Genomic DNA, 49,320 nt, shown 5'->3' with positions numbered 1-49,320 from the left:
CAGGTACCCCTTCTCGTACGGAATCTGGGAGAAGGCCTCGTCCGGGTCCACGCCCGTCAGGTGCGTGCGCAGGGCCGTCAGGTGCGGGTGCTCGCGGAAGTGGTGCATCGCCTCCTCCAGCGAGCGGGTGAGCGCCAGGCGAGCCTTCGGGAGGAAGCGCTGAACCAGGCCGCCGACTCCCTCGGAGCCCCGGCGTGCGCGCAGATTGACGAGGACGGCGATGTCGGTCATGGCGGCGGGACTTTCCCTGGGCCGTGTCATGGCCCGGTCACGGGCCCGCGATGGATAGGGCCCGTGACGACAATGTGCGTCTCACACCCCGAGTGCGTGGGCGACGCGCGCTCCAAGCCGTCCCCGAACCTCCCTCCGCCTCAAGAGTGCGGCCGTGGCGAGCAGTCCCCCAGCGAAGAGCAGGCGGCGCAGGGCTTGCTTGCTTCGAGAGTGATAGCCGCCGGACGTGGCGGTGCCCTCGGACATGGGGTGGAAGAGACTGCCGGGGGTGGCGCCCTGACGTTCGTCCTCGAAGTGAAGGGCCTCGGTGGCGCCGTGCATGGTGCGCTCGAAGGTGCGAGGCATCAGGCCGTGCATGGCGGCGAAGGCGCGGGCGGCGGGGCCGACGAGGACCTCGGGGCGAGGTTGGCGCAGGACGCGGAGGATGGCGCGGGCGACGCGCTCGGGAGTGTAGACGGGCTCGACGGGGCGCACGCGCCAGCCGGTGTAGTTGGCGGTGTGGTGCCACAGCGGCGTGTCGATGGCGGCGGGCATCACGGTGCACACGTGGATGCCGGTATCGAGGAGTTCCTGGCGGACGGAGGCGGTGAAGCCTCGCACGGCGTGTTTGGAGGCGACGTAGGCGCTGACGTAGGGCGCGGTGACGGAGCCGAAGGACGAGGAGACATTGACGAGGGTGCCGTATCCCTGGCGGCGGAACTGCGTCACGGCGGCGCGGGTGCCGCTGACGGTGCCGAAGAAGTTGGTCTCCATGAGCTGGCGGAAGGCGTCGTCGGGGGTCTCCTCCAGGCTGCCCATGAGGTAGACGCCCGCGTTGTTGATCCACGCGTCGAAGCGGCCGAAGGCTCGCACGGCCTCCTGGGCGAGCGCCTGCACGGAGGCGGAATCCGAGACATCGGTGGGGACGGCGACGGCGCGGACGCCGAGGGAGACGCACTCACGGGAGAGGTCCTCGAGCGGCTCCTCGCGGCGGGCGGCGAGTACGAGGTGGGCGCCCTTCTTGGCGAGGGCGAGCGCGGTGGCACGGCCGATACCGCTGGACGCTCCGGTGATGACGACGACGCGGTTCTTCCATGCACGCTTCATGTTCCCTGGCCTCCGAGGGGCGAGCCGGCGCACGGGTGGCACGGCTGACCCGTCGAAGATGGGGATGGTGGTGGGCTTATGACCCATACCCCTGGGGGCTCCCCCGGAGAGCGGGCGGCGGAGCGGTTCCGGGGCACGGGATGGGTGTCCAGCGCCGGGACGGAGCCTTCTGGGTTCCACCCGAAGTGGAACGACTCCGAGCCGGTGGGTCCGGGCCTGAAAGCAAGGAGTTGGGGTGGTTTGGAGGAAGCGGGAGAGGGCTGTTATGGGCATGAGACTGTCGAGTGGGCAACGGAACACGGCCTGCACTGACGCCTCGCGATGATTCCTCCAAGACCTGTCCTGTTGCCCTGGGTGGTTGCCGTTCTCCTGTCCGCGCCGGCCTGTATCGAGGTGCCGGACATCACTCCCGTCCAGGGCGAGGCGCGCATCCGCACGCCCGAGGGGACGGCCTATACGAAGGGGGTCCTGGACATCGGCCTGGAGGTGACAGGGCACCGCCCGGACCGGGTGGAGCTGCTCCGGGACGGGGAGGTGCTGGCGGTGCTGGAGTCGCCGTACACCTATGCGTGGGACACGACGGGGGAGACGGAGGGGGAGCACCGGTTGAGGGCGCGGGTGGTGTTCGGGGAGACGGTGTTCTCGGGGGAGGAGCGCGTGGTGGTGGTGGACCGCACGGCGCCGCAGGTGGTGTCACGGGCGCCGGAGCCGGGGGCGCAGGATGTGTGGGTGAAGAGCCCCATCCAGGCCGTGTTCTCCGAGCCGATGAAGGTGGACACCATGACGAGCGCCTCCGTGCGACTCACCGTGGGCGGGGTGGACGTGGTTCGGACGGTGTCACTGTCGGGGGATGGGAAGACGCTGACGGTGGTACCGGGGACGCCCATCTCGGCACCTGCTTCGGCGGCGATTGCGCTCACCTCGGCAGTGACGGATCTGGCGGGAAATGCCTTGGACGTTCCCACCGGCCCATGGGACTGGGAGCACCCCAAGGTGCTGTTCGAGCCTGCTGGACCCGTCTTCGCCAAGAATTCAGGGAGCATTGGTTCCTTTCGTTCTGGGTTCGGCTCGGACAAGCAAGGGAACTCCATCATCGTCCAAACAGAGAAATTCCTGGCAAACACTCAACTACGCGTCTACAGCAACACTGGCAGCCAATGGACGGAGTTGGGGAAGGGGCTGGAAGCAAGAACAGGTAGCTTCGAGCCATCCAAGCCAATCCTCAGGTTCGACCCTCTTGATGATTCACCAGTCATCGCCTGGCATGAAGGAGAGGGTAGCAACGAGTCCGAGCGGATCTACGTCGCGCGCTGGATGGGAAATCAATGGAGCTACCTAGGGAGATCGACAGGCATACTCCCATCCCACCCCGACAGCACTTACCTAGTCATGGATTTGGATGCGACAGGAAAACCGCTCGTTGCATTCTACACAGACGCCGAGCAGACCACCTACGTCTACCGCTGGACGAGTACAACGTGGGAAGCAGTTGGGGGAAGCATCAACTTGCAGCTCAACATGAGTGCGAGTTCCCCGTTCGACATCAGGGCCGGCCCCTCCCAATCACTGTTCCTGGGGATAGCGGGGACGAAAGACGGAACACCCAAGCTATCTGTCGCTCAATGGGATGTGTCTACGTGGAAGCCTCTTCGTGGAACGCAACCTCCGGTTGAGGTTCCCTTCAACGCTTCATTCGCTCGGAACCCACGCCTCTACGTTTCTCCAGGGGGCAGCCCGATTCTGACCTGGCTCGAAAAAGTGGGCAACAGCTACGCGAAGGCGGTTTCATATGTCTGGGAGAGTAATGAGTGGAAGGTCTATTGCCCGTCGCTCACACCCTCTGCGGACGATCATTCTGAGCAGACACGCCTCGAATTCGACAACTCAGGGACGTTGTGGATGGTCTGGGCGAAGTGGGGAGACTCTATCTTCCACATCGAGCAATGCACGTCTGGGTCATGGTCTCACTTCTCCAGCAGTTCGACTGCTCCCCATCCCATTCCGACCGCGACATTCTCGACCTTTACTCCTACGCAACACACCAACGGCATCCAAGTAGTGACCACTCTCCCCGACGGTGGAACGCTGGTCGTTGACTCGTACCTCAACCGCTAAAATCGACCATGCCCTCACCTCTTCGCCCTGCCCTCATACTCACCGGGAAGAACTCTATGCGGTTCGCATTGTTCATCCTGATTTGTGTCCTTCCCTTCACCTCATTCTCGACCCCGCGGAGACTGGTCGTTGCGAGCGGCGACTGCAAGGATGCGGAGCTGGGCAGCCAGGCTAACGCGTTCCTCGGCGCCCTCGTGTCACGTCCGGAGCAGGACGTCCTGAGCGCGTCCGGGTTCAGCGAGCGGCTCTTTCCACAACCCACGAAGAGTTATGAGGACCTCCAGCGGCAGCTCGACTCCGCACAGGACCACTTCTACGAGAGCCGGAACGGCAAGGCCGCCGTGTCCATCGACGAAGCCCTCCAGCAAATCAATCGACTGCCCGTGGGCGATGCGCGCTGGAAGCTCTTCGTGAACGCCCAACTCCTGCACGGCCTGAACTATCGGGCCATGGGCAAACAAAAGGAGAGCGACACCGCGTTCCGGAGCGTGTTGCGGCTCCAGCCCGACTATCAGCTCGACCCGGATTACTTCGCGCCCTCGGTGCGCCAGGGGTTCGACAAGCTGCGACGGGAGCTGATCCTGGCCCGCAAGGTGAAGCTCTCCGTGAAGTCCACCTTGCCCGCCTCGGACGTGTATCTCGACGGCATCAAGATGGGCCAGACGCCTCTGACGCTCGACGTGCTGGCGGGCAGCTATGACCTCACCCTGGTGAAGGCCGAGGCCATCAGCTTCCCTCGACAGATTCAGGCGCAGGGCGCTGACACACCGCTGCTCGTGGACCTCGCTTATGAGGGCTCCGTCTCCGCCACGCCGTTCCCCTGCCTCTCCGTGCCCGAGGCCAGCATGGAGCAGACCCTCAGTCACGCCGTCCGGCTGGGCGGCACGCTCGGTGTCGAAGAGGTCATCGTCGTGCGCCTGGAGCGCCCCAGCAGTGGCCCCAAGTGGTTCGCCGCCACGGTGCTCAATGTCGAGGGCGGCCAGAAGCTTCGAGAAGGAGGATTCAAGACACAGGGCCTGGATTCCCCGGCGGAAGCACTCTCCGCCCTGGTGGACTTCGTGACCACAGGTCGGTCTCCTTCCAACCTCGTGGTGATGAACGCCAATGGGCGTGCCCCCTGGGAGCAGGCAGTGACCTCGGACAAGTCTGGCGCCCAGCCTGGAGGCGGCATGGACATCAGCGCCCCGAACCTTCTCTCCGATGGCATCGCGGCCTCAGCGGACCGATCCACACCAGCGCTGCGCGTGGCGTCCTATGTCCTGCTCGGCACCGGCGTGGCCGCCCTGGGCGGGGCGGGTGTGGTGCGGTTCCTCGCCCAGAAGAACGTCGATGACCTGGAGAAGCGGCTCGAGAACGGTCGAATCCTCTCCTCGGACCAGGAGGCGCTGCGGCTTCGGAACTCCCTGGTCCAGAAGAGCAATCTCCTCACGGGACTGCTCGTCGGAGGAGGCGCGGCGGTCGCCACGGGGGCCGTGCTCTTCCTCCTGTCGCCCTCGCCCCGAGCACCGCCGCCTGTCTCGGTGGGTGTCGCCACGAATGGCGACGAGTTCTCGGCCAGCCTCTCCGGGACCTTCTGACGTCCACGGCTTACGGGGAATCGCTCACCATCCGCGCCGACACCCTCGCCGCCGCATAGAGTGCCGCGCATGACGCGTGCCCTTCTTGCCTTGCTCCTGGCCACGAGCGCTTCCGCCGCGGCCCCTCGCACCCTCCGGGTGGATTACTTCCATACCGGCAATGCCACCGAGGAACGCTTCAGCCTCGACAAGGTGGTGCTCGAGCCGCTGCCCTGGCCGGGCCATGCGGCACGCACGGTCGACGACACCAACCTCGGCAAGTACCTCTTCGAGGTGAGGGACCGGGACACGAACCAGGTCCTCTTCTCCCGGGGCTTCGCCTCCATCTACGGAGAGTGGGAGCTCACCACCGAGGCGAAGAGCCAGCACCGCACCCTCCACGAGTCGCTTCGCTTCCCCACGCCCGAGCGCCCCGTCCAGGTGCTCCTCAAGAAGCGCGACGCGCAGAACGCCTTCCGCGAGGTGTGGTCACTCATCGTGGACCCGAAGGACATGTTCGTGGACCCGTCCTCGCCGCCCGCTCCGGGCCCACTGCTGAAGCTGATGGAGAACGGGCCACCCGAACAGAAGGTGGACCTGCTCATCCTCGGCGACGGCTACACCGAAGCGGAGCGCCCCAAGTTCGAGAAGGACGCCAAGCGTATGGTGGACATCCTCTTCACCTTCTCTCCCTTCAAGGAACGGAAGACAGACTTCAATGTCTGGGGCTTGATGCCTGCCGCCGCGCAGTCCGGAATCTCCCGGCCATCCACCGGCGTCCACCGACGGTCGCCCGTGGGCACCACCTATGACGCCTTCGGCAGCGAGCGCTACATCCTGACCTTCGACAACAAGGCCTTCCGCGAGCTGTCCGCCTTCGCGCCCTACGAGTTCGTCGAAATCCTGTCCAACGGCAACACCTACGGAGGCGGAGGCATCCTCGGCCTCTACGGCACCGTGGCGGCCGACAGCCTGTGGGCGCCCTATGTCTTCGTCCACGAGTTCGGCCATCACTTCGCCGGCCTCGCCGACGAGTACTACACCTCTGAGTCCGTCTACGTGCCCAACGCGGACCGGCTGGAGCCCTGGGAGAAGAACGTCACCGCGCTCAAGGACCCGGAGCAGCTCAAGTGGAAGCACCTGGTGACGCCCGGCACGCCCCTGCCCACGCCATGGAGCAAGGAGGCCTATGAGACACACTCCAATGACGTGCAGAAGCGCCGACGTCAGGTGCGTGCCCAGCGCAAGCCAGAGTCCGAGATGGACTCCCTGTTCGTGGCGCAGCGCGACTGGGAGGAGAAGTTCCTCTCCTCGCAGAAGTACTCGAACAAGGTCGGGGCCTTCGAAGGAGCCAACTACGAGGCCCGGGGGTATTACAGACCCCAGCTCGACTGCGTGATGTTCTCACGGGACCGCGTGCCCTTCTGCGCGGTGTGTCAGGACGCGATTTCACAGGTCATCGACTTGTATGCGGGTCCACGACCCCAGGCGTCCCGCAAGACTCCGTGAAAACCTGACATTTCAAGGGATTCTTGCGTGACATGGCGGTGTCACGGGGGCCCCGCAATGGACCCTCTCCAGGTTCAGGTGTAAGGGGGGCGAGTTACTACCTGCATCCCTGGAGGGGACCGCATGCAGAAGCGAAATTGGCTTGCAGCGCTCATGACCGCCGTGCTCGTCACGCTGGGCACGGGCTGTGGAGATGAGTGCGTCGACCAGTTCGATTGTCGCGCCGACAATGGCCAGCCAGATCAGGGCAAGGAGTGGAGCTGTAATGACGGGACCTGTGAGCAGGTCACCATCAACATTCCGACGCCTGACTCAGGCACTCCAGATTCGGGTACGCCGGACTCGGGTACGCCGGATTCAGGTACGCCGGACTCGGGCACTCCAGACTCCGGTACTCCGGACGCAGGCGTAACGTGCAACCCGGCGTGCGCCGCGGGCGAGCTGTGCGATGTCAGCTCCGGCGCGGGCGTGTGCAAGACCTGCCGCGACTCCGCCACGGGCGCGGGCACGGATGAGGGCTGCGCCGCCGCCGCGCCTGTCTGCGATACCGCCGGTGCTGGCGGCAAGGGCGTGTGCACCGCGTGCCGCGACTCCGCCACGGGCAACGGGCAGGACCTGGGCTGCTCCGCCACCACGCCGGTCTGCGACGCCGCCGCCAACAACGGCGTGGGCGTCTGCAAGGCGTGCACGGATTCCGCCACGGGCAATGGGCAGGACCTGGGTTGCTCCGCCACGGCCCCCCTCTGCGACACGACGGCCAACAGCGGCGCTGGCGCATGCAAGGTTTGCGTCGACTCGCAGACGAGCCCCGACCTGGGCTGCTCCTCGCCCACCAACATCTGCGACACGGCGGCCAACAACGGCGCTGGCGAGTGCAAGGTCTGCAACGCCACCGAGGGTTGCCAGGGTGAGCAGACGTGCAACGCCACGGGCACCGCCTGCGAGGGCTGCGCGGACAACACGTCGTGCGCTCCGGAAACGCCGGTCTGCCGCACGGACACCACGCCGACGACGTGCGTCGAGTGCACCCCGAGCGACACCGCCCACTGCGATGCGACCAAGCCGGCCTGCAACGCCAACTTCCTGTGCGGCTGCACGGACAATGGCCAGTGCGCCGGAGTGGCGGGCAGCGAGCGCGACTTCTGCGACCTGACGGGCAACAACGGCCGCGGTCAGTGCGAGGTCTGCGTCACCGACGCACAGTGCGCGGGTGTGGACCCCGCGAAGCCGGTCTGCAACAACCGCACGGAGTGCGTGCAGTGCCTGACGAACGCGAACTGCTCGACGGGCCAGGTCTGCAACACGACCACCCACGCCTGCGAGACGGCCCCCGGCCCCACCGCGGCGGAGACCAGCGTGCAGATCGCCGCCTTCCTGGCCGCCGACGATGAGGCGACCAACCTGCCCGTCAATGGAGCCTACGTCACTGCCATCAAGCCCTCCGTGCAGGGCCAGGACAACGAGACCGAGCCTGTCGGCTTCTTCCTCCAGGCGGAGCCCAATGGCCCCGCGATGTTCGTCTCCGACGCCACCGCCCTGGGCCAGGTGGCCGTGGGTGACCGCATCAGCCTGACGGTCGCCCTGAAGGTGATCGCCAATCAGCAGGACCTGGCCAAGACCGTCACGGGCCTGACCCGTCTCAGCCAGGGCCACTCGGTCAGCGCGCTCGTCGTGGACCGCTCCGCCGCGACCGACCTCGTGACCGCTCTGGAGTCCTACGAATACGAGCTGATCTCCCTCACGGGCAACATCACCGCGGCTGGAGGCGCGGCGGGCGCGGGATTCACGGGCTTCCCCATCACGACGACCGGGATGTCCGGCACCAACACCATCCGGCTGCGCTTCCCCTCGGCAATCTCCCAGGCGCTCGACGTCGCCCAGGGCTGCCAGTTCAACTTCACGGGTCCCCTGTGGCGGTTTGCCGGCGCCCCGCAGCCGTCGGTTTTCTCCGCTTCGGACATCACGCTCAGTTGCCCGGCGCCCAAGCTGGTCACTGCCGCAGCGTCCTCGCTGACGGCGGTCACCCTGACTTTCGACCGCAACATCGCCCAGGAGAGCATCACCGACCTGGCTACTCAGTTCACCTTCTCCAATGGACTCAGTGCCACGAACTTCCAGGTGAATGGCCGCGTGGTCACCCTGACCACGACCGCTCAGACCCCCGGTGCCGCATATATCGTCACCGTCGCGGACACGGTGAAGGACACGCGCGGTAGTTCCGTGGTGGCTCCGAACAACACGGATGAGTTCACAGGCTTCCGCACCGCCGCTGTGGTGCGGATCACCGAGGTTCAACCGAACATGGCGAACGGCATGGATCTGGTCGAACTCCAGGTTCTTTCGTCGGGCACCACGGATGGATTGGTGCTCCAGCAGGACGTCAATTCGGCCCTGGTTCTTCTGGCATTCCCCAACGTCAACGTCGCGCAGGGGGACCTCATTGTCGTCCACATCAATGAGGCTGCCGCGTACCAAGGCGAGACCACCGCCAAGGACCAGTTCCCCAAGACCACCGTGGCCGCCAACTACGACAACGCCTGGGACTTCAAGGGCGGCGCGACGGGCATCACCTTCTCCAGCCGCATCTTGCTGGTCAAGGATACTGCCGGAACGATTCAGGACGCGGTCTCGTTTGCGCGTACGGCGGGTACCCCTCCCGGCGCGTTCCCTGGAAACCTGCAGGCCATCCAGGCCGCTGGCCAGTGGCTTCCTGCGGACTGCGGCGGCGCGCTCTGCACGACGAGTTCGACGCCGACGGCTGCGCAGGTCTCGGCTGACTGGACCACCATCCCGACAACCGCTGCCAACGTGACGCCGGCGACGGACACCATTCGTCGCGTCAGCGCGACTGACAACAACACAGGTGCGGACTGGGCCGTGGGTCCTCAGTCGTGGGGTGCTGCGAACCCGTAGTCTGACCCGGTCTTGCTGAGACATCCTGGCCGCGGTCCCTTAGGGGGCCGCGGCCTTTTTCTTGGCCGCATCCCCTGACACCCGATTGAGCTGTCGTCAGTTCTCCGGACTACAGTGCCCTCTCTCACCTGGGGCCTCGGCTCCTACCGGTCCGGAGTCTCCATGCGGTTCCACCGCGCCCTGGCGCTGCTCTTTGCCCTCAGCCTCACCGCATGCCCCGGCTCAAAGCCCACCACGCCCCTCTTGCCGGAACAGGACGCCGGTCCGACTCCCACCGACGCCGGCCCTACTCCTACCGACGCCGGCCCGACTCCCGCCGACGGCGGCCCTACTCCCATCGATGCCGGCCCGACTCCCGCCGACGGTGGCCACACCTCGCTCACCTTCGAGACCGCCACCCTCTCCGACGCCTACGTCGGTGACGCGTACTCCGCGCCCCTCGCGGTCTCCGGGGGCTCGCCCCCTTACGCTTGGACCCTCATCAGCGGCGCCCTTCCTCCCGGACTCACCCTCCTCGACTCCGGCGGCCTCCAGGGCACCCTCTCCGCAGGAGGCACCTCCACCTTCAGCCTCCGCGCCACCGACGCCCTCGGCGCCACCGCCACGCGCGAGCTCTCGGTCACCATCTACCTGCCCCCCACGCTCGCTCCCGTGAGCCCTCAGCTCGTCTACGTCCGCGACAACATCGCTCGCGCACTTGAGCCCTCCGGCGGCAAGGCCCCCTTCGTCTTCACCACGCCAGGCCCGCTGCCCCCAGGACTCACGCTCGCTCCCGAGGGACTCCTCCACGGGCAGCCCACCCAGGACGGCGCCTTCACCTTCGAGGTCCTCGCTCGCGACGCCAATGGCCGCACCACCACGCGCTCGGTCACCTTCACCGTCGCCGCCCTGCCCTCCATCACCACCCTGTCACTCTCCGATGCGACGCTGAGCGCCCCCTATCAGCAGACGCTCGGCGCCACGGGTGGCCGTGGCTTGCTCACCTGGACACTCGCCTCTGGCTCTCCACCTCCCGGCCTCACGCTCTCGCCTCAGGGCACGCTGAGCGGCACCCCCTCCTTCAGCGGCACCGCGTCCATCACCGTCCGCGTCTCCGACGAGTCCGGACGCACCGACCAACGCACCCTCGCGCTCATCGTCTACGCCCCACCCGCCATCACCAGCACCCCCAGCGACGGCTACGCCACCACCGCGTACACCGCGTCCCTCACCGCCTCGGGAGGACGCGCTCCCTTCACCTGGTCCGTCGCCAGCGGCGCCCTGCCCTCGGGCCTCTCCCTCGCGCCGGGCTCGGGCATCCTCTCCGGCACCCTCGGCTCCAGCGTGGGGACGCACAACCTCACCCTTCGAGTCACCGACAGCGCCGGCCGCACCAGCACCCGCGCCGTCACGCTCTCCGTCTACTCGCTGCCTGTCGTCACCGGCGCGGCCACCTCGCTCGATGGCTACGTCACCGTCCCCGTGAGCGCGGTCTACGGGGCCTCCGGTGGAAAGCCGCCCTACACCTTCGACACCCCCAGCACCCTGCCCTCCGGACTCACGCTCTCCAGTGACGGCCGCCTCACCGGCACGCCCTCCGTGCCCGGCCCCTTCTCCCTCCAGGTCCGAGCCAGCGACTCCAACGGCCGAAGCGCCCTTCGTCCCCTCGCGCTCAGCATCTTCGCGCTCCCCTCCATCACCACCAGCACCCTCCCGGAGGCCGACACCGGCGAGCCCTACTCAGCCACCCTGTCCGTCTCCGGTGGCAAGGCGCCCTTCTCGTGGAGCGTCGTCTCGGGCTCGCTGCCCGCGGGCCTGTCCCTCTCCAACTCCGGCACGGTGAGCGGCACCACCCCCTCCAGCACCGGCAGCACCTTCACCGTGCGCGCCTCCGACACCAACGGCCGCGTCGCGGACCGCGCCTTGTCGCTCGCCGTCTACGTACCGCCCTCGGTGACGACGACGACCGTGCCCATGGCCGTCTCCGGACAGCCCTACTCCGCCACCCTCGCCGCGAGCGGCGGACGCGCGCCCCTGACCTGGAGCCACGTGGGCACGCTGCCCACCGGCCTGTCCCTCTCCTCGAGCGGTGTCATCTCCGGCACCCCCACCGAACAGGGCACCAGGTCCTTCAGCGCCGTCGTGCAGGACGCCAAGGGCACCTCCGCCTCGAGCGCGTTGTCGCTCACCGTCAGCGGCTCGGGACAGGTGCTCACCGTGGGCCACTGGAACATCGAGTGGTTCGGCGCGGACAACCAGGGGCCGCCCGCATCCACATCACCCGGAGGCACGCCCGATGACCTGCAGCTCGCTCACGCGGGCGACATCCTCTCCGAAGCAGGCGCCAACGTGTGGGGCCTCGTCGAGATGGTGGACAGCGCGGACTTCCAGGTCCTCAAGGCCCAGCTTCCCCAATACGACGGCTTCCTCGCCAACGACTGGAGCTACGTCTCCAACGCCAGCTCCTGGTACTCCGCCGGCGAGCAGAAGCCCGGCATCCTCTACGACAGCAGCCTCGTCTTCCAACGCGCGGAGCTCATCCTCACCGCGAACGACTTCTCCTTCGGAGGACGTCCTCCCCTGCGCGTCGACTTCACCACCGTCATCAACGGCGCGCCGACTCCCATCTCCGTCATCGTCCTGCACATGAAGGCCTTCGACGATGTGGATTCCTATACGCGAAGGCAGGAGGCCAGCATCGCGCTCAAGGCGTACCTCGATGCCCTGCCCACCGCGCGCGTGTTCGTCCTGGGCGACTGGAATGACGACGTCGACCGCTCCATCACTCGCAACGGCGGTGTGAACCTGCCGACGCCGTTCCAGAACCTCCTCGACGACCCCACGCACTACACCTTCATCACCAAGGTCTTGTCCGAGCGCTCGGAGCGCACCACCACCGAGTACCCCGACACCATCGACCACACGCTCGTCAGCGACGAGGTCGCCGCCGTCTACGTCCCCAACTCTGTCCGCGTCGTCCGTCCCGACACGCGGATCCTCAACTACAACAACATCGTCAGCGACCATTACCCCGTCGTCAGCCGCTACGACTTCGGCGGAGGCGGCGAAAGCACCGACGGAGGAACCCAGACGCCTCCCGCGATGCTCATCAACGAGGTGCTGGCCAACGAGCCCGCGGTCCCCACCGGCGACGGAGGCACCGCGCCCGACACCGACCATGAATTCGTCGAGGTCATCAACACCGGCGGCTCCACCGCTGACCTGTCTGGCTGGTCGCTGTGGGACTCCAACGTGGTCCGGCATACCTTCGCCACCGGGACGCTCGTCGCGCCGGGCCGCGCGTATGTCATCTTCGGCGGCTCCCGAGGCTTCCCGCTCGGCACGCCCGACACCGCGCCCGCGTCCACGGGAACGCTGGGCCTCAACAACGGGGGTGATGGCGTGAGCTTGCGCGACTCCACGGGCGCTCTCGTGGATGTGATGACCTATACGGGCACCGTGGACAACGTGTCCCTCAATCGCTCACCCGACGCATTCCCGGGCACCGACTTCGTCCTCCACACCACCCTCAATCCCAGCCTCGGCTCCTCACCGGGACGTCGCGCGAACGGCAACGCCTTCTGACCCGAGGCCCCTTCCCTCCCGCACGGCGGGCTGATGACCACGAGCGGCTCGCGCGGTTCACGCGCGTCGCCGCACACGGTGCGGGGACTCATGAATGGAGAGAGGCTCACTGACGCGCCGAGGGTTTCTCGCGCTCACGCTCATGGAGCTCGCGCTCCGTCGGAAGCTTCGGGGCTTGCGGAACCACGACGTCGACCTGTCGCGCCACCCAACCTCCGGGGCCGTCGTCGTACGTCACTTCGACGGGGTCTCCCTCGCGCATCGAGGCAAGGCCCACCACCGGATTCCCGTTCAACCGCAGCAGCGTGTCCGGCGTCACCTCGACATCCCGCTCCTGTCCGCCCGTGTCGCGGATGAGCAGCTCGTTGTCGCCCACCCACTCCACGCGTCCCGACAGGGTCCCCGTGGGCTCGGGTCGTCCCGAGCCACCCTGTCCCGTGCCGCCCGGGTCGTCTGGACCCTTCAGCGCCTCGGGGTCCGGTGCGCGCTCTCGCGAGGCGACGAGGTCTCGCAACAAGGACGAGCGCACCTCACGGTCGTCCGCCGACGGATTCTGCGTCGTCACCTTGTCCTCTTGCCGCTCGCAGCCGCTCCCCAGCACGCCCGCCGCGAGCGCCAGTACCAACCGCCGTCCTTGGCGTGTGCGGTCCATCGTCCCCCCATGCTTCCGCATGCGCGTCAGTGCCCGTGGGCCTGGGCTCGACACGCCCCGCCCTCTCACTCCTCGTCAACATGCGAACGCTCCAGGCAGCCGAGAACCCGGGGAGCCCTAGCCCCAGCCCCGAAGCACGATGGGCAGGCAGCCTGGCGCCGCGCCACTCGTCCGGCGGGGCCCGGATTCCTGAGCGGGCAACGAAGCCTCTCAATCACCCCGGGCCGAACCCCCTCCCCCTGGGAAATCCAAGACAGGCCTCATCGGCATGGGCCGCGAGTCACCGACACCGCGAGCTGATGGCATTCGAGGCAGCGGTCAGGCTACGAGGACGCCGCGACCTTCTCCTTGTGAGCCCCCGTGAATCCGCTTCCCCTTCCCAAAGAGCGCCATCTGCGGCCGTTTCCCTTCTTCTCGGCGCAAAAGGGCGGCCTGTGGCTGTTGCTCGTTGTCATCTTCGTCGTTTCCTACAACGCCGCGTCACGCTCCAGTTCGCTGCGTGAATACCTGACGCCGCCGGTGGTCACCGCGTTCATGGTGGCGGTATTCCTCATGCTGTTCGGCTTCTTCTTCTGGCGCATCCGAAGGTGGAGCGGGGCCTACAATCAAGGGGTCTCCTACTTCAGCGCGGGCGACGAACAAGAAGCCGCACATCGCTTTGAAGAGGCGGCACGCCGCAGCACCCAGGGTGCCCAGCGTGCGCTGTCCGTCGCCATGGTCGGGCAGTGCCTGTTGTCATTGGGACAGGCCTCGCGAGCGCTCGAGTTGTTTGGCTCGGTGGAACGTTCCGGCAAGCTGCGTGGGGCCGTGCCGGCGATGCACCAGTGGGTGCCCAACCTGATTGCCATGGCCTACCTCCTCCAAGGAGAGCTGGCCCCGGCGCGTGAGTGGCTGGAGGAAGGGCGCAGGCGCGCTCGTGGCCTGCCTCCCACCTACGCGGTGCTGCCGGATATCATCCTGCTCTGCCGCGAGGGGCAGTACTCCGCCGCGCAGGCGGCGCTCGTGTCCCGCATCGCCGAGGCGGATGCGCTGGTGGGACGCGATGCCCGCCGGCTCAAGCTCGTCAGGGCCTTCACGCTGGACGCAGTGGACCCGACCATGCATGCGGCGGACATCGAGGCTTCGCTGACAGCGGCACGGCTCAGTCGCCCGGATGACTTCGAGGCACTGTCGGCTCGGTGGCCGGAGCTGCGCGCCTTCATGGAGCGCAAGGGCTTGACGACCGCTGTCGCCGCGTAGGTGGCGAAGCGGAGCCTCCTAGAACTTCCACTCCGTCCCCGGCTTCCCGAGCACGGCACGGGTCGCCGCCACATCCCGTAGCGCCTTGAAGGGCGAGGCCTCGGCCAGCTTCACGACGGAGTCCAGGACCACCGCCGCCATCCGCACATTGTCGCTGGCGATGGCTCCGTCCAGGCGCTCGAAGAGTTGTCGAAAGTTCTCCCGACGCTCGTCGAAGCCGCGGTCCAGGTAGTCCAGGAGCACGTCACGCATGGCGTGGATGTGCTCGACATTCACCCGGGACTCTTCACGCAGCCGAGTCTGCTCCGTGCGCTCCTTCTCGATGTCGCGCACGCACTCGGCCACCACCTTGATGCCGGCCAGGACGCCCTTCAGGGACAAGTCCATCTTCACGCTCATGCGGTCTCCCGTTGCAGCAGGCCGAGAGACTGCTCCAGCAACCCCTCCAACTGGGCGTTGAGGCCTCCGCCTTCGGTGAAGAGCGGCACCCGCATCAGCTCGCTCTCCGCCTTCGCCAGATGCATGGCGGTGGCGAACCGAGCCAGATGCCCATCGTTCTCGGCGTCGAAACACTCCACCAGCTCCCAGAGGGCGTCGATGGCCCGACCCGCTCGCTGGTCGAGCGCGCCGAGAACACCGCTCAGCTCATCCACGCGCACTCCCGCCCGCGTCAGCAGGGCGATGGCCGCATCGATGCGCGCGACCTGTTCATCGACCTCCTCCGCATAGGCCAGGGCCTTCGTTCTGGCCTTCTCGCCCTGATGGGCCATGACGAAACCCACGACGGCCATCGCGGGGGCCACCGCGATGCCTCCGAGAACCGCGGTGCCTCCAGCCACGCCCCAACCGCCCGCGGCAAGGGAGCCGCCGCCAAGCCAGGCCAGCAGGGCGCTGTTCGCCGCGGCGCCCGTCAGCCCCGACAACGCGGCCCCCGTTCCAGCCGTGGCGAAGCTGGTGACCAGCCCCGTGGTCAGGGCGCTTGCTCCCGCGCCTGTGACAGCCGCCGCGACCGAGCCAGACAACGTGCCGCCTGCTTCGAGATACTGCACGGCGAACTCGCGGACGGATTCCCGACTCACCCCCACTCGGCCCAGGTGCTCCAATGCATCGAGGCGGGCCTTCTGATTCAACTGCTCCAGGAAGTCGAAGAGACGACGGAAGGTCGTCGCGACAACGCCATCTCGCTGAGAGGCCAGGGCATCCAGCTGACGTTGTAGCGCGCCGCGTGCTCCCTCCAACCGTTGCACCGCAGCTTCATGTCGTGCCTGCGCCTCCTCGCCAATGTCCTTGGCGTCCTTCATGCGGTCGATTCCGTCATAGCTTTTCTTGGCGCCATAGCCAAAGAGACCCGCGAGAAGGAGCGCGGCGGGAATGAGCGGAAGCGGCATCACATACCTCCAGAGTGCGTGAGATGGGCCCATCAAACGAAGTCTGTCAATCAAGGGCGGACGACTTCGGACGCACCCTTGTCGGACCCACGATGGGTCATGAACGCCCCGATGGGAATACCTCTCCGGGGTGATGTGCCTTTGAGCCTTTCCCCTCACGCACGCGCCCGCATCCCGTTACCCTGCCCCGGGCTGGTACAGTCAGACGTGTGAGGTAGCCGTCCTTCGGCGCCAGGCGGGGAGCGACACAATGCCAGGATGGATGCGGGCGCTGCCGACCCTGGTGGCCGCCACTCAGTCAGACGGGGCCGGGGGAACGCTGTGCTTCATGGTCGTCATGGGTCTGGGGGCTTGGGGCGGCATTGTCTGGCTCAGCAAGCTCAACAAGCGCTGGAAGGCCGCGCAACTGTCAGGCGCCATCGTCGCGCCGGCTCTCGCACCCGTTGCTCGCTCCACTCCAACTGCCTCCACCATCGCGCTGCGTTTCGAAACCGTGAGCTCGCCCAGGGTCTCCCCGGGGCTCATGGTCCGCATCCCAGATGAGCCGAGGCCGGTGGCACCACGTGCCGCGCCACCGCCACCTGCGACTTCCGCGCCCGCGAATTTCACGATGACGGCCTCCACTCCGGCAGCGAAGCCTGTTGAGCCCGCTCCGCGCGTCGAGCCCGCTTCGCCCGTGCCCACGAAGTCCTTTGAGCCCGCTCCTCCCACAAGGAGCGTGCCTCCCATGCCCGAGGCAGCGGCGGTTTCCGCTCCTCCCGTGACGACGGTGCCAGCCGTCGCGACGCAGACGGCCCCCAGTCCCACGTTTTGGCCACCCACTCCGCTCAAGACCGGTTGGATTCCTCCTGGCCAGTCCATCGAGGTCGGCGGGTACACGCTGAAGGACGGCATGGTGTACGTGGGCTCTCGACTGCGCGCCGTGAATGCGCCTGGCACCGAGCCCGCGCTCATCAATCCGAGTCTTGAAGTAGCCTCTCGGCCCAACCGTGACGGGCAGGGCATGCGGTACTGGCCCTCGTACTCGGACATCTCTCCCGCTTCCCGCGCGGGTTATCTGGAATGGCTCGCGAGTGGCCGCCGCAATCCCACCGCCTATATCGGCCATGTCTTTTTGTTCTTCTACGGGCTGGAACGCCGCGTGCTCCACGACCTGGGCACGGACTCCGAGGCACTCGCCGAGGCCCGCCTCATCGAAGAAGAGGTCCAGGCACTCCTCAAGGTCCACGAAGAGAACAGCTCCTTCCACACCTACGCGTCGGCCTTCCTCGACGTCCTTCGCGTGCGCCGCGCTGGCGAAGACGGCCTGCTGAAGGAGGCGCCCCAGTTCACGCTGCGCCATGCAGGCGCCGCCTCGTTCGACGTGCGCATGGCCGTGGGCACCGCGGCGGCCAAGGGACTGCCGCTCCCCGCGGACTGGGCACTGGCCTGGGCCGTGGAGGCGAGTGACTCGCGCCTGCGAACTCCCGCCACACGCTGTCCCGAGGAGTTCCAGGCCCTCTTCCGCGCGCGCTACCAGCGTGACCACGGCGCGGGCATCGTCCCTCGCTCCAGGAAGTCGAAGGTGGAGGCCCGCTATGAGCCCGCGAGCGCATCCTTCGGCGGAATGGTGCGCCTGGCCTCGACCTCCGTCTCCGAAGCCTCCGAGACGTCCCTCAAGCCCGTGCGCGCGCTCATCGAGGACTGCTGCGAATCGCTCGAGTCCTACAGTCGCTGGGTGGGGAAGAATCCCGACGCGCGCAACAGCATGAGCGCCCTGGCCCTGCTTCCCGATGAACTGACGTCGACGATGCAGGGAGGCTCGGACGTGCAGGCGCTCCGCGCGCTGTTGCAGAAGTCGCTCGGGAGCACCGTCTCCGCTCCCGTGACCGCCGCCACCCTCCTGGAGCACTGGCCCACCGCGACCTCCGGGAAGCTCTCCAAATCCGAAGCCGTGGGACTGGCCCAGGCCCTGGAGAAGCTGGGCTACGGCATGGAGCCCGACCCTCGCATGGGCGGCGCCGTGCTCGCTCCCGAGGAGTCCGCCCACGTCTTCACGCTGCCCCCGGAGTCACCGACCGCGCCCTCCGGCGACTACCTGTCCGCGCTCGCGATGCTCCACCTCGCAGCAGCCGTGGCGACCGCGGATGGAACCGTCTCCACGGACGAGACCACTCGCATGGAGGCCATGGTGGAAGCAGCGCAGGGACTGCTCGCCTCGGAGAAGACCCGCCTCAAGGCACATATCGCCTGGCTCCTCGCGAGGCCGGCCTCCAGCGCGGGCCACAAGAAGCGCGTCGAGGCGCTGGCTCCCGAGGCGCGAACATCTCTGGGCAACCTCCTCATCGAGGTCGCCATGGCGGACGGCAACGTGTCGCCCCAGGAGCTCAAGACGCTGTCGAAGCTCTACGCCATGCTCGGACTCGACGAGGCCAGCGTCTACTCCCGCGTCCACGCCGCCTCGGCGACACGGCCCACCGCCGCGACGGAGCCCGTCTCCATGCGGCTCGCCGGAGCACCCGAGCAGGGCTTCACCATCCCCGCGCCTCCTCCCGAGAAGGCTGAGCGGTTGGCGCTCGACATGCGCAGCGTGCAGGCGAAGCTCGCCGAGACCGCCGCGGTCTCCAGCCTCCTGGGCAGCATCTTCGCCGAGGAGGAAGCGCCTCCTCCCGCCACTCCACCCACTCCCGTGGAGGCCGGCGTCGCGGGCCTGGACTCCCTTCACACCTCCCTGCTGCGCGCCCTCGTCGCGAAGACGGAGTGGCCTCGCTCGGAGGTGGAGAAGCTCGCCGGTGGGCTTGGCCTGCTCACGGACGGCGCGCTGGATGTCATCAACGATGCGGCCTTCGAGGTGTGCGGCGAGCCCGTCCTCGAAGGCGACGAAACCCTTCAGCTCAATGAGCAGGCAGCACGGGAGATGATGTCATGACGGACGCGACGCCTCAGGGACGCATCAGGCCGAAGGACCGGGACGCCATCGTCCAGTCGCTGCGCGCGGGTGTCGTGCCTCGCGTGGGACAGCAGCACATCCAGGTGGGTCGCGTCGAAGAGGTCCGGGCCCTGGTCCGCGACGTGGAGCGCATCGCCGAGGGTGGAAGCGCCATCCGCTTCGTCATCGGCGAGTACGGCTCCGGCAAGACGTTCTTCCTCAACCTCATCCGCTCCATCGCCCTGGAGAAGCGCCTCGTCACACTGCATGCGGACCTGAATCCCGACCGGCGGCTGCATGCGACGGATGGGAAGGCTCGCAGCCTGTACGCGGAGCTGCTGCGCAACATGGCCACCCGGGCCAAGCCCGAGGGCGGCGCGCTCGCCAGCGTCGTGGAGCGCTTCGTCTCCAGCGCCCTCACGGACGCGAAGAGCCGGAACCTCAACCCCGAGGCCGTCATCCGGGAGAAGCTCGCCGCGCTCTCGGAGCTGGTGGGTGGCTACGACTTCGCGGAGGTCATCGCCGCCTACTGGCGCGGTCATGACAGCGGGAACGAGGTGCTCAAGGCCGACGCCGTGAAGTGGCTGCGCGGCGAGTTCTCCACGCGCACCGATGCACGCAAGGCGCTGGGCGTCCGCACCATCATCGACGACGCGGATGTCTACGACCAGCTGAAGCTCCTGGGTCGGTTCGTCCGGCTGTCCGGCTACGACGGGTTGATGGTGTGTCTGGATGAGCTGGTCAATCTCTACAAGATGTCCAACACCAAGGCCCGCGCCTCCAACTACGAACAGATTCTGCGCATCCTCAATGACTGTCTCCAGGGCACCGCCGAGGGCCTGGGCTTCATCCTGGGAGGAACGCCCGAGTTCCTCATGGACACGCGAAAGGGCCTCTACAGCTACGAGGCCCTCCAGTCGCGACTGGCCCAGAACACCTTCGCCGTGGGCAACCTCGTCGACTACAGCTCACCGGTGCTCCGGCTGGCCAACCTCACCCCCGAGGACCTGTACGTCCTGCTCACCAAACTGCGGCACGTCTACTCCGCGGGCGACACGTCCGCGCAGCGCCTGCCCGACGAGGGACTCCACGGCTTCATGACCCACTGCTCCGAGCGCATCGGCGAGGCGTACTTCCGCACGCCCCGGAGCACCGTGACGGCCTTCATCAACCTCCTGGCCGTCCTCGAACAGAATCCGACCGCGGATTGGAAGGAGTTGCTCGGCGGCGTGCAGCTCACCGCGGACGTCAACCCGGACCTCGCCCCCCTGGCCGAGGCGGAGGCAGGAAGCATGACGGCCGGAGCGGATGATGAGCTCGCATCCTTCAAGCTCTGACCCGAGCGGCTCCGCGTCGGGCTCCTTCCACCGGCTGCACCCCAAGGTGCGGCGCTGGGTGTGGAGCCAGGGATGGAAGGAGCTGCGCGGCATCCAGGAGGTCGCGATTGCTCCCATCATCGAGGGGACGCAAGACGTCATCCTCTCGGCGTCGACGGCCAGCGGGAAGACGGAGGCCGCGTTCCTGCCCATCTGCAGCAGGCTCGCGGAGGACTCCGGCGGCAGCGTGCGCGCCATCTACATCGGCCCGCTCAAGGCCCTCATCAACGACCAGTTCGAGCGACTCGATGGACTCTGCGAGGGGCTGGGGATTCCCGTGCACCGCTGGCACGGCGACGTATCCCAGGGCCACAAGTCGCGGCTGCTCAAGTCCCCGGCGGGCATCCTCCTCATCACTCCCGAGTCGCTCGAGGCCCTCTTCATCCGACAGGGCTCCGCTCTCGTCAGCTTGTTCTCCGGGCTGGAGCACATTGTCATCGACGAGTTGCATGCCTTCATCGGCACCGAGCGGGGCTGTCAGCTCCAATCGCTCCTGCACCGGGTCGAGCTGACCTTGCGTCGCACCGTGCCGCGCGTGGGCCTCAGCGCCACGCTGGGCGACATGTCCCTGGCCGCGAAGTTCCTCCGGCCCGGAGACGGAGAGCAGGTCCGGCTGTGCAACGCGGACTCGGGTGGTGGAGAGCTGCTCCTCCAACTGAGGGGCTATCGCAAGCGCGCACCGGATGCGGAGCGGTTGGACTCTGGAGAGGAGTCCGATGACGGGCTGCCCGAGGATGAGCACGACGTGGGCGCGCACCTCTTCAAGACGCTGCGAGGGACGCACAACCTCGTGTTCGCCAACAGCCGCAGGAACGTGGAGCTCTACGCGGACCTGCTGCGCCGCATGTGCGAACAGGCCCGGCTTCCCAATGAGTTCTTCCCCCATCACGGCAACCTCTCCAAGGAGCTGCGCGAGGAGGCGGAGGCCGCGCTCAAGGCGAAGCAGCGGCCCGTCAACCTGGTGTGCACCACCACGTTGGAGATGGGCATCGACGTGGGCGCCGTGCAGAGCATCGCGCAGGTGGGCGTGCCTCCCTCGGTGGCCAGCCTTCGTCAGCGTCTGGGACGCAGCGGACGCAAGGGCGGGCCCGCCGTGCTCCGGCTGTATCTCCAGGAAGCCGAGCTGACGAAGACGAGCCCCCTGGCGGACCAGCTCCGTGTGCGACTGGTCCAGTCGGTGGCGATGCTGGAGCTGCTGCTGACGAACTGGTTCGAGCCTCCCGCCTCGGGCGCGTTCCACTTCTCCACGCTGGTCCAGCAACTGCTCTCGCTCATCGCCCAGCATGGCGGCGTCAAGGCGGGCGAGGCCTTCTCCGCGCTGTGCACGGGAGGTCCCTTCGCGCGGGTGTCTCGCGAGGACTTCGCGCACTTCCTGCGGGGCCTGGGACAGCGTGAGCTGCTCTCGCAGTCCTCGGATGGGACGCTGCTCCTGGGTCGAGTGGGAGAGCGGATCGTCAACCACTACAGCTTCTATGCGGCCTTCGCCTCGGTGGAGGAGTTCCGGCTGGTGGCCTCGGGACGCACGCTGGGCACGATGCCCATCGACCAGCCGCTCTTCGTCGGCACGTACCTCATCTTCGGCGGACGACGGTGGCGCGTGCTCGCCGTGCAGGCCGACGAGAAGGTCGTGGAGCTGGAGCCCGCTCCCGCGGGACGTGTCCCCATGTTCGAGCCAGCCAGTGTGGGCGGCGTGCACGACCGCGTGCGGGAGCAGATGCGCGCTGTCTATGCCGGTGACGGTGTTCCTCGGTACCTGGATGCGCGTGCGCAAGAGCTGCTGGCGGAGGCTCGGGCGAACTTCCAGCGATGGGGGCTCGCCGAGCGGTCCATCGTCACCTCAGGCCGGGAGGTCCATGTCTTCCCGTGGGCTGGTGACGCGGTGGTGCACACGCTGGCGCTGTCACTTCAGGCGCGTGGACTGTCGGTGGAGGCGCTCGGTGCCGTGTTGAGCGTGGAGGCGATGCAGTCGGACGTGGAAGGCGCCCTGCGTGGGCTCGTGGCGGAGGGGCCACCTCGGGCCGAAGCCCTCACGACTCACGTGGCCAACATGGCGCTCGAGAAGCATGACGGTTTCGTGCCGGAGGACTTGCTCGCGCGTGACTACGCTGCTCGATACCTGGATGTCCAGGGTGCGTGGCGCGCGGCGCAGCGAGTATTGCAATGAAGCTCTTCATGGAGAGGCCGTGTCGCCCATGAGTCGTCCGTCCCTTGAATCGCAGGCCGTCGACCTGATGACTCCCGAAGACGCGGCGGCCATCAAGCACGCCGCCACGCAGGCCTTCGTCGAATGGGCACGACGTCTGCCCGTAGCCCCTCCGAACCCAACGGACTTCATCCGCTCCGTGGAGCCGAAGTCGCGCAGGGCCTGTCGGCTCTACACGACCATCACCGAGCGGAACGTCGTATGGAAGGAAGGCGCTACCTCAGGCCCCCTGCCCATCACCGGGTTGAGGCGCCAGGCGAACAGCGTCGACCCGTGGGCGGAGACACGCGCGAGCCTCCGCGAGAGCAGTCTCTCCATCTTCGCTTGTTCATCCTGTGGAGGACAGACCTCGCATTCTTGCTCCAGGTGCAGCGGGAGTGGGGTGGTCCGCTGCTCGAACTGTAGCGGTACACGGAAGGCCTACGGGTATGCATCGAACGGCTCGCGCCGGCTCATGAACTGCAGGCCGTGCAATGCGAAGGGCAGCGTCGACTGTAGCGGCTGTCATTCGTCGGGGCGCGTGTCCTGCGCACCGTGCTTCGGGCACGGTCGTGAGCAGCGCTGGCTCGACTTCGACGAGTCGGTCCGCTTCGACTTCCTGGTGATGACCGAAGACGAGGAGCAGCGCCGCCTGGTGTGGACGAAGGTGGGGATGGAGAAGGACGCGAAGCTCCTGGGAGAAATCAGCGCGAACGGCGTGCTGTCACACCAGAAGGTCGCTCCTCATCTCCCCGAGGATTGGCTCCAGGAGCATTGGGGGAAGACCGGGGTCTCGCTCAAGAGCCAGGAGCGCATCACCAGCCAGCTCTTCCAGGTCTTCGAGGTGCCCGCCGCGCAGGTCTCCTACGCCATCGCGGATGCCGCTCCCACGGTGGTGCACTTCGAAGGTCAGCGGATGCTGGCACCACCGGTCTCGCCGGACCGACAGTTCGCGGCGCGGGCCCGAAAGGTCTTCGCGGCGCGGTGGGTCCTCATCCCGCTGGCCGTGGGGATTCCGTTCCTCTATCTCATTCGAGGCTCCTACTTCTGGAACGTCTGGCTGGCGGCGCTGAGCGCATTTCTGGGGGTCTCCGCGACTCTGGGTGAGCACTTCGTCCGAGACTGGACCCTCGGCAAGAAGACGGGTGCTCGCCGCTGGGGAATCAGCGCGGCCGTTTCCGCAGTGCTCGCGGGTGTCACAGCCCTGGTCGCGGAGCCGAGCCTGGGTGCCGCGCAACGGCATCTCACGGAGGGACGTCTCGACGACGCGAACAAGGAACTGCTCGCGCTGGGCGGCCCCGAGGACCCTGCCCTCCAGCAAGAGTGGACGGACCTCCATCTCGCCCATGCGCTCCGCGCGGAATCAGTGAAAGAGGTCGCCGAGGATGCCCTCCTGCTCAAGGCGGGCTCTCCACAACGGGCGAAGGTCGACCAGCACCTCCTTGAGCTCACTCAGCGGCAGGTCCTCCATTCCCTCGCAAGCAAGGAGCCAGCCTCAGCCCTGGAGGTGCTCTCCATCGCCAGGCCCGCGCTCGAACAGGATTTCTCGAAGGACGTCGGCGTGCTGACCGCGAACATCCACGACACGGAGTACGAGGCCTGCTCGACGGACGCCTGTCGGTGGAAGACCCTGGGCGCCGCGCTTCGCGCCGAGCACACACCAGCCAGGGAGCAGCGACTGGGTCGGGTGCGCGCGACACTCGTGGAGCAGATATCGCCCAAGCCGCGTCCCAAGGTGGCCACCCTGGAGTGGCTCCTGCATCTCGACAAGATCTACGCGCTCACCACCGAGCTGGGTGAGACGCCGTCCGATGCGGACCTTGGGGAGCGCGCACGACAAGCCGCCACGTGGACTCGGGAGGAACGGGAGCGGATTCCCCTCATCGGCGCCGAGCGCACCGTGGCCATCTCACTGCTTCAACTGACAATCACCAGCGACGCAAGCATCCTGAAGAAGACCACTGACTCCGTCGCCCTCTACTGCGCGCTGAAGGATGGGCGCTGCGCGGGTGCGTATCTGGTGGGCGCGGACAAGAGCTCGCGCGTGCTCAACAACGTGAAGCACACCGCGACCACGCAGGAGCTGCTCTCACGTGTCCTGGGGCATCCTGTCGAGCTGCCCACGCCACCGCAGCCTCGTAGCGGCAAGGCCCCCACGCAGACCACCTGGAAGGACGGCGGGGTGACCATCGTGGCGCGGTGGAGCAGTACCGACTTGATGGAGTTGCGCATCGGAGAGGTGAAGCCATGAATCCGAAACCTCCACGCTTGCTCTCTGTCAGCGCGGCGCTCATGGGACTGCTCGGCGGCGCGGCGCCCTCGGGCCTGCTCATTCCGGGCATCGAACTCCAGGTCGCCCAGCCCACCTGGCGACGACGCGACGAAGAGGACTCGCGTGACGAGCTGCTCCTCGTCGCCCCACCCACCAGCGGGCAGATTCTCCTCGCGGGGCATCGCTCGCACCGCTCCCACTCCTCGCATCGCAGCCACTACTCCGGGAGCCGGAGCCGGAGTTACGGCGGCGGATACTCCGCACCCGCCGACGAGCCGGAGCCTCCTCCACCACCCCCCAAGCCCGCGATGGTCTCCTTCGTCGCATTCCCTGGGGGACGCATCTTCGTCGACGACAAGCCCGCGGGGCAGGATGTGACGTCGCTGATGCGACTGGCGGCGGGGAAACACGTGGTTCGCATCGAGAACCGTTTCCTCGGCACCACCACCGTCGAGGTGGACCTGGTCGCGGGGCAGATGGGCGATGTCACGATTGAGTGGTAGCGGCAGGCCCGGGAGCTGACACGTGAAGACAAAAGAAGCTGAGTCCCAGCCGCCATTCACCTTCCTCGACGGCGCCGTTCAGGCCGTCCTCGACCTGCGGGTCTATCGACTCGTTGCGATACAGAAGTCCGCGTACCGTTTCGCGGAGCGGTGCACCGCGGTGCTCGGCTCACCCGAGGCGGACAGGCTCCCCATCCGCTTCGTCTTCGGACCCACCGTCACCGAACAGGATGCACTGGAGACCGTGCGGCTGTTCTTCCAGGAGCTGCTGGACCAGGAACTGCGCGAGCAGGTGGGCGGCGAGACTCGTGCTCTTCGCGCGTTGATTCTCGCCCAGGCCTTCTCTCGCACCGACCTGATTCGTCAGGACTGAGGGCGACGCATGTTCCATGACCGCTCCAGATACCAATCCGCTCGGGGATACCAGCTGGCGCCCTTCCGGTTCAGCCCGTTGGACGGCTCGCGCTACATCGCCACGAATGACGTGGGCGAATACGTGGTGCTGCCTCGCGCGGAGCTGGTCGAGTTCGTCAGCCATGCACTGCCCCCGGACCGGGAGACCTACAAGGCGCTCAAGTCCAGGCACTTCATGTTCGATGAGCACTCGCGCGTGGCGCTCGAGCTGCTCGCTCTCAAGTACCGCACTCGCGCGGAGCAGCTCGCGTCCTTCACCGGGCTGCACATCTTCGTCGTCACGCTGCGCTGCGACCACTCCTGTCCGTACTGCCAGGTGTCTCGACAAGCGGAGGGACGCCTCGACTTCGACATGTCACGAGAGCATGCCGACCGGGCGCTCGACTTCATGTTCCGCAGTCCGTCCCCCGCCCTGAAGGTCGAGCTCCAGGGCGGCGAGCCGCTGCTCCACTTCGAGCGCATCCGCTACATCGTCGAGCGCGCCAGGGCCCTGAACCAGGTGCACCGCCGAGACCTCCAGTTCGTCATCGCGAGCAACCTCTCGCGCCTCACGGACGAGGTGCTGGCCTTCTGCCGTGAGCATGGCGTGCTGCTCTCCACGTCCCTGGACGGGCCCGAGGCCCTGCACAACACCCAGCGACCGGTCCGGGGCGGTGACAGTCATCAACGGACCATCGACGCGATTCGCCGGGCGAGACAGGTGCTCGGGCCGGACTCCGTCTCCGCCCTGATGACGACGACGCAGGCGAGCCTGGAGCGCGTCGAGGACATCATCGACGAGTACGTACGCCAGGGCTTCCACGGCATCTTCCTGCGGAACGTCAGCCCGTATGGGTTCGCAGTCCGCCAGCGCGCCTCGCGTCAGTACGGCGTCGAGGCCTGGGTCGAGTTCTACAAGCGAGGGCTCGCGCACATCCTTCGCATCAACGAGCAGGGGTATCCGCTCCAGGAGGAGTTCACCGCCATCCTGTTGCAGAAGCTCTTCTCCCCGAGGGGCTCGACGTACGTCGACCTCCAGTCTCCCTCGGGCATCGGCATCGGGGCGCTCGTCTACAACTACGACGGCGCGGTGTACGCCTCCGACGAGGGGCGGATGCTCGCGGAGATGGGCGACTTCTCCTTCCGGCTCGGGCACCTCTCCCGCGACACCTACGAGTCCATCATGACGTCCGAGACGCTCCTGGCCCACCTGAGCGACACGATGCCGGAGGGTGCACCCATGTGCAGCGACTGCGCCTTCCTGCCCTACTGTGGCGCGGACCCTGTCTTCCACCAGGCGACGCTGGGAGACTCCGTCGGCCACAAGGCCTTCAGCGACTTCTGCAAGAAACAGATGGGCGTGCTGCGGCACCTCATCGGACTGCTCGAGGATGACTCCCGGGCTCGGGACATCCTCATGGGGTGGCGCTGAGTCATGCCGGCACTGGACCTCGCATCGACCGGGCTGAAGTCCCTCTCGGAGCGCTCACCCGAGCCGTTCATCGGTCGCATCCGCGAGCAACCAGACCTTCCCGAGTCCGCACGCAGTCGGGAGATTCTCCTCGTCCGGCGTCCGCTGGAGCACCTTCCTCCGGGCTTCCGGGGGTATCTCCTGCTGGATGACGGTGCGGTGAGTCCGGGGCTGCGCGACGTCTACGTCCTGGCCCCCGGGCTGCGCTATCTCGCCGATGGGGATGTGGTCCGCATCCATCCCGAGCGCGGTGCCCTGGCGACGCTGTACCGCCGCGCGTCTCCGTCGAACTCGTTCCTGGTGACGGAGCGCTGCGACAACAACTGCCTGATGTGCTCCCAGCCACCTCGCAAACAGGATGACTCCTGGCTCGTGGACGAGTTGATGGAGACGCTCCCGCTCATTTCACCCCAGACTCGCGAGCTGGGAATCACGGGCGGCGAGCCGAGCCTGCTCAAGGGCCGCCTCGTCGAGCTGCTGGAGCGGATGAAGGGTTTTCTCCCAGAGACCTCCGTTCACATCCTGACCAACGGGCGCGGCTTCGCGGATGCCGAGCTGGCTCGCGCGGTGGCGAAGGTCCAGCACCCCGACCTCATGTTGGGGATACCGCTCTACTCGGACCTGCCCGAGGAGCATGACTACGTCGTGCAGGCCCTGGGCGCGTTCGATGAAACCCTCCGAGGCATCCTCAACCTCAAGCGCTCTCGCGTGCGAGTGGAGCTGCGCTGCGTCGTCCATGCGCAGACGTACTCGCGCCTGCCGCAGCTCGCGGACTTCATCACGCGCAACCTGTTGTTCGTCGACCATGTCGCGCTGATGGGGTTGGAGCTGATGGGGTTCGCCAGGACGAACCTCGGAATGCTCTGGGTCGACCCGCTCGACTATCAGGCCCAGCTCACCTCCGCGGTCAGGACGCTGAGCCGCGCGGGGCTCAACACGTCCATCTACAATCATCAGCTCTGCACCCTGCCCACCGAGCTGCATCCCTTCGCGCGAAAGAGCATCTCCGACTGGAAGAACGTCTACGCCGACGCCTGCGAGGGCTGCGTGCGACAGGAGGACTGCGGCGGGTTCTTCGCTTCAGGCATCCTGAAGCGAAGCCGAGGCATCCAGCCGTTCCTGGACTGAGTCAGAACGCGGGCAGGTCCGACGCCAGGTGCGCCGACAGGCCGCCGTCCATCACCAGGGCACTGCCGTTCACGTAGCCGCTGAAGGGCCCGACCAGGAAGGACACCATGCCCGCCACCTCCTCCGGCGTCCCGAAGCGCTTCACGGGGATTCGCTCCAGCAGTCGCGCGCGGACGGCCGGGTCCGCCTTCGCCAACATCTCCGTGTCGATGTACCCCGGGCAGAGCGCGTTGCAGGTGATGCCGTAGGCGCCCCACTCGGCGGCGATGGACTTCGAGTACCCCACCACCGCGTGCTTGGTCGCCGCGTACGTGGATGACTGCGCGCCACCGAAGAGCCCCATGATGGACGCGATGTTCACGATGCGCCCGTAACCCCGCGCCTTCATGCGCGGCAGCGCCCAGTGACACAGGTTGCGCACGCCCGTCACATTCACCCCGAACAACTGGTCCCACTCGGCGGTGCTCACCTCGTCCACGCGGTGGAACGGCCCACCCACTCCCGCGTTGTTCACCAGCACCCGAGGCACGCCCAGCTTCGCCTCCAGTCGCTCCATCGCGGCGCCCACCGCGCTCTCGTCCGCGATGTCACAGGCCAGCGGCCAGACCCGCCCACCGGCCCGCGTCAGTTGCTCCTCGAGCCGCCCCAGCGCCGCCACGTCTCGCGCCAGCAGCGCCACCTCGAACCCCTGCCTCGCCAGCTCCGTGGCGATGGCCGCGCCAATTCCACGACTGGCCCCGGTGACAATCGCGACAGGGGCCTTCGACTGCGTCTCCATCAGAGGACACCTCGGGGAGGAACGAGGCGCACCTCGTCCACCCGCACGTTCAACGGCTTGGTGGAAATCTCCCAGATGCACTGCGCCACGTCGTCCACGGAGAGCATGTCCTCGGGACTGAACTCCGGCCGGGACTTCCAGAAGGACGTGTAGACCGCGCCCAGCGACACGAGCGTGGCGCGGATGCCCAGCGCCTTGCCCTCTTCGTTCAGCACCCCTGTCAGCCCGCGCACGCCGTGCTTGGACGCCGCGTAGGCGCCGTTCATCGGCAACGTCAGGTGGTCGCTCACGGACCCGATGTGGATGAGCCGGCCTCCGCCTCGGGGCTTCATCCGCCGGAACGCCTCCCGCGCGCAGAGGAACGTCCCCGTCAGGTTCACCTCGAGGCTGCGCCGCCAGTCCTCCAGGGACAGGTTCTCGAGCGACGTGAAGACGCCGACACCCGAGCAGTTGACGAGGACGGAGATGGGGCCGAGCGCCGCCTCCGCCTTGTCGAACATCGCCACCACGGAGTCCTCACGGGTGACGTCCACGTGCACCGCGTCCGCGGTCTCCGTCGCCACGTCGTTCGCGGCGCACAGGACGCGCAGGCCCTCGGCTCGCAGCTTCCGCGTGACGGCCTGGCCGATATCGCCCGTACCTCCGACGACGATGACGTTCCTGCCACTCACGTGCCGTGTCCTCCCAGGACTCACCCGCGCGAGACGCGCGGGGCGGGGGAGTATGTCGGACCGACGGCGGAAAGGGGGCACTCGTATCGCTCCCCTGCTGCTCACTGCTCGACGGTGGCGGCGAGGGCACACGCTGGGAGCGGCCCAGGAGGCGGGCTGTTCGCTCCCAGGGAAGCTCCAGCCCCGCTCACGCGGCGTTGCCGCGCTGGCTCAGCCGGGGGCCGCTCCTTCATCCAGCTCCAGAACCCACCGAGCGCGTCCTCCACCCAGGTGATATCGAGACAATGGCACGACCCGTCGCAATGCCTCTCCAGTCCACCTGCCCACACCGCGAGGGCCCGCCAGAGCAGGCCCTCGCGAGAGACATCTGACTCAGCGCAGCGGTTCGATGACGTAGATGAGCGTCACCTTGGCCAAGGCACCAGAAAACCCCAAGCAGGACGCGCTGTTACCCGCTAGTGCCTCGGTTTTCGCTCGGAGACGTCATCCCGCCCTGTTCCATCCCTGCCCCCAGTGTGCCACCCCGTTCCATGCTGGAGGGGCACACTGGGGGCACATGGCGGCTCCGTCACTGACTCGCGGGGCTACCAGCTCCGTTCAGGCTTCCTCGTCGGGGAGGAGCGTCCGGAGAAGTGTGTCGTCGGGACCGAGCGGGCGCCAGCCGGCAGGGGGTGGGTTGGCGCGAAGTGCCGCCCTCGCCAATCTGCCCCGCTCCTTATGGGTTTCTGGGGTGTATGCGGACCACGAACCGAGCGCCTTGGCCACCTTGAATACGTTTGCGTCATCCATCACGGCGGGCCAACCGTTGGGAAGGCTCTGAGACAAGAGACGAACGAGAACATCACGGACGAAGCGCGTGACCCGCTTGTGCTGCTCCGCCTCGTACAGCAGGCCACTCAACAACTGCACCGCAGCAACGTCGCTGCCCAGCTCATCGGCCAGGACAAATAGCGGCACGGCAGGACGCGCGTCGGCAAAGGCGGACAGAGAGTCGTACCCTCGCTCGCGGACCCGTTCGTACAGGCGAGCTTTGATGTTGCCCTGCCAAGCTGATCCGTCGCTCATCGCCTTTTCCCTGGGACGAAATTCATCGGGATCCGGTAGTCCTTCATTCGATCTGCAACGATGTCCAGGACCGCATTCCGCGTCAACCTGCGTCCAGCTTCGGCCTCGGCATCGCGCAGGGCCTCCATGATCAGCCGGTTCCACTCACCGGGCCATGTGCGCCCTAGCTTCCAGTTTCCCCCACCGTGAATCGCTTCGTGGTGGGCTTGCTCCAGGCGGACACAGAACTGGTCGATGTCCATATCGCCCTGGAAGCCGCGCTGTTCAAACCACTCGCGATGCTCCTTCGGCATGACGTGGTGCTTCGGACGCTCGGACATGCCCGCGCCAGCTCTATCCGTCACCTGCATGCCGCGCACCTCCGGGCTGTCGCCCAGGGCATCGCGCACGCCCTTGGGCAAGTCCTGGTGCGCTTGCGCCATCATCACCTGCCCGCCGTGGATGCGGACCGCCGCGCTCACGACGGGAAGCGAGATGACGCCCGCCTGGACAAGCCTGCGCATCATCTCCACCCACTCAGCGGAGACGACAAGCTGTGAACCCGCCATGACGCCACCTGAACTCAGGACGAGGCCCACGCCGAGCGTCGCGGGGGCGGCCGGTGGCAGCCTGGGCATCCCCATCTTCAGCGTGGAAACCATGGCGAGCATTTCCACCACCTGCACCGCTACCATGACCTTGCCGCCTTCCTCCATGGCGGTCTTGGCATCCGCAAGCATCATGTTGAACTCGTGCGTCAGCTTCCCCATCAGTTCGGGCATCGCGAGGGCCGCCGCCTCGACGCGCTCGGGGTCACGAGAGGCGAGGTCCGCCAGCGTGGGCTCCATCAAGCCCTGAACGCGGTGGAGGTCCAGGAACAGCTTCTCGTCGCCGCACATCGGGCACTCGCGCAGCAGGACGTCGGAGAGCTGGAGGAAGTCCACCCAGGTAGCGAACAGCAGGGCACCGAACATCGCGGACTGGAGCCGTGGGCCCGCCATGCGCAGGAGGGCCACCTCCATCTCCGAGTCCCCCACCTCCGACGCGCCGGCCGCCAACATCGTCGCGCTTCCGAGGGCGCCGCGAATCCACGCAACTTCATTGGTGCCGTGGTCGAGATAGCGCGTGAACACTCCCCCGCTGAGAGCCCTGCCACTGAACACGGGAGCGCGCTCCGCGAGTTTGGAGAGCGTGGCTTCGGCCCCCTTCATCGAGCCCTTCACCTCATCGAGGGAGTCGAGGAGGGCTTGCCGCGCCGAGGCGGCTTGCGCGCCCCTGCCTCCGACAGCTCCAGATGCGGTGCCAGGTGCTGCCTTCGTTGCCTCGCCTCGTGGCCCGACATGACGGAAGAGGCGCTGTTGAGCCCCAGGGCCCGCGAGGGAGTACGGAGGGGAGCCGGAGGCACGAGGACGTTCGTCCCACAACACGTCCCCCCGCGCAGGAGAGGTCCCCCCACGAGGCGTGTAGTTCAGCGTTCCGCCACGCCCGGGAGCATGCGGCACCGACGCGCATCCCGCGACAAGCACCACGACCAGGAGCATGGCATCAGCGCGCATTGTCCACCCCCAGACCCAGTGAGGCGAAGGCCCCCGGCCGCAAAGTCCCGTCCGCCGTGGCGAACAACAGCGTGCCGCCTGTCCCCATCGCGTAGAGCTTCCCTTCCAGGAACCTCCAGCGGACTTCCGCCGCTCCCAGGTAGCGTGCCCCGGGCTTCCCAGCGCCAACGGCGAGCCCCTTCACCGCGACTTCCAAGGCGCGCTCGAAGAGCTGCACCGCCACGCGACCGTCCACGTCGACGCGCCCCCACGAGAAGGCTTCCGCGCCCACCGAGAGGCTCAGGTGCTTGTAGGGCCCTCCGTAGCTGACTGCATCCCACTCCACGAGGGCCTCCGCGAATGCGGAGTAGCCGTCCGGGAAGTGAGCATCCGCGAGCGGCTCGCCGTCGGGGCCCGCCGCCTGGAAGCGCGCCAGCTCGTAGTCCGCGCCGAAGTAGCCTTGTCGGAAGCCGCCATGCTGGCGCCTCGCCTCCAGCCGAAGGCGCAGGTTGAACCTCTCGGAGAGGGAGTCCACTCCGCCCCCCATGACCGCACCCCAAGCGCCGCCATCCCCGGGACGGCCACCCCACCCGGCATTCACGTAAGCCTCCATGCCGGGCCGAGCCACCACCACCGCCATGGCGTCCAGGTGGGCCAGCGTCATCGATGGCGCCGCCCCTCCTGCTCGCCCCCAGTCATGGACGGCGGACACGGCCAGCGTGTACCGGCCCCGCTGCTCGGGCTGCCCGAAGAGGAGGTGCTCCATGTCCAGGGAGAACTCCGCTCCCAACAACCGCGCGCCGAGCACATCCGACACGAACGCTTCCGTGTAGAGCGGGCCCAACGTGCCGGTGAAGATGCCCCCGGCCGGGTGGTAGTCGGGATTCGTGCGGTTGGAGTAGCGGCGGACGAGATGGCCGGAGAGGAGCCGGTGTTCCTCCAGCGGGCCGAACCAGATTCCGAGCGGCGCGTTGTCCGAACCCAACAGGAGCCCTCGAACGAGTTGCCCCCAGTCCGAGAGCGTGTCCCAGTCCTCGCGACGCACGAGGGGCGCGCCATCCTCCTCACCCCAAAGACGGAAGCGCACGGGCGCCCCCAGGTTGACGCCGAACTCAGGCCCCCCGTCGAGGATGAAGGTGGGCTCCACCTGCACGAAGCCCTCGCCTTCCCCCACGCCAGCACGAGGCAGCAGCGCCAGCGTCGTGGCCTCCAGCCGCATCAGGTGGTGCCACTTGCGCGAGGGCGGTGCCAGTGGGGAGGAGGGTGCTTCTTCCTCGGGAACGGAAGGCTCCGAGGACCATCCCGCCGTGGGTAACAGCAACGCGAACAGCAGCGCTGCCAGACAACTTCGCTTCCTGTGCATACACGCCTCCTGTGCGTGCCCCGGAGCGAGGCACGAAGAACACACGTCTCCCGGTCGGCTTGAGCGGCTCGCGCCGTGCCGGTGGTGAATCAGCGGTGGTGAGGGGGATAGGTGCCGCCGCTACGCGGTCGGCTGCTTCGACAACGTGCGACGGCGCGGACCGGCACCGGGCTCCGTTGGCACATCATCCGGGTTGCGCGAGTCAAACGACGCTCGCCGCGCGCCCCGGGGTGAGGCTGAATCCGTCGTGGGCTCGGAGCGACTCCACACCTGAGTGACAGGGGGCGTGATGCCGCCTTCGTCGCTCGGCAACTCGAAGTCCCAGAGTCCCTCGCTGGCCTCCCCGAGCGCATGCTGGGCCTCCTGCAATGCCTCCTCGCGCGTGTACCCGCCCAGCCGCGCCAACTGTGAGCGCAGGACAAGCTCCAACTCGGCCGCCGTCCCGAAGCGCTCGGCGGGGTTGCGGCGCAGCAGGGTGTGCAGGATGTCCCTGAGCGGCACCGAGAGCCCTTGCGCCGCGTGCTCTACGTCCTCGGAGCCGTAGGCCATGGCGCACCAGATGGCATCCTCCGCGAACGAGGGCAGCTCCGTCACCATGGACGCCACCGAGGCCGCGAGCGCCTGCTGTCGCGCCTCTTTCGACAACCGCGCCTCCACCTCTTCGATGCGGACGTGGCCAGGGTCGTAGAGATGGCGCCCCGTGGCGAACTCCAGCAGCGTCAGCCCCAGGGAGAACAGGTCCGCTCGCGCGTCCACTACCTCGCCCAGCAACACCTCGGGAGCCGAGTAGAGGACTTCACCTTGGGGGCGTGGCAGGGAGGTGGCCAATCGCCCCGAGAGGCGAGAGAGCGCCACGCCAAAGTCCGTCAGTCGCACTTCGCCGTGTGGCCCCAGGCGGATGCGCGCAGGGTTCACGTCACGGTTGACGATGCCGAGCGCGAAGCCCGCGTCATCCGTGCACGCATGCGCGTAGGCCAGGGCCGCCGCCACCTCCGCGCCCACGTAGAGGATGAACGCCTCGGAGAAGTAGCGGCCGCGCGCCTGGGCAACGGCTAGCAGCGTGTTGAGCGACAACCCCTCGACGTTCTCCATCGCCACGCAAAGGCCCATCTCCGACTCGAAGAGGCCATGGACGCGCGCGATGCTCGGGTGGCGAAGGTACTGGGCGAGCCGGACCTCTTCCTCCAGGCGAATACGGGTGCGCTGGTACTTCTCCGTCGCCTCCGCTGCCTTCGGCAGGGGCAGGCACTTGAGCACGACGCACTCACCGAGACCCCTGGGCGTGCGGGTCTGCGCGAGGAGGATCCGCTCACCGACGCGGCCCTCTCCCAAGTCCCTGAAGAACTCGAAAGAGGTGTCGCCGTTCGTGAATAGGACAACGCTCCCGGCAGGCCGAGAGTCAGACGGATTGGACATGGGCAGGAAGCTCCGAGTGCCCGCGCAACAGGGTTCGCGCAAAGGCAGACTCAAGGTACTGCCAGCCCTGCCAAACCTGAACGACGTGACAGGTCTAAAAAGGTCGAATTACTATTCACCCTGAGTGAACAAAGAAGGGTCCATTTTGCAAACGTCCTTTACGCTCCCCGAGGGAAACTAGGGCCAACGCTCGACCGCGTAGGCAGGAGCGGTCTTGTTGGTCTCCGCAACCCCCGGCTTGGAATTAGGCCCTTTCTCGATGTACCCCTCATCCCCGAGGACAACGCACACCGGAACGGTCCGACCATCAGGAAGCCGCGCCTCCGTGTAGCGCCCGACGACAACCTCTCCGCTTGTCCACAGGTAGCCCGAGAGCAGCGTCCCTTCTGGGAGACCCGACACCCTACTGATGCGCACCACTCCCGTCACAGGCCCATCGGAATAGAATCCCCCTTGGCCCATGGCCCCGGGTTGGCGGATGTCCAGGGTGAGCATCACTGATTGCCCCGGGCGCAAACGGAGTCCGTGCTTGTTCGTCTTATTGAACATGGCATCGCGCGCTTCAGAAGGGCAGTCGCCGGGCTCGGGTCGGACCTGGGCACCGGGGCAGCCAAGGGAGAGCGCAGCAGCAGCAGTCGCACTCGCGCACGTCTTGAGGAACCCGGTCCACGGCGATGGGGGCCAGCTCGGACGAGAGGCCAGAGACTTCGGCTTCCTGGCGGTGGACTCGGCGGCGGGGGGCATCGAAACGGGGGCGCGCTTCACGGGAGGGCTTTCTTTCTCGACAGGTGCAGAAGGGGGCAACGCTACCCCAGGGGACGACGCCATGGGGGTGGGGGGCACGGCAGGAGGAAGGAAGGCGGCAGGGCCAGCATCCCCCGCCGTAGTGGCCGTAACGGGCGCGCTGGGCCTCTCCGCGTTCGGAGTGGGGCGCAAGGCCATGTAGCCCGCCAGCGAGGCCACCGAGAGCGCCAGGACGGCCACAGCCCCCGCCACGCGTCGCCTTGGGGGCTGCTTCGGTATCGGGGCCGGTGCCTCTTCCTGGGGAACGTCGTTGTGGGGGGCCTCGGAGGCAAGCGGAAGGGGTGGCCTGGGGACGTGAATCGGCACGGTCCACGCCTCGCCCTCTTCCGACAACAACGCCTCCAACTCGCGCCGCATGACTTCGGCGGTGGGTGCGCGATTCTCGGGCTGTCGGTCAATGAAGTGCATCGCAGCCGCGCTCAGGGAGTCGGGCACTCGCGGATTCAACGCATGCGGCGCGGGGGGAGGCCACTGGGCGCCCACCAGGGTGCGCGGCGCCTCGCTCTCGGGCTGGGGATTCGTCAGCAAGTCATAGAGGCAGACGCCCAGCGCGTACACGTCGTCGGTCGCCTTGAATTCGTAGCGCGCGTCGTGCTCGTGCCCATGCTCGCGGAGGAAGCGCGCCGCTTCGGGGGAGCGGTAGCGCCGGGTGCCGGGTGGCAAGGGCGTGTCCGTCAGCTCCGGAGCAAGCGTGTAGTCCCCTACGCTGAAGTCCAGGACGAAGGGTTCCCCATCCGAGGCGCGCACGAGGATGTTCCCCAGCTTCAAGTCGCGGTGGAAGACACCCCGCGAATGCAGATGGGCCAGCGCCCCCGCGAGCTTGCCGAATACCCGGGATACTTCATGCGCAGTGGGGTGCGTCTTCTCCACCCACTCCCCCAGCGTGTAGCCCTCCACGTAATCCAGGACGACATAGAGCCATCCCTGGGTTGGGTGCTGCCAACGTCCGTGGGCGTGGACCTGCACAACGTTGGGGTGTCCGCTCACCTGGGACAGACAGACCATCTCCCGCAACAGCCGCGCGTCGGTCTGCTCAGCGCCCCCGCTGCTGGCGCGGTGCATGGCCAGCTTCATCGCGAAGCGATGGCCTTCCTTCTCCACGAGATAGACGGCACCGAAGCTGCCCGCGCCCAGCGGCTTCATGACGCGCCAGCCGTCGACCGTCTGCCCGGGTTGCAGGTGCGCCGGGCTCAGCCCTATCAACATGGAAAGCGGTTCTAGAACGCGAAGCGCGGGATGAGAAGACGTCGCCCTCCGTCCTTGTCACGCAGCTCCAACCGGAGGAGTGCGCGTTCGGGCCAGTTGGGCGCCCCGGTCTCCACCACCACGAGGGCCGCGCCGCCCGGTTCAATCCGGGGCTCTCGCATGCGAACCGCCAGCACGTTGATGCGCTCGCCGCTCGCGACCATGGAGAGCCGCGCCTCCACAGGCGTCCAGGGTTGAGGGCCTGTGTTGCGAACTCGGAGGGCAACGGCTCCCCACCCACCCGCACGGTACGTCACGGCTTCTTCAGGTTCGAGGCCATCAGCGGCGCCAAGAACGGGACTCCTGCGAGCCCGAAAGCCCTCATCGCCTAATAGGCCGGAAAGAATCATTCCGGCTGGGCCGCTCGCCACGGTGCGGGCACGAAGCGCTTCCAACTCGGCATCCTTGGCCCCACACGTGGCGCGCACTTCGTCCAGCTCGGCCTGAATCGCTTCTGCGGTACGAGGCATGCGCGACACCATCACCTGCGCGTCCATCTCAGCAGGGTGAGTAACGAGCGAGAACATGACACGGGACGGCGCCGCGCTATCCGCGAATGGGACGATCAGCTCCACGCCACGCCCAGGCCCCAGGTCCATCGCGGGCTTGAGCACGATGCTTCGTGCGTTGACCTCGAACAGCGCGAGTCGGCTCCCTGAGTCCCCGAGTGACACAGCGGCACGGTCTATCGGGGAATCGAACTCCAACGCGGTGAGGTAGTCCGGGGCAACGTGCAGCTCCACGGGCTTGTCGGCGGTGGCCACCGTGAGCGACACCCGCCGCCGCTTCATCTCCCGCCCGCGTAGGGCATCCTGAGCCTGCGCCGTGGCCGTCCACCCCATCAGGAGCACGAGGGGCAGGGCAAGCCGGGCAAGGGACCAGAACACGCGCGGAGGACTTCCAAAAGGCATGGCGGAACCGTACCAGGAAGCCCACGACCTCCAGTCGTTCTCCGATTCTCCAAACGCTGGGGGGGCGGTTTTCTATGCCTCGCGCCCATCAAAACTCCCCGCCACCCGGAGCGCGCGGTCCCCAGGCGACATGTGTTCAGGAACTGCTGAAAGCACCCCGCCACGCTGAACACATCGCCGCTCGGGGGCTCACGATTTTCCAGGAAGTTTTCTCAGCGTGCACCACCGCCAAGCAAGGCGTGAAGGGACCTCGCTCCGGAAATCCGAACCGGGGGGCCTGCCCTGAACCACTCCCGGAATCCGCACCCATTTACCAAGGGCAAGCCACGGTCAGACGTGGCCATGAAAAGGCCCAGGGAATTCGTCGCGTGAGCCATTCGCGGAAACCGCACGCATTTACCGAGGGACAGCACACCGTCAAACGCGGCCGAAGAAGTCTCAGCGGGGCCAGTCGCGGAAAGCGTCCCCATAAAGAGAGTTGAAGGAGAACAACGCATGCTTGAACAGGTTGAGCAGTACCGACCCCACGTCATCGCCGCACTCACCGACGCAGGGCCCCAAGGGCGCACAGTGAAGGAGCTGTGCGGCACGCTCGGAGCGGGAGAGCAGGCCATCCGCCGTTGCCTCGCGGCCCTCGTGCTGACTGGCGTGGTGCGCGAGTCCGCACGGTACACGCCCGGTGCTCGCGGTGCGGTGCCCCGTGCCTACAGCATCAACGTGAGGGACGCATGAGCGCGCGATGCCCCAACCCCCACCGAGGCCATGACGCGGTGAGTGACGAACAGTGGGCCCTGCTCGCGCTTCTCTCTCTTCTTCATGAGGAGAAGAGGACTCCGTCACTCAGTCATCACCCGAGTGAAGAAGGCCACGACGGAGCAGTAACGGAGCCCGCCAGCGCCCGAGCGTCCCAGGCTCCGCGAGGTGCCGCCGCCCCCAAGCACCACCGCGCCGTGGACCTGGGCCTGTCCTGCCCCGCCTGCCCCGCTTCTACAACACACCGGGGCACAAAGCGGGGCGCCCCTTGAGACCAAAAGCAGCCATGAAATCAGCAGGTTGGAAGGCCCCTGTGCCTCCCTGCCCCGCCTGCCCCGCTTGTTTTAGAGAAGAGAGAGAGAAAGCGAGGAACATACCCCCCATAGGGCAATTGCAGACATCTAACCCCTCTCATCCCCTCTCTACATATCAGCGTGTGTTCCGGTGAAGAAGAGGGGCAGCGGGGCAGGTCGCCAGATTCCTGAGTGATTCTCGCAAGTTAAGCCTGCCCCGCTTTCTGCCCCGCCACCGAATCCGCCCCGGTCCACCCCATCGAAGCCCACCCGGCAGCCCTCCGGCTCGCCGCGATTCCCCTCTCTTGCCTTTGGATGTCCCTTGATAGCCGCCGACTCGAACTCGACTCACACCCTGGAGGCCGCGCTGGAGTACGCCGGGCGTGGCTGGCACGTCTTCCCCTGCTTCGAGCCCACTCCCGTGCCCTCTGGGGCTCTCATCTGCACGTGCCCTGGGGGAGCGTCCTGCACTCGGGCAGGGAAGCACCCACGCACGTCCAACGGGGTGAAGGACGCCACGACGGACCCGGCCCAGATTCGCGCATGGTGGCAGCGCTGGCCCCACGCGAACGTCGCCATCGCAACCGGGGCCCTCTCCGGCATCGACGTGGTGGACATCGACGCGAAGGCCGGTGGTGTGGAGGCGATGGAGAAGAAGGAGGAGGAACGCGGCGCGCTGCCCCGTACCATCGTGGCCCAAACCAGTGGCGAGGGTTACCACGTCTACTTCCGCCACTCGGGACTGGTGTCGAAGGCGGCCAGCATCACCCCTGGAATCGACACGCGGGGAAATGGCGCCTACGTCATCGCGCCCCCGAGCCTTCATCGCACCGGGGAGCGGTATGCCTGGGTGGAGGGCTCGACCCCGGCCCAGGCTTCTCCAGCGGACGCCCCCGCCTGGATTCGTGACGCGGCCCAAGCCAAGCGCACCCGCTCCAAGCCCGTTGATGGAACGAAGGCGGAGAGTGCCTGGCAGGCGCCCACGCGCGACGGGCTCACCGTGGCGCAGCTCTGGAAGCGTTGGCTGCACACGAGCGACCCGAAGCACGCGGCGGCGGTGGAGCGCATGAAGGAGGGGCAGCCCCTGTTCCCGTCCGGGGAGCATCACGAAAACATCTGGGCCCTCCTCTCTTACCTGCGCTTCAAGGCCCCGGAGGCATCGGACGAAACCGTGTTGCGCCTGCTCGCCCCGTCCGTCGTGGCGATGGCCTGCACGGACCACGACGCCGCGCACGTCGCGGAGTGCCTCCGTCGAGTCAATGAACAGTACGGCGAGGCCCAGGCCCAATGGGAGAAGGACGCCGCCTTGTTCAGGAGCTTGGGCCACTCGCGCCCGTCAACCGAGGCCACGCCCACGCTTGACGTTGACGCATGGATGACGGCTCCGGGCTACGACACCAGCGATGGCCAGTCGCTCGGCATCTTCAAGTACACCGACAAGGACAAGCTCTCCACTGTCGTCGCCGCGCCCATCAACATCACGGAGACCGGCGAGGATGAACACGGCACCTGCTACGTGACGGTGCGGTGGATGTACGGGGACCGTGTCCGTACTGAGACGATGCAGCGCGCCAAGGTGTCAGGGAGCGAAATCCTGGAGCTGTCGGGCCGGGGGGCGCCGCTCACCAGCAGCAACAGCAAGAAGGTCCAGGACTTCCTCCAGGCGCAGGAGCAGCACAACCACGCGCGCCTACCCCGGGTGCGCATCTTCACCCAAAGCGGCTGGTCCCAGGACATGCGGAGCTTCGTCGTGGGGCGGCAGGTCATTGGCGAGCCCGGTCGCGTCATCATGCCGGGTGAAGCCGCATTCTTCGATGCGCTCGTGTCGCGCGGCTCGGAGGATGAACACCTGCGACTGACGCTCGCCGTCCGCGACCGAAGCCCCCTCGCGGAGATGGCCTGGGCGGCGGGCTTCGCTGCGCCTCTGTTGCGACTGCTGGAGCTGCGCAGCATGTGCCTGTCCATCTGGGGAGCGTCCGGGACGGGGAAATCCGCGGTGCAGGCCACCACCACGTCACTTTGGGGGCGCCCCTCGGGTCTCAAGGTCAGTGGGGATGTCTCGTCCGCCGCGTTGCAGGGCGAGCTGGCCCGACACCGCGACCTGCCCACCTGGATTGATGACACCCAAGTCACGCGCGAGGGGATGACGAACCTGATGGCCTACATCGTGGGAACGGAGACGAGCGGCGCGCGAGCCACTCAGACCGGAGAGCTGCGCGCGCGGAAGACGTGGCGCTCACTGGCCTTCATCTCCGGAGAGAAGCCGCTGTTGCAGATTGGCGGCGCGGCGGGCGCGAAGAACCGGACGTTGGAGGTGTGCGCGCAACCGCTGGGGGACGCGGCCCTGGCCACGCAGACGCACCAAGGATTGGAGAGACACCACGGCCACGTGGGGCCCGCCTTCATCCGCGCCCTCATGGAGCACTACACGGCCTCAGGAAGGCTCGATGACCTGCGCGAGCTGCACCGACAGGTTGCCGCTCGCATGGTGACCGAGACGACGGAACAAGCCCGCTACGCCGCCCTCCTGGTGCTGGCCGACAGGCTCGCGCGCGTCCACATCTGCGGCGAGGACGATGCACGCGCCCAGGTTGCGGCGCTCGACGCGGGCCAAGCCTTCTGCGCGGCGGTGTTGAAGGAGTCCCGCGAGACGAAGACGACCGCCGACGCGGCTTACGACTTCATCATGAATTTCGTTGCGTCCAACTGGATGGGCTTCGATAGCTCGAACACCATCCATCGCCCTGGACTGGTGGTGGACGAGAAGGACGCCAGTGGAAGGCGCTTCGTGGCCATCTTCCAGACGGCGATGAACGACATCGCGCGCGAGGGGCGCTTCGACATCCGGCAAGTGATGACGGAGCTTGCGGCCAAGGACCTCGTGGCCAAGGAGGACGGGCATCTCACGCGCAAGGTGTCCGTCGACGGCAAGCGCGTGCGGGCCTATTGGTTGGTCCTGGATGAAGAGAAGGTTGGGGCGGAGAACTCGCAGGGAACGCCCAATGCTCGCCCCTCCACGGCGCGGCCGGAAGCACATCACGCGCGCACGGGAGGCATGTACCGATGAGCCACAGCACTTGTCGCAAGGCCCCTGTGCTCGCGGCGGCGGCCCTCCCTGAGGGGCCCGAGTTCCTAACAGTGAAAGAAGCCGCCAAGCTCCTGCGCGTGAACCGGAAGACGCTCTATGAGGCCATCCGGCTCGGGCAGGTGCCCGGCATCGTCCGCCTCGGAAGAGTCCTCCGCATCCGCCGAAGTGCCCTGGTAGAGTGGCAGCCGGGTAACAGCGGTCCTGCGCTCGGAGAAAACCGATGAGCGTCAGACTGCGGAAGTGGAAGACGAAGGAGAGCAAGGTGCAGGAGGCGTGGTGGGTGGACGTGAAGTACCAGCACCCCGACGGGCGTGTGGAGCGCATCCGCAAGGCGTCTCCGCTCAACACCCGACGCGGCGCCGAAGAGTACGAGCGTCAGGTCCGCCACGCGCTGCTGACTGGAACCTTCGGAAAGGAGAAGGCCCAGGAGAAGCGCATCCGCACGATGGCGGATTTCATCCCGCGCTTCCTCACGTACAGCGAGAACAACAACAAGGGCTCCACCATCGAGAGCAAGCGCAACATCCTGAACCGTCACGTCCTCCCTTTCTTCGGGCACATGATCCTGGAGTCCATCGGTCTTGAGCAGATCGAGAACTTCAAGGCGGCCATGCGCAAGAAGCGCTCGGGTGCACGTGCACGAAAGGAGGCTCCCTCACCTGCGGCCCTCCGCATGCGCAAGGGCTCGGGCCCGCCTCCCATGAGCCTCCGGTACATCAACAACGCGTTGAGCGTGCTCCGCAAGGTGTTCGCGCTGGCGCAGGAGCAGGGCGTCATCGCCCACATCCCGCGCGTGAAGCTCTTCAAGCTGGGGAAGACCGCTTACGACTTCCTCACCTTCGAGGAGGCCGAGCGGCTGGTCTTCCTGGCCGAGCCCGAGTGGAGAACGATTCTCCTCGTTGCCCTCAAGACAGGGCTTCGACAGGGAGAGCTGATGGGGCTCCAATGGAGCGACCTGGACTTGCACCGTGGCAAGCTCCAAGTCCGTCGGAGTCTCTGGAAGGGGATTGAAGGACTGCCCAAGGGCGGACGCGAGCGGACGGTGGACATCCCACTGTCGGCCCTCGATGCGCTCAAGAGCCACCGTCACCTGCGCGGGCCCTACGTGTTCTGCCAGGAGGACGGACAGCCCCTCACCTCGGGATTGATGCGGCGCCCTCTGGAGCGCTGCTTGCGGCTGGCGAACATCCAGCGCGAGCAGGGACGCATCGGCTGGCATGACCTGCGCCACACCTACGGCAGTCACCTCACCATGCGCGGAGTCCCCTTGAAGGTCATCCAGGAGTTGATGGGCCACGCCACCATCGAAATGACGATGCGGTACGCCCACCTCTCCCCGGAGACCCGCGAGAACGCGGTCCAACAGCTCGACCGTCCCAGCCCCTTGAGACAGGCCGCTTCGGGTCACATCACCGAAGGGGCACACTGGGGGCACATGCCTGAATCACCGACATGGAGCACCCCAGCAAGCCCTTGATATCGCTGGGCGACTGACTACCGCAGGGGCTCGATGACGTAGATGAGCGTCACCTTGGCCTGCACGGTCTGCTCCTCCGGCTGGATGGGCGTGGCCACGCGGGCATCCGCGGCCTCCGCCATCGCGAAGCGCGCCGGGTACATCTGCGGCGACTCCGTCACCGTGCTCGCATCCACCACCGCGCCCAGCTTCACGTTCAGCGCCGCCGCCAGGACTTCGGCCGACTTGCGCGCGCGCGCCACCGCCTGCCGCAGCGCCTCACCCTGGACCGCGTCCTGCTTCGCCAGCCCGAAGCGCACCTGGTCCACCCGGTTCGCCCCCGCCGCCAGCGCCTGGTCCAGCAGGCTGCCCACGCGCGACAGCTCCGTGAGGTGCACGCCCACCAGGTTGCTCACCCGGTAACCCTTGAGCTTCGGCTCCGTCTCGTTCGGCGCCGGAGGCCCGTAGTCCGGGTACACCGAGTAGTTGCGCGTCTGGATGTCCTTGCGCGCGATTCCCGCCGACGTCAGCGCCGCAATCACCTTCTCCATCTTCTTCGCGTTCTGCTCGCCCGCCGTCTTCGCGTTCGGCGCCAGCGTCTCGACAGCCAGGTCGATGAAGGCCTCATCCGGCTGCGCCTTCACCTCACCCGTGCCCTCCACGCGCAGGGTCCGCACCGCGGGGTCCAACGGCGGGCGCGGCGCGGCGGGCTGCGCGGAGGCACCCAGTGCGGTGAACAGCATGGCGGTGAGCAACAGGGAACGAACGGACTTTGCGTGAAGCATTGCGCCTCCTCGGGCGGGATTCCGGTACGGCGGGTGTCGTGATGCCGCGGCCATGCTCCTCAGGACGAACCCCCACCGCCGACATTCATGTCCCCTCGGCACGAGAGGGCGGAGGTCCGCCCCGCCCTCTCCAAGGGAGCCGACGTCACGGACTCGCGGAGTCCCCTGCCTCGTACTCGGGGGCCGGTGGCTGCTTCGCGCCCCGCCCGGTGACTTCCCGCACCTTCGTCGTCGCCCTGCGCCTCGCGGCCCTCAGCGCGTCACGGCCGATGTCCATCACCGCCGACACCGCGCCCGCCACCAGGTTGCCCGGCGGCGTGTCCGGAGCCAGCGGGTGCGGCCGGGTGGGCGCCGCCTGCTTGGCGCTCTCCAACAAGGCCCCCAGCTCCCTCAGCTCCTGCGGCTTGAAGGCCTTCTTCACCGCCGGGAAGAGCGTGGTCTCCTCCTCGAGCACGTGCGCTCGCACGTTCTCCATCAACACGTACACCTTGGCGTCGAAGCGCTCGGCTTCCGCGGGCAGCTCGTCCAGCTCCGACAGCACCCACTTCACCACGTGGTGCTCCTCCAGCGAGCGCAGCACCTCCTCCTTCATCGGCTCCGAGCGCGTGCGCACCGCCGGATAGAACACCTGCTCCTCGATGGCGGCGTGCACCGACAGCTCCAGCACCATCTGCTCCACCAACTTGCGCTTCAGCTTGTGGGCATTGGCGCCCGCCTTCTCGAACCTGCGGAAGAGCTGCTCCACCGTCTTGTGGTCCGTCTTCAGCAACGCGATGGCATCCATGCTTGATTGCCTCCCTGGGGTTCTGGGGGCCGCGCATCCCCTCCATGGAGCGCAAGGCTCCTGGCGCGACATGTCCTGGATGGTGGGGATGACCACGCCACGATGCCGAAGCGACGTGGGGAAGGCCCGCTCCCCCGCGACCCCGGCAGGCGGCCAGGAGGTCCGCGCCCTGGAGAACGAGACGGGTCACGACAGGTCCCCCGCGGGGACCTGTGGGAAGTTTCTAGCCCTCTGACAGGAGAACATGTCGCCCGGAGCAGGAAGCGGCGCTCCCTGGGTGACACCGACGCGACCCTCGAGGTCCGACCACCGTCGGGGAAGCAACGCACCGACCGCCCCCTGGTTCAATCCCACGCGGAACCACCCCTGACCAATCTCGTCTCGTCGTGATGGGTGATGGGTTCATCGCGGTCGCGGGATGGGGAGAGGGGACGCAGTGAACACCTTGATGAATGATGCTCAGCGCGTGCGCGTGGCCCGGATTTCAAGCGAGGCCGAGGACGTCCTGTCGTACGAGCTGGTCGCGGAGGAAGGCGGAGCGCTGCCCCCGTTCGAACCCGGCGCCCACCTGGACGTGCGCGTCCCCGGCAAGGACTCCGTGCTGCGCTCGTACTCGCTCTGCAACGACGCGGAGGAGACGCACCGCTACGTCATCGCCGTGCAGAAGGACGCGCGAGGTCGCGGCGGCTCACGTGCCATGCACGAGCGCGTGCGGGAAGGCGACGTGCTGGTGGTGAGCCCCCCGCGCAATGACTTCCCCCTGCTGTTCGCGCGCAGCTACGTGCTGGTGGCGGGCGGCATCGGCATCACCCCGCTGCTGGCCATGGCGCGCCAGCTCCAGCGGACCGGCGCGAACTACGTCCTGTACTACTGCGTCCGCACCCCCGAGCGCGCCGCGTTCCGCGAGCTCTTGTCCGCATCTCCGTTCGCGGACCGGGTGCGCTTCCACTTCGACGGTGGAGACCCGGACAAGGGGCTGGATGTGTCGGGGCTGCTCGCCACGCGCGGGCCGGGCACGCGGCTGTACTGCTGCGGCCCCGCGGGCCTGATGAAGGCCGTGCGCGAGGCGTCCACGAAGCACCGCTGGCCCTGGGAGAAGGTCCACTTCGAGTCCTTCGGCGCCGAGGGCAATGGCGCGGCCCTGGGCAAGGAGGACTCCGACTTCGAGGTGACCATCCGCAGCACGGGGCAGGTGCTCAGCGTGCCCAAGGGGCAGTCGGTGCTCAACGTGCTGCGTCGCAATGGCGTGCGCGTGGACAGCGACTGCGAGGCCGGCTCCTGCGGCACCTGCGTCACCCGCGTCTGCGAGGGACAGCCCGAGCACCGCGACACCTTCTTCCAGCAGGAGCCCGCCGGAGACGAGCGCATGCTCATCTGCGTGTCGCGCGCTCGCTCCAAGCGGTTGGTGCTGGACTTGTAACCAGGCGCGCTCGGGCCACCTCGGCCCGGACGACCCCTCTCAGGGCCTCCGGGTCGAAGGGCTTCTCCACGCGCGGGTTCTCCACCCGCTCCAGGAAGTTGCGCGCCGTCGGCGTGAAGGCCCCGCCGGTGATGAAGACCATCCGCTCCGCCACGTCGGGCGCGGTGCGCACGAGGGCCTCGTAGAGGTCCATCCCCGTCATCTCCGGCATCATCAAGTCGCACAGCACCACGTCGTAGCGCAGGGGCTCGGGCCCGTTCAGCCGCTCCAGGGCCTGCCGCGCGCTCACCACCACGTCCACGTCGTTCTCTCGCGCCAGCGTGCGACGGATGGCCCCGCTCACCAGGGCATCGTCGTCCACCACCAGCACCCGCCCCCGCACCGGAGGCGGCGGGCTCTCCACTCGCGGGGCGTCCGTCACCACCGCGCTCGTCCCCGGCGGCACGCCCGCGTCACCCACCGGCTCGGACCTCCGGGCCACGGACTCCAACGCGGAGCTGTCCACGCGGGGGGCGCGCGCCTCGGGGCCCGGTGTCTCGGAGGAGGATGGTGGACCCGGAGCTCGCGCGGTGCTCGCGGCCGTAAGAAGAGGAAGGGCGGCGCCGGAGGGCTGCGCGCCAATGGAGGCGGCCGGACGCTCCGTCACCAACCTGCCTTCGGGCGGCGGCTCCCACCGGGTCGGCGCGCTGATGGGCGACGCGGGCCGCTCCGCCGCGGGCCTCACGTGCACCGTCGGGTAGCCCAGCGGAGAGGTGTCCCGCTCCGACATGGGCCGAGAGTCAGAGATGGTCGGAAAGCCCGAGGGCGAGGAGTCCCGCTCCGTCACGTGCCTCAGGCCCGGGGAGGAATCGGTCAGCGCGTCTCGCGCCCTCGCTCGTGCCTCCGCTGTCACCGCCGCGTCCCTCGCGCGGCGCAGCGCCACCCGGAACACGGAGCCCTTGCCCAGCTCGCTCTCCACGGAGATGGTGCCGCCCATCGCCGTCACGTACGCGTGGCACAACGACAACCCCAGCCCCGTGCCCACGCCCACCGGCTTCGTCGTGTAGAACGGGTCGAAGATGCGCCCGAGCGACTCCGGCGAAATCCCGCTCCCCGTGTCGCGCACCTCCGCCATCACCCACCCGTCCGGCCCGCCGCGCGTCACCAGACGCACCTCGTTCTCCTCCGCCCGCCCCTCCGGCAACGCCTGCGCCGCGTTGATGAGCAGGTTGAGGAACACCTGCGCCAGCCGCGCCTCGTTGCCCTCCACCCACGTCACGTCGCCGTAGTCGCGCACCACCTTCGCGCGCGGACGCAGCTCGCCCATGGCGATTTTCACCGCCGAGTCGAGCACCGCGCCCAGCTCCACCGGCCCCTGCTTCTCGTCGTCCGGCCGGGAGAAGGTCTTCAAGTCGCGGACGATGCGGCGCACCCGGTTGGCGCCATGCAACGCCTCGCGCAGCGCCTGCCCCACCTCGCGCAGTCGCGTCCCCGCGTTCCTCGCCTCGCCCAGCTCCTTCGCGAGCGCGTCCGACTCCTCGCTCGCGTGCTCCAGGTTCGACACGATGTACGCCAGCGGGTTGTTGATTTCGTGGCCCACGCCCGCGGCGAGCTGCCCCACCGCCGCCATCCTCCCCGCCTGGACGAGCTGCGCCTGCGTCTGCCTCAGCGTGCGCACGTTCGACTCCAGCTCCTCGTTCGCCCGCGCCAGCTCCCGCGTTCGCTCCTGCACGCGCGCCTCCAGCCACCGCTCGCGCGCCTTCAACTGCCCCACCCGCAGCAGGTACACGCTGACGCCCAGCATCCCCAGCCCCAGCACGAACAACACCCAGAAGTCCGTGCGCTGCCACAGGCTCGGCTCCAGCAGCACGTCCAGCGACACCGGCTCCGTCCAGCCGCCGTCCCGGCCCTCCGCCTGCACCTCGAAGCGATAGCGACCGGGCCGCAGCCCCGTGTACATCGCCCGGCGAATCTCCGCGCGCACCCAGCCGTCGTCGTGCCCCACCAGCCGGTAGCGGAACGGCAGCCGCACCGCGTCCCCCGGCGTGAAGGCCGTGAAGCGGATGTCCAGTCGCGAGCCATCCGGCCGCAACTCCACCGGGCCCGCCACCGGCACCAGCTGGCCCTGCACCCTCACTTCCTCGATGCGCACCTCGGGCGGCTGGCGGCTCGCGCGCACCCGCACCGGGTCCACGACGATGGCGCCCTGGATGGTGGTGAACCACAGCCGCCCGTCCCTGCCCCGCCACCCCGACGGCTGCGTGTTCCCGTTGCACTCCGCGGTGCGCATGCCGTCAGTCTGGTCGAACCCCATCACCGCCAGCCGCGAGCGGCGCCCGTCCGCCACCTCCTCCAATTCGCGCAGCGACACCCGGGACACGCCCTTGTTGCTGCTCATCCACAGGTGGCCGTCCCCGTCCGGGACGATGCTGAACACCGCGTCGTCGTAGAGCCCGTGCTGCGACACCGAGTAGCGCGTCCACTCGCCCTCCTTCCACCGCCCCAGCCC

The 49,320-nt window shown here is 67.5% G+C and carries 34 protein-coding genes and 1 pseudogene; 19 read left to right on the top strand and 16 right to left on the bottom strand.

What is annotated here, in order from left to right:
• Together HUW62_RS48690 and HUW62_RS12930 are read right to left on the bottom strand one after the other, a co-directional pair.
• A pseudogene (locus HUW62_RS48690) lies at nt 1-231 on the bottom strand (hypothetical protein); the annotation flags it as partial.
• 81 nt (nt 232-312) lie between these two features.
• Complete coding sequence (locus HUW62_RS12930) at nt 313-1,317, bottom strand: SDR family oxidoreductase (RefSeq protein ID WP_176434614.1); 1,005 nt, start codon at nt 1,315-1,317, stop codon at nt 313-315.
• 354 nt (nt 1,318-1,671) lie between these two features.
• On the opposite strand from HUW62_RS12930, the gene HUW62_RS12925 reads away from it, so the two are divergent.
• The 5 genes from HUW62_RS12925 (at nt 1,672) to HUW62_RS12905 (ending at nt 12,974) form a co-directional block, all read left to right on the top strand.
• The gene (locus HUW62_RS12925) at nt 1,672-3,432 is read left to right on the top strand and encodes an Ig-like domain-containing protein (RefSeq protein ID WP_176434613.1); all 1,761 of its coding nucleotides are present in this window, start codon (nt 1,672-1,674) and stop codon (nt 3,430-3,432) included.
• Between the two features lie 194 nt (nt 3,433-3,626).
• The gene (locus HUW62_RS12920; RefSeq protein ID WP_368670400.1) at nt 3,627-5,009 is read left to right on the top strand and encodes a PEGA domain-containing protein; all 1,383 of its coding nucleotides are present in this window, start codon (nt 3,627-3,629) and stop codon (nt 5,007-5,009) included.
• Between the two features lie 69 nt (nt 5,010-5,078).
• Nucleotides 5,079-6,497, top strand: a complete 1,419-nt coding sequence (locus HUW62_RS12915) for an IgA Peptidase M64 (protein ID WP_176434611.1) — start codon at nt 5,079-5,081, stop codon at nt 6,495-6,497.
• Nucleotides 6,498-6,620: 123 nt separating this feature from the next.
• Nucleotides 6,621-9,410: an Ig-like domain-containing protein gene (locus HUW62_RS12910; RefSeq protein WP_255203396.1), complete on the top strand. Its 2,790-nt coding sequence runs from the start codon at nt 6,621-6,623 to the stop codon at nt 9,408-9,410.
• A 162-nt stretch (nt 9,411-9,572) separates the two neighbouring features.
• Entirely contained in the window at nt 9,573-12,974 is a 3,402-nt protein-coding gene (locus tag HUW62_RS12905; RefSeq protein WP_176434610.1) for a putative Ig domain-containing protein, read from the top strand.
• 106 nt (nt 12,975-13,080) lie between these two features.
• On the opposite strand, the gene HUW62_RS12900 is transcribed toward HUW62_RS12905, so the two are convergent.
• Entirely contained in the window at nt 13,081-13,626 is a 546-nt protein-coding gene (locus HUW62_RS12900; RefSeq protein ID WP_163866017.1) for a hypothetical protein, read from the bottom strand.
• 360 nt (nt 13,627-13,986) lie between these two features.
• Here HUW62_RS12900 and HUW62_RS12895 point away from each other — a divergent pair, with 360 nt between their 5' ends.
• Nucleotides 13,987-14,865, top strand: coding sequence for a tetratricopeptide repeat protein (locus tag HUW62_RS12895; RefSeq protein WP_176434609.1), 879 nt, complete (start codon nt 13,987-13,989; stop codon nt 14,863-14,865).
• An 18-nt stretch (nt 14,866-14,883) separates the two neighbouring features.
• Here the strand turns inward: HUW62_RS12895 and HUW62_RS48085 are convergent, their stop codons facing one another.
• Nucleotides 14,884-15,264: a hypothetical protein gene (locus HUW62_RS48085; RefSeq protein WP_217911290.1), complete on the bottom strand. Its 381-nt coding sequence runs from the start codon at nt 15,262-15,264 to the stop codon at nt 14,884-14,886.
• On the bottom strand, nt 15,261-16,253 hold the full coding sequence (locus tag HUW62_RS12885) for a hypothetical protein (protein ID WP_176434608.1): 993 nt from the start codon (nt 16,251-16,253) through the stop codon (nt 15,261-15,263). Before HUW62_RS12885 ends, HUW62_RS48085 begins: the two co-directional genes overlap by 4 nt.
• A gap of 727 nt (nt 16,254-16,980) precedes the next feature.
• Here HUW62_RS12885 and HUW62_RS12880 point away from each other — a divergent pair.
• The 8 genes from HUW62_RS12880 (at nt 16,981) to hxsC (ending at nt 28,486) form a co-directional block, all read left to right on the top strand.
• A complete protein-coding gene (locus tag HUW62_RS12880; protein WP_176434607.1) occupies nt 16,981-19,161 on the top strand; it encodes a TerB N-terminal domain-containing protein in 2,181 nt (726 codons plus the stop codon).
• Nucleotides 19,158-20,498, top strand: coding sequence for an ATP-binding protein (locus HUW62_RS12875; RefSeq protein ID WP_176434606.1), 1,341 nt, complete (start codon nt 19,158-19,160; stop codon nt 20,496-20,498). Before HUW62_RS12880 ends, HUW62_RS12875 begins: the two co-directional genes overlap by 4 nt.
• Nucleotides 20,473-22,701, top strand: coding sequence for a DEAD/DEAH box helicase (locus tag HUW62_RS12870; protein WP_176434605.1), 2,229 nt, complete (start codon nt 20,473-20,475; stop codon nt 22,699-22,701). The genes HUW62_RS12875 and HUW62_RS12870 overlap by 26 nt, the downstream gene beginning before the upstream one ends.
• A gap of 559 nt (nt 22,702-23,260) precedes the next feature.
• On the top strand, nt 23,261-24,970 hold the full coding sequence (locus tag HUW62_RS12865; protein ID WP_176434604.1) for a hypothetical protein: 1,710 nt from the start codon (nt 23,261-23,263) through the stop codon (nt 24,968-24,970).
• On the top strand, nt 24,967-25,494 hold the full coding sequence (locus HUW62_RS48080) for a hypothetical protein (protein WP_217911289.1): 528 nt from the start codon (nt 24,967-24,969) through the stop codon (nt 25,492-25,494). The genes HUW62_RS12865 and HUW62_RS48080 overlap by 4 nt, the downstream gene beginning before the upstream one ends.
• Nucleotides 25,495-25,516: 22 nt before the next feature.
• Entirely contained in the window at nt 25,517-25,867 is a 351-nt protein-coding gene (gene hxsD / locus HUW62_RS12855; protein WP_176434603.1) for a His-Xaa-Ser system protein HxsD, read from the top strand.
• Nucleotides 25,868-25,876: 9 nt separating this feature from the next.
• Nucleotides 25,877-27,319, top strand: a complete 1,443-nt coding sequence (gene hxsB / locus HUW62_RS12850; protein WP_176434602.1) for a His-Xaa-Ser system radical SAM maturase HxsB — start codon at nt 25,877-25,879, stop codon at nt 27,317-27,319.
• A 3-nt stretch (nt 27,320-27,322) separates the two neighbouring features.
• On the top strand, nt 27,323-28,486 hold the full coding sequence (gene hxsC / locus HUW62_RS12845; protein ID WP_176434601.1) for a His-Xaa-Ser system radical SAM maturase HxsC: 1,164 nt from the start codon (nt 27,323-27,325) through the stop codon (nt 28,484-28,486).
• A 1-nt stretch (nt 28,487) separates the two neighbouring features.
• On the opposite strand, the gene HUW62_RS12840 is transcribed toward hxsC, so the two are convergent.
• The 8 genes from HUW62_RS12840 to HUW62_RS12805 all read right to left on the bottom strand — a co-directional run bounded on the left by HUW62_RS12840 (nt 28,488) and on the right by HUW62_RS12805 (nt 38,229).
• Nucleotides 28,488-29,264, bottom strand: coding sequence for an SDR family NAD(P)-dependent oxidoreductase (locus HUW62_RS12840; RefSeq protein WP_163866015.1), 777 nt, complete (start codon nt 29,262-29,264; stop codon nt 28,488-28,490).
• Nucleotides 29,264-29,935 (bottom strand): SDR family oxidoreductase, encoded by a 672-nt coding sequence (locus tag HUW62_RS12835; RefSeq protein WP_163866014.1) that lies wholly within the window; start codon nt 29,933-29,935, stop codon nt 29,264-29,266. The genes HUW62_RS12840 and HUW62_RS12835 overlap by 1 nt, the downstream gene beginning before the upstream one ends.
• 597 nt (nt 29,936-30,532) lie before the next feature.
• A complete protein-coding gene (locus tag HUW62_RS12830; RefSeq protein ID WP_176434600.1) occupies nt 30,533-31,000 on the bottom strand; it encodes an NUDIX hydrolase in 468 nt (155 codons plus the stop codon).
• Entirely contained in the window at nt 30,997-32,112 is a 1,116-nt protein-coding gene (locus tag HUW62_RS12825) for a DUF2380 domain-containing protein (RefSeq protein WP_368670399.1), read from the bottom strand. The genes HUW62_RS12830 and HUW62_RS12825 overlap by 4 nt, the downstream gene beginning before the upstream one ends.
• A gap of 412 nt (nt 32,113-32,524) precedes the next feature.
• Nucleotides 32,525-33,877 (bottom strand): hypothetical protein, encoded by a 1,353-nt coding sequence (locus HUW62_RS12820; RefSeq protein WP_176434598.1) that lies wholly within the window; start codon nt 33,875-33,877, stop codon nt 32,525-32,527.
• Nucleotides 33,878-33,997: 120 nt separating this feature from the next.
• Nucleotides 33,998-35,293: a protein kinase gene (locus HUW62_RS12815; protein WP_176434597.1), complete on the bottom strand. Its 1,296-nt coding sequence runs from the start codon at nt 35,291-35,293 to the stop codon at nt 33,998-34,000.
• 177 nt (nt 35,294-35,470) lie between these two features.
• On the bottom strand, nt 35,471-37,303 hold the full coding sequence (locus HUW62_RS12810) for a serine/threonine-protein kinase (protein WP_176434596.1): 1,833 nt from the start codon (nt 37,301-37,303) through the stop codon (nt 35,471-35,473).
• An 11-nt stretch (nt 37,304-37,314) separates the two neighbouring features.
• A complete protein-coding gene (locus HUW62_RS12805; RefSeq protein WP_176434595.1) occupies nt 37,315-38,229 on the bottom strand; it encodes a DUF2381 family protein in 915 nt (304 codons plus the stop codon).
• Nucleotides 38,230-38,748: 519 nt separating this feature from the next.
• On the opposite strand from HUW62_RS12805, the gene HUW62_RS12800 reads away from it, so the two are divergent.
• From HUW62_RS12800 to HUW62_RS12785, 4 genes are all read left to right on the top strand, one after another.
• Nucleotides 38,749-38,985, top strand: a complete 237-nt coding sequence (locus HUW62_RS12800) for a hypothetical protein (protein WP_176434594.1) — start codon at nt 38,749-38,751, stop codon at nt 38,983-38,985.
• A gap of 636 nt (nt 38,986-39,621) precedes the next feature.
• The gene (locus tag HUW62_RS12795) at nt 39,622-42,366 is read left to right on the top strand and encodes a bifunctional DNA primase/polymerase (RefSeq protein WP_176434593.1); all 2,745 of its coding nucleotides are present in this window, start codon (nt 39,622-39,624) and stop codon (nt 42,364-42,366) included.
• On the top strand, nt 42,363-42,611 hold the full coding sequence (locus HUW62_RS12790; RefSeq protein ID WP_176434592.1) for a helix-turn-helix domain-containing protein: 249 nt from the start codon (nt 42,363-42,365) through the stop codon (nt 42,609-42,611). The genes HUW62_RS12795 and HUW62_RS12790 overlap by 4 nt, the downstream gene beginning before the upstream one ends.
• The gene (locus HUW62_RS12785; protein WP_176434591.1) at nt 42,608-43,864 is read left to right on the top strand and encodes a site-specific integrase; all 1,257 of its coding nucleotides are present in this window, start codon (nt 42,608-42,610) and stop codon (nt 43,862-43,864) included. Before HUW62_RS12790 ends, HUW62_RS12785 begins: the two co-directional genes overlap by 4 nt.
• Before the next feature lie 17 nt (nt 43,865-43,881).
• Here the strand turns inward: HUW62_RS12785 and HUW62_RS12780 are convergent, their stop codons facing one another.
• A complete protein-coding gene (locus HUW62_RS12780) occupies nt 43,882-44,628 on the bottom strand; it encodes an SIMPL domain-containing protein (protein WP_163866013.1) in 747 nt (248 codons plus the stop codon).
• A gap of 145 nt (nt 44,629-44,773) precedes the next feature.
• On the bottom strand, nt 44,774-45,412 hold the full coding sequence (locus HUW62_RS12775; RefSeq protein ID WP_163866012.1) for a hemerythrin domain-containing protein: 639 nt from the start codon (nt 45,410-45,412) through the stop codon (nt 44,774-44,776).
• Between the two features lie 436 nt (nt 45,413-45,848).
• On the opposite strand from HUW62_RS12775, the gene HUW62_RS12770 reads away from it, so the two are divergent.
• Nucleotides 45,849-46,832 (top strand): PDR/VanB family oxidoreductase, encoded by a 984-nt coding sequence (locus HUW62_RS12770; protein WP_240356394.1) that lies wholly within the window; start codon nt 45,849-45,851, stop codon nt 46,830-46,832.
• Here the strand turns inward: HUW62_RS12770 and HUW62_RS12765 are convergent.
• The coding region (locus HUW62_RS12765; RefSeq protein WP_176434590.1) for an ATP-binding protein at nt 46,783-49,320 on the bottom strand (2,538 nt) is incomplete at its 5' end. The genes HUW62_RS12770 and HUW62_RS12765 overlap by 50 nt on opposite strands.

The sequence above is a fragment of the Myxococcus sp. AM011 genome, assembly GCF_013372595.1.
Lineage (GTDB): Bacteria > Myxococcota > Myxococcia > Myxococcales > Myxococcaceae > Myxococcus > Myxococcus eversor.
Note: the sequence above shows the minus strand (reverse complement) of the source record. Positions and strands in the feature narration are given on the sequence as shown.

Bases quoted from the DNA above. Each gene is read 5' to 3' on its own strand.
- HUW62_RS12930 (WP_176434614.1), bottom strand. From the start codon at position 1,317: ATGAAGCGTGCATGGAAGAACCGCGTCGTCGTCATCACCGGAGCGTCC.
- HUW62_RS12915 (WP_176434611.1), top strand. From the start codon at position 5,079: ATGACGCGTGCCCTTCTTGCCTTGCTCCTGGCCACGAGCGCTTCCGCC.
- HUW62_RS12910 (WP_255203396.1), top strand. From the start codon at position 6,621: ATGCAGAAGCGAAATTGGCTTGCAGCGCTCATGACCGCCGTGCTCGTC.
- HUW62_RS12905 (WP_176434610.1), top strand. From the start codon at position 9,573: ATGCGGTTCCACCGCGCCCTGGCGCTGCTCTTTGCCCTCAGCCTCACC.
- HUW62_RS12900 (WP_163866017.1), bottom strand. From the start codon at position 13,626: ATGGACCGCACACGCCAAGGACGGCGGTTGGTACTGGCGCTCGCGGCG.
- HUW62_RS48085 (WP_217911290.1), bottom strand. From the start codon at position 15,264: ATGAGCGTGAAGATGGACTTGTCCCTGAAGGGCGTCCTGGCCGGCATC.
- HUW62_RS12885 (WP_176434608.1), bottom strand. From the start codon at position 16,253: ATGCCGCTTCCGCTCATTCCCGCCGCGCTCCTTCTCGCGGGTCTCTTT.
- HUW62_RS12880 (WP_176434607.1), top strand. From the start codon at position 16,981: ATGCCCGAGGCAGCGGCGGTTTCCGCTCCTCCCGTGACGACGGTGCCA.
- HUW62_RS12875 (WP_176434606.1), top strand. From the start codon at position 19,158: ATGACGGACGCGACGCCTCAGGGACGCATCAGGCCGAAGGACCGGGAC.
- HUW62_RS12870 (WP_176434605.1), top strand. From the start codon at position 20,473: ATGAGCTCGCATCCTTCAAGCTCTGACCCGAGCGGCTCCGCGTCGGGC.
- HUW62_RS48080 (WP_217911289.1), top strand. From the start codon at position 24,967: ATGAATCCGAAACCTCCACGCTTGCTCTCTGTCAGCGCGGCGCTCATG.
- hxsB (WP_176434602.1), top strand. From the start codon at position 25,877: ATGTTCCATGACCGCTCCAGATACCAATCCGCTCGGGGATACCAGCTG.
- hxsC (WP_176434601.1), top strand. From the start codon at position 27,323: ATGCCGGCACTGGACCTCGCATCGACCGGGCTGAAGTCCCTCTCGGAG.
- HUW62_RS12840 (WP_163866015.1), bottom strand. From the start codon at position 29,264: ATGGAGACGCAGTCGAAGGCCCCTGTCGCGATTGTCACCGGGGCCAGT.
- HUW62_RS12830 (WP_176434600.1), bottom strand. From the start codon at position 31,000: ATGAGCGACGGATCAGCTTGGCAGGGCAACATCAAAGCTCGCCTGTAC.
- HUW62_RS12820 (WP_176434598.1), bottom strand. From the start codon at position 33,877: ATGCACAGGAAGCGAAGTTGTCTGGCAGCGCTGCTGTTCGCGTTGCTG.
- HUW62_RS12815 (WP_176434597.1), bottom strand. From the start codon at position 35,293: ATGTCCAATCCGTCTGACTCTCGGCCTGCCGGGAGCGTTGTCCTATTC.
- HUW62_RS12810 (WP_176434596.1), bottom strand. From the start codon at position 37,303: ATGTTGATAGGGCTGAGCCCGGCGCACCTGCAACCCGGGCAGACGGTC.
- HUW62_RS12800 (WP_176434594.1), top strand. From the start codon at position 38,749: ATGCTTGAACAGGTTGAGCAGTACCGACCCCACGTCATCGCCGCACTC.
- HUW62_RS12790 (WP_176434592.1), top strand. From the start codon at position 42,363: ATGAGCCACAGCACTTGTCGCAAGGCCCCTGTGCTCGCGGCGGCGGCC.
- HUW62_RS12785 (WP_176434591.1), top strand. From the start codon at position 42,608: ATGAGCGTCAGACTGCGGAAGTGGAAGACGAAGGAGAGCAAGGTGCAG.
- HUW62_RS12780 (WP_163866013.1), bottom strand. From the start codon at position 44,628: ATGCTTCACGCAAAGTCCGTTCGTTCCCTGTTGCTCACCGCCATGCTG.
- HUW62_RS12775 (WP_163866012.1), bottom strand. From the start codon at position 45,412: ATGGATGCCATCGCGTTGCTGAAGACGGACCACAAGACGGTGGAGCAG.